This is a genomic window from Bacillus daqingensis, assembly GCF_042654445.1.
GTDB lineage: Bacteria > Bacillota > Bacilli > Bacillales > Salisediminibacteriaceae > Alkalicoccus > Alkalicoccus luteus.
This window is the reverse complement of record NZ_JBHSGK010000007.1, coordinates 1-55,905: the sequence shown is the minus strand read 5'-3', so window position 1 is coordinate 55,905 and position 55,905 is coordinate 1. Positions and strand designations below refer to the sequence as shown.

The following is a 55,905-nucleotide window of genomic DNA, read 5'->3' as shown; positions in this document are numbered from 1 at the left end:
TTAAAAACTGGTTTCCTGTCTTTAAAGCGATGGGGCCGATGATTAAAGAGCTTTACGAAAACAAAGACAGCGGATTTTATTCGCTGGAAACGATGTTTGGCTGGAAATCCATCCACCTTGTTCAATACTGGGAATCGGAAGAAAAGCTGTTCGCTTACGCACACGAAGATCGGCACCGTAAAGCATGGAAAACCTTTATGCAGCTGGCAAGACGCTCTACCGCAGCAGGCATTTACCATGAAACGTATGCAGTTGAGTCATATGAAGCCATCTATGCAAACATGCCCAAATTCGGCCTTGCCAAAGCAGCCGGACACGTTCCTGTTACAGCTGAGACGCGCCAGGCTGCTGCCCGTATGCGCGCCAGCAGGGAACAAAAAGCGGAGTAAAAGCCACTGCTATCACCAAAAAAAGAAGCGTAGGCTCAAGAACTGACCCACGCTTCTTTCCTGTATACAGCTTCTAAAGCACAGATGAAGTAAGATGCTCGTAGCTTTTTTTGATGCTTTTCATCGCGCCGATGCGAGACTGGTCCTGTTCCACAATCAGCCACTGCACACCGGCTTTTTCAGCTTCGCGCACGCAGGCTTCGACATCAATTCCGCCTGTGCCGAGCTCAGCAAAATCTTCCGTTCCATCTGTCGTCATGTCTTTCAAATGAATAAGCTCTGTCGAGTCCGCATACTTTTTAATCCATTCAACCGGATTTTCTCCGGCTTTCACAAGCCAGTAAATATCAATTTCCGCTTGAATGCCAGGCGTATTCCATATTTTCTTGAGAGGAATCACCGTCTCAATCGGCTTGAGTTCGAAATCATGATGGTGGTAGCTCAAACTGATCCCTTCCTTGCTGCAGGCATCTGCAATACGTCGCAGGTCGCCAATCACCGCTTCATAGGCTGTAATCGAGTCGCGGTCTTCTTCATCTAAATAAGGACAGACGAGCCTTGTGCAGCCGATCGCCTGATGAAATGCAATGGTATCGTCCAGGTTATCTCGCAGCTGATCTATCGGAACATGGGAAGCTGCAGGCTTGAGACCGGTCTCCTCCAGCAGATCCTTTACCTCATCAGCAGTAAGTCCTCCAAATCCTGCAAATTCCACTCCTTCATAGCCTACTTTGGCTACCTCGCGGAGTGTCCCTTTGAAATCCTGTTCGGTTTCTTCCCTGAGCGTGAAAAGCTGTACAGCAACTGGCAGTGTCAATGCATTCACTCCTTTGAAAACGTTTCTCTTATTGTATCAGAGTTCGTTCCCATGCTTGATAAAACCGATTATTTTCTGGATTTTTACAAATCTTCGACAGCACACCATTTGCCGATTGAGGTTTCTCTTTCAGCCCGGATGGTAATAGAGTGGTGAGGTGATAACATGTCAAAAGCAGAACTCCTGTATGATGCAAAAGCGCTGCTCGCTGAAGGTCCATTCTGGGACGAAGATAATCAGCAGCTTATATGGGTGGATATTGAAGGGAAAAACGTTCATTTTCTTGATCCATTAGGTGAAAATGAAACACATTCATTCGATCAGCGGGTCGGCTGTGCTGTTCGCTCCATCAGCGGAGATATCTACGCCGGTCTTGACCATGGGTTCTACCGGTATGATCCGGAATCAGGCGAGCTCCACAGCATCTATGATCCGGAAGAAGATAAACCAGGGAACCGTTTTAATGATGGAAAATGCGATCCGAAAGGCCGTTTTTTTGCAGGAACGATGGTGTTGGAAGGGGAAGACGGGGACGCTGCCCTATACTGCCTGAACGGCGGCAGAACCGTCTCCACGGTGCTGACAGGGGCAACGGTATCAAACGGGATGGCTTGGGATGAACGCAAAGAAGTGTTTTATTATATCGATACGCCGACGCACGAAATCCGCCGCTATCCATACAACTTTGAAGATGGCACACTTGGCGAGCCGGATGTTGTGTATACTGCTCCTGACGACGGCGGACACCCCGACGGGATGACAATCGATGAAGAAGGTAAGCTCTGGGTCGCCTTTTTTGATGGCGGCTGCGTGCGGCGCATCTGTCCGGATGAGCAGCAGGTGCTGGAAACGGTCGAAGTCGCTGCTACGAACGTTACTTCCTGCTGCTTCGGCGGCAAAAATATGGATGAACTGTTTATTACGACCGGACGCGAAGGCCGGACCGACGAAGAGCTTGAACAGGAGCCTCATGCAGGTGGTATATTCAAATACCGTCCGGGTGTCTCCGGGGCTAAATCCTACCGCTATGATGATCAGGCATAATCAGGAATAGGCAGAGCGGAACAGCTGCTCGACCCAATCTCTTGACTGTGAATCAAGTTTACTGATGTACTCCTGTCCGCGGGCCGAGGATTGGACATAATAATCGCTCTTGCTGGCCTGCAGCCAATTTTCTTCTTTCTGCAAGTACGTAGGTCGATAAGCCTCTTCATAGAACAAGGCCGGGAGCCTCCATATTCCCGGTCTGTTTTTGTGTAAAGACGATGACAGCTGCAGCTCTGGTTTTAATCGCGGAAAATACCCGCTTCCGGGAATCCCGCTGCCAGGAAATAATTCAGCAGCAGCTGCATAGAGGGTATTGTTCTTCTTTCGGAACGCTTCAGCGGTACCGTGAGGATGGAAGCGCCGAACCTCTTCAGGCACCTGCTCAGGCAAGGTCCACACGTCTCCAACCCGCAGCCACCCGTATAAGAAGTAGACTCCTTCTGTCCAGCCTGCTTCCGGATCGAGCTTGTGCAGCCGTGCTGGAAGCGGCTTAAACCGGCTGAAAAAAAGAAAAAGGCTCCCCTTCCCTGTTTCATGACCGTGCAGATGACCTGCTGCAGCACCTGACTGGCCGAAAACGCCAAAATCCGGACCAGCATCCAGCCATTCCGGTTTCCCGAGCACGGGATCATAGTGGGCCTTTCCTTCAGAAGCTTTTTTAGCACGGCTGCTGTAGCGAAGGTCCGGGTGCTGAATCAGCTCGTACATCGACGAAGCGTTAAGGCCGGGAAGCGCGTCTGACGAAAGCATCATGTCACGATAGCCGAATGCTTCCCGTTTTTCCGTTTCCGGAATTGGCAGAACGACATATTTTCTCGTTTCAGGATCATACGGAGAATAGCCATGGCCAGCTGATGAATCGAATCCCTTTCGGCTGAAGATCAGGTTTTCCATTTTTCCCACACCTTTCTCATCTCGGTTTCATCGGCTTCGTTCAGGGAAAAGGAAACCAATGGAGGTGAAGCATTATGCCCTATTTTACATCAAATTCATTAAAGCTTTATTACGAAGATACAGGCAGCGGCCCTCCGCTGCTCCTGTTTCCACCGCCGGCCCTCGGAAGCTCGCCGTTTATTCCCCAGCAGGAAGCGCTGCCGAATGGTATCCGGCTCCTGACATTCCACCCGCGCGGCAACGGGTACAGCGAAACAGACGGCAAAGAAACAATAGCCTCGTGGGCTGATGATGCAGCAGCCCTTCTGGATCACCTGGGAATTGAACAGGCGGCGCTGTGCGGCTATTCCATGGGAGGGGCACCTGTGCAGGATTTTGCTATCCGCTATCCCGAACGTGCTGCTTGCCTTCTGCTGCTTTGCACGTTTCCGGAAGTTAATACGAAACTGCTGGAGAACAAGATACATCTCGGTGAATTACTGACCAAAAACCGGTGGACTGGTTTTCTCGGACGCGCCCTGGGAACGACGCATTCCGCCCGAACCGATATCGAAAAAAACGTATGGGGAACGGCGGAGCAGTCAGACTCTGAAGCGATCAGGCGTCTATACACGAGCGGGCGCCATTACTCAGCTTTACCGAAGCTATCCTCCGTTCGTGCACCTGTCTATTACATTTACGGACGCTGGGATCCAATTGCCCTTCCATATGTGAATCAATATAAGGCCGTTCTCCCACATGCTCGGTTTATTCGCATATCAGAGGGCTTTCACCAGCTCCCGACACGCGCTTCGAGTCAGGTTAACAGCATCATCCGCTCGATTGTAAAGGAGGAGGACGCACCTCATGCCGACTAAACCGACTGCGACGCAGACGTGGGAAAACATGCTGCTTTACCATTTGGAGGTAGACCCGGACAGATTGGCTGAAGCACTGCCGGAACCGTTCCAGCCATCCCTTTTTGACGGAAAAGCCTGGCTGACCACTGCCTGCTTTACGTGCCGAAGCAGCAGTGCTGTTTTTTTAGGGCGTTCGCTTTCACTGCCTGTATACGAAGAAGTGCAGGTACGCACCTACCTCGACTACGACGGCGATCCGGGGCTTTACATGTTTTCATCTGATGTATCCCACCGCTCAGTCGTTAAAGGGGCGAGATTGACGCTGAAGCTTCCTTTCTACGAAGCATCAATCGAGCGGCGCCGGGATACGGCCTACCACGTCATGAGTAAACGGCTGAAAAGCGATGCACGCTTCCAGGCTGCATTCCGGCCTGGAACGCAGCGGGATACAACGACTTTTGCCGACTGGGCAGGAAATCGTTCCTGTATGTGGAAGAAAACGAAGAACGGTGTTGAGAAAGCAGTTATTAATCCCGGCGGCTGGGATCTGTACGAAGCCGAAGCCGAGGTCTCTTCCTCCGGTATGTACCCGTTTCTTGCGGAGGATGCCTTTACCGGACGTTCGAGGGTCCAATTTTGCCCGGAGCGCGTGACCCACTTTTATCCGTTCCAGCGGACGCGCTGATATGATAGGCTTAGAGAAGAGACTGGAGGCGGTACGATGACAAATTGGGCGTTTGTATCTGACTTTGACGGCACGATTTCACAAAAGGATTTTTACTGGATTGTGATCGAGAAATACTTCCCCGAAGGAGAAGCACTTTATCATAAATGGCAGAACGGCGAAATGAAGGACATAGACTTTTTGAACACCGTATTTGCCTCTATCGGGCAGCCTGAGGAGACGATTAAACAGGATATCGCGGGCATCCCCCTCGACCCTCACGTCAAACCATTCATCGAACAAATCAAAAAAGCCGGCGGTGATTTTATTATCATCAGCGCCGGATGTGAGTATTATATTCACGAACTGTTGGCACTTGCGGGTATTCACGATGTACCGGTCTATTCCAATCCCGGCCACGTTGAGAACGGCGGCCTTCATTTGACCCCTGATCCGGCAGACCGCTTTTATCACGAGCGCTACGGCATCGATAAAAAAGCTGTGATGCAGGAGCTCGGCAGCCGGTACGATACGCTCTTTTTTGCAGGAGACAGTGAACCAGATTCTCATCCGGCATCTCTTGCGACGGTGACTTACGCAATGAAAAAGCTCCCGCCTATTCTTGATCGAATGGGAACGCCGTATGAGAAGGCAGATGATTTTTCGGATATAGCGTCAGACTTAAAAAAGCGAGGCGTACTTGACCGGTCATGACCGTCGGTACGCCTGGTTTCTGTCGTGCAAAAACGTTTCAATCTGCAGCTGATGGTGTTCATCGTGCGCGCCGAAAAAGGCATCGAGCTCCGCTGGGGTCCACGTTTTGTCAGAACCTTGCTGTGGCACGCTCTCCGGCGCAGTTTCCTTCAGCATGGTAACAAGTGCCTGTCTCGTTTCAATAAAATCGCGAATGAGGCGGTGCGCACTGCGTCCTTCAAGAGCTGCGACAGCGGACCGATTGTAGACATCCGGCACCGGAAACGGCGGAATTGGTTTTCCTGCCTGCATAGCTGGCATTACGGACTCCAGCAGGAAACGGTCCCAGTAAAATAAATGCCCGATTATTTCTCTCGTTCCCCACTTTGCCGGGGCGGTCGGCGTTTTCAGCCATGTTTCATTCTGTTCCTCCAGCATCCCTGCAAAGGGGATGATCGCTTCCATTTTCCATTCTGCCATGTCACATTCCTCCATACTGCATGTACGTGCTACGTTTCAGTATCACGGTTACAGGACCTTTCTGTCAAACGCGGGTCCTCCTGCTGGTTTCTAATCTCCTGTGTATATGTGCTTATTTTCCTCGGTTTTTTGTTAATATCTGACTCAACAGGGTACAGGCAATTAGAAAGCCAATCGCGCTAACTGAAAGGAGCTTACCAATGGGATTTTTCTCGTCTGACAAAGATAAGGACAGCAAGATGCCAAAACAAAACGACCGTTACATTCTTGCGATGGAAGAATTTCAAAAGGCGAAATTCTCAGATGACGAAAAAGCCCGGGAATATTTGCAGCTTGCGTTCCGGGAGGCAGAAAATAACGTATTCGATATGCACTTCTGGTACAATCACGCCATCGATTATTATTGCAGACAGCTGAGCGACCCGGAAGCAGAAGCAAAGTGCCTGCAGCTGTGCAAGGAAAATATGGCAATAGCTCCTGATATTATCGCAGCGTATAAAAACGAATATCATAAAGAATCATTGCTGGACTTTATCCCCCCGTCTATTCCTGCCTTTTTAACAGCAGCAGAAATTTATGAGGCAAATGGGGAATACAGCAAGGCGGCTGAGGTCAGTGAAAAAGCAGCGGAGCTTCGCCTGCGCGACGGAACCCCGGGCGGTTTTAAAGCGAGAAAAGAACGGCTGGAAAAAAAACTTTACCGCACCTGAGTCAAAGATGAACAGATTGCATGTTGCTTACCCCCTGCCCAACGCTGGCGGGGGCTTCTTGTTGCTAACTGGTTTACGGCCTGCTGTTGAGTTGATAAGCACGAGCTGACCATTAAAAAATGCCTCAGGCAAACCCTGAAGCATACTGGTGAAGCCTGTGCCTATTCATGTTCTTCAAAGATCACTTCGAGTTTGGCTACATCTCGGAAATGAACCATATACTCTTCACCGTCACTTGTGTGAAGCGCAATTTTTTCTCTGCTCTTTCGCTTTTCCTTCAGCATGCTGACAATTTCGTTGTCCCCGGTGATTTCTCTTTCCGGATCGAGTGCTGCTACATGTTTTTTGCCATCCTTAAACGTATACACCATTTTCATCGTTTGTCACCTCCGGTTATGGTGATGTGATACCCTACTTCTTCCGGAAATTAACGTCTATGTTCGAAATAGATCGCCGATCACACACACCCGCCGTGATCATACAGAACAAAACAGCTATCTGCAGGAAGACAATCCCTCTCACCTGTGTGGGCGATTAACCCATCTTCAAACGGACGAAAGAAAAGCCTCCGCTCGTGAAAGCGGAGGCTTCGTTTTCTATTACATGCTGCGTGCACCGATGTACGTGCTGCTCCAATAAGGGTTTGTGCTCATATTGGAAATCGTTACACCTGTAGAAGATCCAGCGTGAATAAATTCATTGTTTCCTAGGTAAATCCCTGCGTGGGAAGGACCTGTACGTGTTTCAAAGAATACGAGATCTCCCGGCTGCGGGTTGGATACCGGTGTACCTGCACTCCACATTTCAGCTACTGTACGTGGTACATTTTCACCGTTCTGCTGGAACGCATACTGGATGAAACCGCTGCAGTCAAATCCGGATGGGCTCGTACCGCCCCATACGTAAGGAGATCCAGTCAAGCTGCGTGCTGTAGAAATAATACCGTCCGCATTGCTTACATCACTTGTTCCCGCTACCTGGGAAGAAGAGTCAGAGCTTGATGAGCTGGATCCGGAAGATGCTGTGCTGCCGGAACCGTCAAGACCTAAAGAAGACTGTGTTGCTGGTCCAGCTGTCCCGTAGAAGTTTCCTGCCGGGCTGGAAATACCATTTGAAGACTGGTAATCCTGCACTGCTGAAAGCGTCAATGGACCAAATACGCCATCCACGTTAGAAGAGCTATTATATCCTGCATCTGCTAAAGATTCCTGCAGTTCTCGAACATCGTCACCACGATCTCCCATACTCATCGCGTCTGTTACCGTTGGTGCTGCAAAAATCGCTCCGGCTACTGCTAGGCTAAGTGCAAATTTTTTCATGTGTAAACACTCCCACTTTCTCTCTAATTTTTTTAAGGTTTCTCTTTATCTTTTAGGTAATCTGTTTAGATTTAAACTGTATTTTTTTCGCTAACAGGTTTCACTGTACAGATGATCGGGTAATAATAAAACCCCTTTTGTTTATTGTTATTGTTTTAACATTGCTTTGTTATCTCCCTGTAATATCTGTATTGTTCTCGTTAAATTAATAGACAAAAAACGCGTAACCTTCAAAAAGATAGTAAATTAACGGCTCTTTTTCTTATTTTTCAGTTAATTATTCAGGTTTTTCAGTTTCTTTATAGAAAGGTTTGTTATCTCGTACGGTTGAATAGGAGGAAACGTCACCGCCTCTCGTGAGGCTTGGCTTATTCAGACTGCTCAGCTTCCCCGCTCGGGATCTTTTCAGCTCATTCCACCACAAATGTCTCTTGTTCTCGCTTCGTTCACCCATGCTGCAAAGCAAACGAGTGAAACTGTTTCCTCCTTTTTCTATAAGGAAAAGCGAAGAATAAGAAGGCGCAGGCGTATTATCTTTATATCAATCTCAGCCATTAGCAGATCTTTTAAGCAAGGGCCCTTGTTAGACATTGCCTCTCGCCTCCAGCTATACTAAACATAACTTGATTCAAGGAGGAAGCCGCTTTGCGATTACTTGCAGTTGATATGGATGGAACACTTCTCAACGAGGATAAAACAATATCGAAGGAAAATATTGAGGCTTTTCATGAAGCAGAGGAGGCGGGTCTCGAAGTCGCGATTGCAACCGGACGCGCTTTTTATGATGTCTTCTCCATACTTGAACGCTATACGATCAATCCGTGGGTGATTAATATGAACGGCGCCTGTATTCACCGCCCGGACGGAACGATGTTCGATGATCTGCCGCTCCATGGACACTCGGCCTCACCGGTGCTGTCCTGGCTTGAAGAACAGCAATACTATTACGAAATCTCTGCTCACGATGCGATTTATGTACCTGAAGGTGCAGAAGACCGAATTAAAGCAGAATGGGAGCTTCTCCCGCCTGGACCGGAAAAAGAGCAGATCATGCAAAAAATGCTGCATGCCCAGGAAAGCCAGCAGGGGCGCCGCTACATTCGCTCGTTTGAAGAAGCACTTGAGCGGGATATCACGATTTACAATATTTTAGCCCTCTCGCTTATCCCTGAACGAGTGAAAGCGGGCTGGGACAAATTCAGCCACCTGCAGGAGGTTTCGGTCGTTTCTTCTGCTCCCATTAATTTTGAACTAACCTCCCCGGCTGCGTCTAAGGGCAATGCACTGGAAAAGCTTGCTGCCTATAAACATATTCCTGTTGAAGAAACAGCTGCAGTTGGAGACAGCTTCAATGATGTGTCGATGCTGAAGCAGGCAGGCAGAGGCTTTGCGATGGGCAATGCTCCAGATTCGATCAAACAAATTGCTGCAAGCACGACGAAATCCAACACTGAACACGGCGTGGCAGAAGTCATTTATGAGCTGCTTAAGGCGAAAACACCTTAATCAAACGAGGCGAGCCGGCTTTTATGTCAGCAAAAGAGCTGACCATCTGCTGCTGATCAGCTCTGAAAATAGGTTGCTTATCTGCCTGATGGTTTTTCCGGCAGCACGGCAACGCCGTCTTTATCGGCACACACCCACATGCCCGGCTCCCAGAGAACGCCAGCCATATTGAGTGGAACATCGGTATATCCTTTTCCCCCTTTATGGCTTTTTTGCGGCCTGGTTCCCAGTGCAGCGACGCCGATATCTATGTCACGCAGCTCATCAGCGTCGCGAATGAACCCATAGAGAATGACCCCTGCGATCCCCCTCTCCGCTCCAATAGCAGCAAGATTGTCTCCAAGTAAGGCAGTTCGACCGCCACGTCCTCCGCCGTCAACGACGATGACCGTCCCTGCTTCTGCTTCTTCCAGCATCCGCTTCACTAACACATTATCTTCAAACACACTTACGGTACGAACTGGACCTTCAAACTGTGTGCGTCTGCCATAATGAATGAGATGCTCCTGCATCGTCTGAACGGTTTGCGGATACTCGTCGCAAATATCAGTAACTGGCTTCATGTTGAACCTCCTTTTTGTTTTCCATTACTGCTTTTCGCCAAATCCGTGCATTTTCCTTTTTTTAACGTAAATGAGGGAAGCTTTTTCCCACTATTTCCTGCTGAAACCTTTCGGATACGGGTATAGGTTAATATAAGAAGTCTTCAGTTAAGAAAGGAGGCGCAAATGACGGATATACGAATCAAGCGCACGAAGCAGGCGCTCAAGCAGGCACTGCTGGAACTGCTTCAGTACAAAGCTCCCGCGCACATTCAGGTAACGGAGCTTGTGAATCGGGCAGGTCTCAACCGGAGTACATTTTATCAGCATTACGGTACCATTGAAGCACTGCTGGATGAATTGAAGCAGGACGTAATCGAGGATTTAATTTCAGCGTACCGTCAGCCCCCGCTGCTCACTACTGATGTCATGCACCATGCGTTTTATTCTGTTGCTGTGCGTATGATTGAACACGTGGAAAAGCAGCAGGATTTTTATGAAATTATGCGCGACTGCGGCGACCTGCCTCGCTTTCGCAACAAAATGATTCTGCTCTTAAAACGGGTGCTTTTAGAGGAGGAATCCGCTGCAGAAGAAAGCGGAGTCGCCGAAAGCTTTGCTGCCTACCACGCTCATGCTGTTGCCGGCTTGATTGCTGACTGGATGGACGGCGGCTGCCAAAAAGATGCTTCCGAAATGGCTCGGGAACTGAAAATGCTGCTTCGTTATCATCCTGGATCAGGGGCTCGTTTTCGTGAACTATAAGTTTCACAATGCCGTGCGCTGCGCTGCACGGTTTTTCTGTGAATTAAAACGGGAAAAAGCGGGAATTAGACCTATTTTTCTCTTTTTCTTTAAAAAGGTATCGTTTTTACTAGTTTTATGTGGTTAAATAGATGTTAGCCCGTCATATAAGAACATTCGTTCCACCGTCTCTACTGTCACTGACTGGTCAGCAGACACCGAGTCTGCCATCGAAACCATCTAAAGAAGAAGCCATTATATTACTATATTTGAATAGACCACGTACTGAATATCGTCCGGTTCCTTCTAAATACTTGAAACAATTGCTCAATGCAATCAGGGGGAATGAACGTTGGACATGAACCACCGCCGCCTCCGTAAATTGGAGTCGGAGCATCAAGACCTTCTGCGGGACATACGCCAGCTAAAGCGGAAAGCGGAAGCACTCGTCCACGCTCGAGCCCGATACTCAAGCGCTCATGTGAAGCAGAAATACCAGACGCGGCTTGCCGCCGTGCACCGGAATCTGCATAAACTTGAAACAGCCAAGGGTCTGCAGGAAACAGAGCTAGCTCGCCTGCGAAACCTAAAGCGTTAAACACACATAGCGCTGTACAGTCAGCCTGCGGGATGAAACCTGCAGGCTTTTTTGCGTCTTGAATAAACTGTTTCTGTTGCACACCGCTCTGGTATATTCGCATTGATATACCTTGCCGCGACGTTAGACGGCAGACCGCACGCTGCTTCTGTAAGTGCAGATAAGTCTGAGTTATTGCGGAGGGCAAGCTTCCCGCGCTAAGCGAAGAACTGCACAAAATTGAATAACCATTTACTTCAAATAACTTGTCCGCCAGCCTGAAACGGGCTGCACGGTCTCATAAAGCTTTTTTTGAGTTAGTTCAAAACGTACCTGGCGCTGTCATGAGTCTCGTTTGCGAACGTTATATTTCCATGCCTCGTCCTGCTTGATCATCCGGATCGCAGCCCAGATCGTTAGAAACTGGATAATGATAATCGGAAGCCCCATTAAACCGGATACCACTTCGAGCGGCGGCAGTCCACCGATGCGCATCATGACGAGTGCAACGCCTGCAATAATCGCTGCAACGATAATGCGGAGCATGCGGGACGGCTCGTTTTTACTCATGTCCTGGGTGCTGGAATAAGCTGCAATCGTATACGTAGTTGAATCCAGCGTCGTAATCAGAAAGATCATGGCGACTACAGCAAATACGATCAATGCAATCGTTGCAAACGGCAGCGTCAACAGAATTTCCGGGATTAACGCCATTTCATCCATTGACTGCGCCATTCCCAGTATATCCATATCACCGTTCACATGCCGGTGAACGCCCAGTCCCCCCAGCACTCCGGTTGCTGCCCATGAAATCGCTGTCGGCGCGAGCAGATAGGTCAGAATCATTTCTTTTATCGTCCGTCCCTGCGAAATTTTAGCCGCAAATACGCTGTGCAGCATAGCCCAGGTTGCACTATATGCAAACCAGAAGACCGTATTACTTTGCACGTGGCTGCTCCCTTCTCCTCCAAGTGAATCGGTGTAAAGAGAAATATCAACATAGTTCGTCGCCAATGTGCTTAAGCTTTCCGTAAAGTAGTTTAATATAAAAACGCCGGGACCGACGGTCATGATAAACAAGGCAAAGCCTCCGGCCAAATACATATTGAACGTACTGAGCCGCTTAATTCCACGATCAATACCGACGTATGCACTGATAGAGAAAAAGATGACCCACATAATCGTAATAATGAGCGTTAATGTGAACGTGACCTCTATGTTAAACAGCTGCGATAAGTTATGTGTCACAATCGGCGTTCCCAGGCCAAGTGTCACGGCAGCTCCGGAGAGAATACTGACGAGGAAAATCATGTCGAGTACTTTTCCGCCAAGTCCATCTGTAAACCGGTCGCCGAATAAACAGCGGCAAGCCTCCGATACCCGCATCAACGGCCGCTTTCGAACGTGCAGAATATAGCCGAGCGCTGGAGCTGCCATCACGAAAATAGCAAACACCTGAAAACTCCACATAAACATGCTGTAAGCATTCCCCATTAACAATGCTTCTGTAGACCCTGCATCCATGCCAAACGGCGGATCATTCGCGACGTTTGTCCACTCCACCATGCCGGTTCTCATAATCGTCGAGCCAAGCCCCATTGCAATTAAAATGGAGGCATATTCAAACAGAGTAAATCGCGGCTTCTCAGCCGGGTCGCCAAGCACGACGTTGCCAAGCTTGGAAAAAGATAAATACAGCCCTGCTCCTAGTAAAATAATAGCGTACCAGATGTAGCCCCAGTTGAACACCGCCACAATGACATCGAATGTATATTCCAGCACTCCAAGCGCCTGGTCTTCATAAAGCGACAGCGGAACAATCATGGCGATAATAATAAGCAGCGATGGTAAAAAGAGCTTATAATCGATCAGCTTTCCTTCCGGTCGCTGGTCCTTATTTTGTTCCATCATCCTTCCTCCTATTCTTTCCATCCTAATTATTAGTCTTTCCAACTATTTGTTTTCCTTTTAACTGTCATCCAAAACATATTTGCACGAAACTGAGAATTCGTGCTCACACGATATCTGGCTTTCTGTATCTTTTTCCTTGGTTGTATCCGCAAAAAAACAGCTCCGCTGGAAAAGCGGAGCTGTTTTCAAAGTGTGGATAAAGTCATTTTAAATGAATAACGTTGCACCTGCCTGCATCTACGGACACTCGCTTTCCGGAGGGAACGGCCTCAGCTAACCGCTCCCTCCTGCTGTCGGAAGCGCTGGATCTTCGCCTCGTTCGGATCCTCCTGGAGTCGAGATCCTCCAATTTGGCAGCTGCCAGTCCGGTTGAAACGCCTGGTGATGATTCACACGTGCTTGTTCCATATGGGTGGAACCTTTATATAGGCAACGCTTCGATGTCGAATAAGGATGACCAGTGCTTTCACGTATGTACCATGGAACAGTCGTATCTACCGATCGGAACGTTTTTCTCCAACAAACAAATCCATTTTCCCTTCGTGTCCGGCGTGCCCGTGGAAGCCGCGCAGCCTGAAGATTCCGTGCCGCTCAGATCTGCGAGCGGCATCCACGCACGAGCGGAGCCGGACTGGCTTTTGAAGGCTTCTCGTGAGAAGCCTGAGTCCGAGTGAAGCCGTGCCTTTCTTCCCTTCATACGGGATCACCCTGAGAAATAGCTGAAGGCCAGCCCACGGCAGGCTCGGTTAACAGAGGGGAAAGTCAACCAAACGAATAAATAATTAAGTTGAGACTTTTTCAACAGCCTGAAAACAAGGAAGGACATTATTCATATGTCACTTTTGCCTATCGGTCCTGCTGTTAGCTTTTCATTTTCAAGCCGCCCGCTGTTTTGCATGGTCAACACCGAAAAGCTATGACACGCGAGATTGTTGATTCAATGACTTCGGGTCCGGCTGCTTTCCACGGCTCCAATACGATACGAGTGCCGGGCCGGAGATGTTATGCCATACGGAAAAGATTGCACTAGGAAGTGCTGCAAGCGGACTGAAATGAGCCGTTGCGAGCGCTGCGCCTAAGCCGGAGTTTTGCATGCCTGTTTCAATGGAAACCGCCCTGCGCTTGGTTTCGTCAAGTCCGGCCCATTTAGCAGCCAGGTAGCCGAGGGCCAGTCCAGCCCCGTTATGCAAAATCACGGCTGCAAAAACGGCCGCTCCGGAAGTCACGATGTTTTCAGCATTAGCTGCGACAACACCTGAAACGATCAACATAATGGCGCCGACCGAAACCAACGGCAGTGCCGCCTGGCCTCTCTCGACAGCAGCCGGAAGAAATCTTGCTGCTAAAATCCCGAGTGCTATCGGAATCAAAATGACCTCCACAATCGACATGAACATATCACCTGCTCCGACCGGAAGCCATTGATTCGCAAGGAGAAAGACGATCAGCGGAGTAAACAGCGGTGCCAGCATCGTCGACACACTGGTCATCGCGACTGATACCGGTACATCTCCTTTTGAAAGATAAACCATCACGTTCGACGCTGTCCCGCCTGGACATGCTCCGACCAGCACCAGTCCTGCCGCAAGTTCAGGCGGCAAATTGAGCAGATAGGCAATGCCAAAGGCTGTCAGCGGCATGATCAGAAACTGTGCCAGCAGACCGATCGCAACCGGCATTGGCTGCTTGGCTACTACTTTAAAATCGGCAAGCTTCATCGTCGTTCCCATACCGAACATGACGATCCCCAGCAGAATAGTAATGTACGCACCGACCCAGGTAAACGTTGCCGGTGACAAATACGCAATAAATGCTACGACAAGAACGATCAGAGCAAAGTAGCGGCTGACTAATGCTCCGATTTGCTGAACAGCTTTCATGGATAAAAACTCCTTCTAACAATAAAATGTACCACGAAAAAAGAAAACAGCAGCCGCTTGGGCGCTGTTTTCAAACTCGCGTAAGTATTCTCACAGTGTAAATAATTCTGACAATATCCGCAATACCTTTTTCCATATTTCTGCTGTGATATGCTGGAGTGAGAAAGGGAGGCTTATCATGAACCTTGTGAAACCGCTGCTCTGGATCAATTTAATTGGCAGTCTCGCTGCTCTGATCGTTTACGCCGTGACAGCTGACCGCTTCAACTACCGAGATGATTTTCTTATTCTCGTCGGTCTTTTTGCCGGCGTAAGCGCTCTTGGTCTGCTGCTGAGCCGAAACCTGCCAAATGAAAAGCAATAATGAGCAAGGCACTGAATAAGAATCGTTTTTTCAGTGCCCTGTTCTGTCGTTTACAATGACGAGATGCTGCTTTGCAGTCGGACCGGCCATTCTTCCTGCTCATACGCCATCGTCCAGAATTGATGCTCAAGCTGGCTGCTTTTTAAAAAATGGGAGAGCATCAGCTCTTTTTCACGTTCTCCTGCCTGCTCCGCGCAGGCATCGATCTTCGCCATGAACGTTTCTGTGATCGTGCCGACTTCATCGTTTCCGTAAAAGCTGATCCAGTCGTAGAATGGGTGCTGCTTATCCGGATTAACCTCTGACTTCAGCTTGCGGCCGATTTCCCAGTATGTCCATGGACATGGAGCGAGCGCAGCAAGTGTTTCCCCAAGGCTGCCGTTAATGGACGCTTCCATCATATGGCGCGTATAGTGATGAGCCGTCGGTGCAAGCGGCGCTTTCTGTAAATCTTCATAGCGGACGCCTGCGACTTCACAGAAGTTATTGTGCGGATGAATTTCCTCATTCAGAACGAAGCCGATCTGCTCCTGAAAAAACGTCATATCCTCTCTGGTTGTGCATTTGGAAACGGCGAGACCATAGATCCGGCAGAAGGTGGTCAAGTATTCATAATCCTGCATGACGTAGTGGATCAGTGCCTGCTTTGGCACATTCCCTTCCCCGATTCCTTTTACAAACGGGTGCTCAAAAATCGCACTGAAAATAGGGTCTGCTTCCTGTCTCAGCTTTTCTGAAAATCGCATTGTGTAGGCCCTCCTGATTATTCCGGCGTACCGGATGATTTGGACGAACACCCACTCTCCGGACACGAAAAAAGTGCTTCTCAGTCCGGAGAAAGAGAAGCACCTGAAAGCGTAAACGGTCTTCACGCGACCATTTCAGACACATTCCCACTTTCCTCCGCTGGTATCAACCAGATCAGGTTCAAAGGGTCCGGCGTAAGCCGTCTCAGCCTTTTGGGCTCCCCTAGTGGATATTCTGTTTTCACTGTATCAAAATTCCCAGCTGCTTACAACTGTTTCCTGGTTAGGCCTGAACAAAGCGGTCCATCAGCCATGAAAACAGGACGATAACAGCTGTAATCGCAAGCAGTTCAAACGCAATTTCTCCAGCGAATAAATAAATGCCTTCTTCTACTTCCAGCTGAAAAGTCGCACTTCCCACAACAGCCTCTTGAAGCTGCGCCTCCGCATCAAACAGCTGCCCGTGCCGAAACATCGCTTCATAGACCGGCGTCTGCGTAAATCGCATAATTGCATACACAAACACCCCCCAGACGGCGATACCGACTGCCCAGCCAAACGGCTTGATGATTCGCATCATCAAAATGGTAAACACCGCTCCTAATCCAAGCGTAATCCCAACTGACATCAGCAGGCCGAGGAGCAGCGGATACAGTGCCCGCAACGCATCAGAGATTACGGCAATCCCGTTCTCTTCCACTTGCTGCGCATGTTCGCCAAAGAGACTGAGTGTCCAAAAACCGACGGCCGTCAGCAGCACTACCGAGATCAGAAACTGTGTGAATCCTACCGCGAGCTTCGAGGTGACGAGCTTCCAGCCGGATGCCGGGATATTCAGCCACGTCCACTGCGTTTTTCCTTTCCATTCTCCATGGAATGAGAGTGCCCAGACGAGAAACAGGAACACCGTATGAATTCCAACGCTTAAAAATCCAAGTAAAATACTGTAGCCGGATCCGGTAAAGGCAAAGTAAATCATCGCGGCATATGCGAGCAGAAGAATGCCCATGATGACGGCGAATCGCGGGATACTTTCCTGCCATTCCTTTTTCCATAGCGATAACCACATTAGACCGTCACCTCCCGCAGAACGTCTATCAGTGATTTCCGTTTCTCTTCTTTCAGGTCCTCGACGTTCCGGTCGACAACGATTCGGCCTTCGTGCACGATCAGTACATGATCGAGAAACGGTTCAAGCTCTTTTACTTCGTGGCTTGTGATCAGGCAGAGCTGGCGGTCGACGTCCAGATGCGTCACGATCAGCTTGAGAATGTCTTCCCGCACTAGCGGGTCCATCCCGGAGAGTGGTTCATCCAGACAGAGCACAGGTGTTTTCCTTGCCATCGTTACCGCGAGCTTTCCCCGCGCTTTGTTTCCGCGCGAAAGCTCTTTGACTTTATCAGACTCATGCAGCTTCATTTCTTTTAGCAACGTCATGGCTAGCTCTTGGTCAAAGTCGGGATACACTCCTGCTGCAAATGAGACGGTGCCTTTAATCGTCATGTAATCGTAAAGCGAATCCTCCTCCGAGAGGTAAGCGGCGACTGCGCCGCTTTTTCGACCTGCTTGTTCACCATTCAGCTCGACTGATCCGCTGCTGGGACGGATCAATCCGCAAATAAGCTTTAAAAGCGTTGATTTGCCGCTCCCGTTCGGTCCGATGATACCGGTGATGCCGGCTTTCGGCAACTGAATTTCCAATTGGCTGAGCGCTTCTTTTCTTCCGTATTTTTTCGTCAGCTTGTGCAGATTCACCTCTGTCATGACGAACCTCCCTTTTCATCCCACGCATGCTGAAGCAGTCCGATTGCAGTATCTTTGTCGATGCCGAGCTGCTCCATACTATATTTAAACCGGTCTGCCTGTACGGCAGCCTGACTGCGGCGCAGTTCTTCGATCACCGGCTGTTCGGTAGTCACGAATGTTCCCTGTCCTCGCTTTGATTCCACGATGTTTTCACGCTCCAGCTCCATATAAGTTCTTGAAACCGTATTCGGGTTGACCCCTGCCTCCGCTGCCAGCAGGCGGACTGACGGCAGCTTCTCACCCGGCGCAAGATCACCGCGGCAGATCCGCTGGCTGATATGATCCATCAGCTGCTGATAAATCGGCTGGTAGTCATTGAATTCCATAGCCATTCCTTCACCTCTCTACTCCGTTCTAATCGAGCACGTCCTGTACGGTGAACCGCCAGAAGGAAACAGCGAGAAAAGCAGCTCCATAAAGCGCCATCACGAGACCGGAAACAGCAAGTGAGACGTCCACTACGCCGGGAAAGCCCATAAAGCGTGATGCCAGATCCGTATGCGAAAACAGAAACACGTTTGCGATGCTGTAATCTGCAATCAGCATTGCAGCTGTGCTGCCGGTAAACAGCAGCACGAGCGAAACTCCGATTCCGAGTGCGCTGCTTTTAAACACGGTGCCGATCATAAAGGCAATTGCAGTAAACAGCAGCAGATCCACAAACCAAAGGCTGTACATCGCGGCGATATAGCTGTAAACCCCGTGTGCCGTCATACCATCCATTGCCGTCTGCACCACATATCCCTCCGGAAGATTCCATCCATAGAACAGCATACCTGATACAAACGAGGAAGCAAACAGCAAACCTGTCATGACGAGTCCGAAGAGGACTACTGCTCCTAGCTTCGACAGCAGAATCTGCCACCGCGAAACGGGCCGGATCAGCAATAGCTTAATCGTTCCCTTCGCATGTTCGCCAGCAGTGATGGTGGCTGCTGCGATGACGGTAAACATCGTGACGATGCTCATCAATGCTGCGTTCTCAATAACCGGCACGAGAATATGCTCCTCACCGGCGTAGGCGAGCCCCTCCGCTTCCGCATAAGCGGCTTCTGCCTCCTGCATGTCTACTGACTGCGGAGCCGGCTCCAGGATCACGGTAAACAGCGCAGATGTTCCAATCACAAACAGAACGAGCAGCGTTCCCATCACCCACGTTCCTTTTTTCTTAAACAGCTTCATACATTCATTTTGCAGCAGCTTCATCCTGCTTTCCCTCCCGTCATCGATAAAAATGTTTCTTCCAGCGTGCCGTTTTCCTCCGGATACAGTGCCTGAACCCGGACTCCCGCTTCTACAAGGGTGCGATTCAAATCAGGTACCTCTGCCGAATCCGCCTCAATCAGCAGTCCGTCTTTCGTTATGGTTGTCTGCTCGCTTAACGCGTTGGCCGCCAACTCCATATCCTCTGTTTTCAACACAATCTGCTTGTTTGCATGCAGCAGTTCTTTAATCGTTGCGGTATGAATGATTCGTCCGTTTTGCATCACAGCTGCCCGGTCGCAGAGCAGCTGCATCTCAGAAAGCAGGTGGCTGGACACAAGAATGCTGATGCCCTCTTTTTCAGCAAGTTCACGAAAATAACTGCGCATTTCACGGATGCCTGCCGGATCCAGTCCATTCGTCGGTTCATCCAATATAAGCACCCGCGGCTTGTGCAGCAGTGCCTGGGCAAGTCCTAGCCGCTGCCGCATTCCCAGCGAGTAAGTGCCTGTCTTTTCTTTAAGCCTGTCCGCAATCCCAGCCTTCTCTGCTGCTTCCACTATATCGGGTATGGTAATGCCGCTTTGCATTCTTGCGTAGTGTTTCAGATTGTCCCAGCCGCTTAAATGATCATACAGCTCCGGATTTTCCACGACAGCTCCGACATCTGATAGTGCCTTTCGCTTTTGCTGCTTTAAATCTGCACCGTTAATATGAACGGTCCCTTTTGTCGGGCGAATCAAGCCGCTCAACATCCGGATCGTCGTCGTTTTGCCGGCGCCGTTCGGGCCCAGCAGACCAAACACCTCTCCTTTTCTGATCGAGAGATCCACATTGTCTACGAGCGTGCTTCGTTTCATTCGTTTTGTCAGTCCAACTGCCTCCAATACAACTTCCATTGCAGCTCCTCCTTGTTATGTTCTAGTGTATTAACTACATAGTACACTAAGTCTTTATGACATGTAAAGCAAAAAAAATAAGTTGCACTTGTATCATTTAATGATACAATCATAGTATGATATATCATTAAACGGTATATAAAGGAGGGATTTAGTTGCCCAGAAAAGACTCGCTTGAGAGCGGAACGCTGACGGATGCAGCTTTTTATATTCTGCTTTCTCTGCAGACAGATCAGCACGGGTATCTCATTATGCAGCAGGTAGAGAAGTGGACCGGCGGAGAAATGAAGATTGGACCGGCATCGTTATATACAACATTAAAAAAGCTCACAGATGCCGAAGTGATCGAAACAGCCGGCGGCAGCGGAAAGCGAAAAGCTTACCGTATTACTGCAAAAGGGCAGACGATGCTCGAAGAGGAAATAGAAAGGCGCCGCCGCATGGTTCAGCTGGCGGAGGATGTTCTGACGAAACGAGAGGAGCGCGCAGAATGAAGCATAAGTATGTGATGAATCGAGGGTTAGCATTTTCTGAAGAAAAGGATTTACGAAAACTGTCGGATTTAGCTGCGGCAGGCTGGAAATTTGAAGGATTCGCCATGTTCGGCTTTTTTTACAGACTGCGTCAGGCAGAACCGGAAGCTGTGCAGTACAGCATTCATCATGAACAGCAGCCGGATTCGTCCTATTGGACCTTATTTGCTGAATCAGGCTGGAGGCACGTCGTTTCTACGGGAGATATGCACGTATTTGAAGCAGCGCCGGAAGCCGTGCCGATGTACACGGACGTGTCCACCATCCACGAGAATTATTTGTCACTGCAGCAGCAGTTTGGGCGCTGGTCGCTCTGGACGCTGCTGCCACTGATCCTTCTGATGGTTCTGACAAACGTGACACAGTCAGTCTGGCTCACACCGATCCTGACTGTCTTGCTCATCATGAGCGTCACAGCTTTCGTTTTCTCGTTTATGCCGTACCTTGCCTATTTACGGAAAACAAAAAAGCTCAGCAGAGAGCTTTAACCAATAGAAAGAGACCGCTTCGGTTAAAGCGGTCTCTTTCTATCATGTGATGACACGTTTCGTTGAGCAGTAGTCTTTCATGTGCCGGGCCCGTTCCAGATCGACGAGCTCAATGCCGTTGCCGGCGCTTGGTGCATGCAGCATTTGATTGCCGCCGTAATAAAAGCCGACGTGATACACGTTTCCTGTACCTCCATCCTTCGCAAAAAAGAGCAGGTCGCCCGGCTGTTTATCCCGGAACGCTACGGCTTCTCCTTCTTTTTCCTGATCGGAGGCGTCACGGGAAACGTCAATGCCCCAGGCGCGCAGGACTGTGTAAACGAGACCGGAACAGTCGAAGCCAAATCCGCTCATTCCGCCCCACAGATAGGGAAGTTCCAGAAAAGGGAGGCCGCTGCGTACAATTTCCTCACCGTTACCAGTTGCTTCAGCAGGGCCTGCTGCCTTTACAGGGAGCTCCAGCTCTCCGTGCGGTGTGTCTACCAGAATCGCTGAATCAGAGGAACCAGTTTGATGAAAGCGTGTCTGCCAGCTGACTTCCATAAAGGCTTCGCCGTCTTTATACAGCCAGGCAGTAGCGGTTGATACAGCTGTGTCGCGGTCGCTTACGTCATGCGCCTGCTGGAGCTGCCGGAGCGGAATCCAGCCCGGGTAGCCCTGCTCCGCTTTACGCGAGGGCTGATGCGGAACGTACACCTTCGCCCATTCCCCTTGTACTTCCTCCACTTCGACCTTGTCGTTGTAAAGCACCTGCGTCTGAATAATATTGTCTTTTGTCAGCTCCTCCCGCGCTTCTTTAGTCGACAGGCCTTTCAGCCAGCCTCGCACGTTCAGCGGCTCCTCAAGCGCTTGTTCGTCCACGTCCCGCGGTTTATCCGGACTTGTCCAGACCGTCGCCACCGGAACGATCACTCGATACGTCATGCGTTTGGCACTCCTTTCTCTGCCGGCACCGGATGGATTCCGAGTCCCGGTTCTTGCTGAAGGTGCATGGCCGCTCCTTCATAGCGAAGGCCGCCGGTCCACTTATCTTCTTTCATTAACAGCGGTGCATCAAAGTCATAATGGGTGATGGCACGGCTCGAGCCTGCGAAATGGGCGGCTGCTGAAATGCCCAGGCGTGATTCGATCATACTGCCGACCATACACGGAACGCGGTAGGCGTCTGCCAGCGTACAAATTTTTTGGGCCATGTAGATGCCGCCTGCTTTCATCAGCTTGATGTTGATCATATCGGCACATCGTCCCTCGAGCACGCGGCGCGCGTCTTCTAAAGAAAACACGCTCTCATCTGCCATAACCGGGATCGATACAGCATCTGTCACCTGCTTCAATCCGTTCAGGTCCTCCCGGTGGACCGGCTGCTCGATCAGCTCGACAGGAAGTCCTCTCTCGCTCATTTCCTGAATCGCTTCGATCGCTTCCTTCGGCTTCCAGCCTTGATTGGCGTCCAGCCTAAGCAGCACTCCTTCTCCCGCTGCATCTGCCACCGCCTGCACGCGTTGCAAATCTTTCTCGATCGTGTCCGTACCGACTTTTAATTTCAGAATGCGAAAGCCGGATCGGCGAAATAACGCGGCATCTTCTGCCATTTCAGCCGGCTCGTTGACGCTGACTGTATAATCAGTTTCCAGCTCATTTGTCCAGCCTCCAAGATATTGATAAAGCGGGAGTCCACTCTTTCTTGCCAACACGTCATGAATAGCCATATCCACAGCGGCCTTCGCGCTCGTATTGCCGATAATGGAGCGGTGCAGCTGTTGAAAAACAGACTCTTTGTCATGTAAGTGAAGTCCTTGAAGTGCAGGGCCGATCACAGTCGTTACTGCGGCTTCAATGCTTTCTAGCGTTTCACCGGTAATCGCTGCGGTTGGAGGAGCTTCTCCCACGCCGGTCAGCCCCGTGTCGGTTTCCAGGCGGATCAAAACCGCTTCCGCTTCATGAAGCGTGCGGAGGGCCGTTTTAAATGGTTTCTTTAATGGATTTTTGAGCCTGGAAGTAGTAATAGATGTAATATACAAGCGGTTACTCCTCCTGTTCGTTCAGCTGTTTTGTCATAACAATGTGCGGAATCCCGTCTTCCATAAACACATCCGACACCGTTTCATAGCCAAGTTTTTGATAAAAGCCTTCTGCGTGCGTCTGTCCGTGAAGCTTGACCGCTTCAAGGCCCTTGGCGGCTGCTTCCCGCTCCAGTGCCCCTATAACCGCCTGACCGATTCCGCGGCCGCGGTAATGCGGCAGCATGCAGATCCGCTCCAGTTTCCCGTATGTATCAGAGCGTCTCATTCTACCGGTCCCTGCCGCCTCCCCATCTGCCTCTGCCAAAACATGGACACAGTCTGCTGTAAGGGTATCGTTCTCATCAAATTCATCTTCAGGCGGCACCTGCTGCTCATCGATAAAGACACTTCGCCGAATGGAAAATGCCTGTTCAAGGTCCTGCTGTGACTGAATGACATTTACCTTTATGCCTTCAATACTGGTCATCTGCCCACCTCCTGTTTGAAATACCGTCCGATTTTTTCGACTTCAAGCATCGTCCTCTCGATTCCTGCTTCTGAATACATCCAGTTTAACGCGGTTACACCGCCCCTGTCCGGAACGGAAACGATGAAACATTCCGTATCGGCCGGGAAACGCGCCTGAAACGTGAGCAGCACCCGCCTCGCGTGACTCGCCTTCGCCGGAATTAACAGCCTTCTATAAGGTATGCCCTTCTCGTCGGCTGCCTCTTTTGCAAATACTGCATTTTCAAACGTATTCAGCGCTTTATCTTCTTTGATAAGGGCGTCATCGGGTACGCCAAGCTGCCGTAACTCCCTTGATAAAAACGACCACTCGCTCTCTTGCATGTGCGCCGGCTGTCCGCCAGTGACCAGAATCCGCGCTGCAAACCCGTTATGATACAGCTCGGCTGCTTTCCGAGCGAGCGGCAGGTGATCCGAACCGGGTATCACGATCATGTCAGCCTCTTCTGGCGGATGATCTGCGTATATAAAATCCGTGATGCAATCGTATGGATTCATCTGCTTCCTTCCTTTCACTCGTTAACACTTCTGCACGTTCACTGCTATTCCTGCTCGAATAAGAGAAGGTTCTTGTGTTTTCGTATTACGGGAGGATGAGAAAGTTTCCGGCAAACGCACTCATAGTCAGGAAGCTCGTTCTTTCACGTTGCTTTACGATCTGTTTTCGCTTTTCCTTTCAAACCACTTAGAAAATTAAAACGGAACGCTTAGAGCGATTCTGCTCATCAGCGCTCTCATCCGCCAGTCACCAATAAAACAATGTAAAGCCATGCAGCACTCTGTGAGAACAACTGCGTTACGGTTGTTTATTTTACAGTAAATCCCTTTTACTTGCCAAACTTGGTTGTTTATTCAGCGGTGTCTTTTAATCACAGGGCTCATTTTTATAAAGGAAGCTACTTACCTCCGCTTCAACAAAGATACTATTAATATCCTTTTGACCTATGATTAAATTCGCATGAAGAAGGGTATATACGGTAGTTAGAACATGCCTATACAACGTCAGATGATAAAGGAGGTTTTGTTGTTGCAGCAGGAAGAAGAACAAAAAGAAAAATACCAGGATAGTCAGGAAGAGGAGAAAACATCTGAAGAACGTGAAGAGGAAGAAGAGGAATCGATGCCGGACAGCGAATCGGACGATGCTTCTAAAGAGGAGCTTATCGTTGGCATTGTACCGGCTCCGGAAGCGGCTTCTGACTTATCCAATAAGCTTTCCAACGATTTATCCAACCTGCTTCAGGATTACGTGGACGATGCGTACACATGGAAGGTGGAAGTCGTCGTCGATTCCTACGTCGGCATTGAAGAAGACGCTGATAAAACGATGCAGCATGCCCAGCGGATCGCCGACCAAAAGGAGTGGGATTACACGGTCGCCATCACGGACATTCCGCTGTTTAAAGATAACGAATTTCTCGTTGCAGAGGTTGACGATTCCGAAGCGATCGCTCAAATTTCCTTTCCGGCTCTCGGCATTGCACCGCTATATAAGCGAGTACGATCCTCTACGCTGCAGCTGATCAGTGAGATGCATCATGGAACGTCGGAAACCGTCCGGGACAATGAGCAAAAGCGGATTGACGGCCTCTCCAAAGCGAAGCGCAAGGAGCTGCACAGCCTCAATTCCCGGGAGCTGATCAAACGCGGACCGCAAAAAAAACTGCTGCCGATCAGCCGCGTCGTCACTGAAGATAACGAGGATACTGCTGTGCGCTATTGCGCGCGCCCAAAAGGAAACGGCTATTTCAGAGTCACGACCGGCATGGTGCGTGCCAACCACCCGTGGCAGGTGATCAGTACGTTTAAAAGCGTCGTGGCTATCGCATTTGCGACCGGGGCCTACGCCCTCATCTTTCCGACCGTCTGGATGCTCGCCGATCATTATACCTTAACGAGAGCCATCACGCTGATGGTGATTTCGTACTGCGCGATGACCTCTTGGATCATTCTCGCCCACGGCCTCTGGGAGAAGAAGAGCGACTCTCCGGATAAACGGTCGCTCATAAAGCTTCATAACTATTCAACCCTGTTCACGATCGGGCTGGGCGTCGCTGTCTATTACTTTATCCTGCTCGCCTGTTTTCTGATTGCGGTCTTTCTCTTCATTCCGCCCGATCTGCTGGAATCAGAAGATGGCATCGGCCGGGAAGCCGGCTTTGGGTACTACGTTTATCTGTCCTGGCTCGTGACGAGTCTCGCAACAGTGATCGGTGCAATCGGGGCTGGACTCGAGGACGAAGAAACGGTGCTGAAAGGCACGTACGGCTACCGACAGCGAAAACGCAAGGAATATCTGCAGGAGCAGGAAAAAGAGCAAGAGAAAAAAGAAGAAGACTAAAAACAGGCGCCTGTGACCACACTCATCACGGGCGCCTGTTTTCTATGCTTTAAACTGTTCGATCTGCTGCTTCAGCTTTTCGCTCGCCTGCTGCAGATCCTCAGCTGAAAACGCGACCGTTTTCAGCGCCTGAAGCTGCTCTTCGGCCGAAGCGCTCACTTCTTCAGAAGCAGCTGCACTCTCTTCCACGACCGACGCGATGTGGGAAATCGCACCGACGACCTCTTCTTTATTCCGTTCAATCCCAGTGATACCATCGTTCATCTGCGCAACGAGCATGCTCATCTGCTCATTGCGTTCGGCGATGGTCGCAAAGGAGGCGACAGTCGTCTCCGTGATCGCAAACTGCTCCCCCGAAAGCGCACGGACGCTGCCCATTTCGCCAGCGGCGGTCTTTGTCTGTTCCTGAATGTCCTCCATCGATCGCCGGATATGGCCTGTAGCACTGGACGTTTCTTCAGCAAGCTTTCGTACTTCCTCTGCCACGACGGCGAAGCCGCGACCGTGCTCTCCAGCTCTTGCCGCTTCAATCGATGCATTTAAAGCAAGCAGGTTCGTCTGTTCGGAAATGGAAGTGATTGTATTGACGATCGAGGAGATCTCCCCCATACGGCTGCTCAGCTCCCGCACCGTATCTTCTACGCGGCTGATCATCGCATCCGTCTGCTTTGCCTTCTGCTGCAGCTCGTTCGTCTGGCCGCTGCCTGCTTCATTCGTCTCCTGCACCTCTCTCGCCTGCCGGTTTAACGAGGCAGTGATCGATGCAAGGGCCGTCAGCTGACCAGATAAGTCCGTTGTTTTTTGTGAGGACTGCTCGGCAGAGGCTGCCGCGTTTGTCGCTCCATCTGCGACATCCTGAATCGCCCGGGAAATCTCTTCACTGGATGCCATCGTTTCCTCTGAGACAGCACTGAGCTGTTCCACCGCATCTGCTGAGGTGTTCACCGACTGCTTGACTGATTCGACGAGCGAGCGTAAGTTTGCGACCATGACGTTAAAGCTCTTTGTCAGCTCACCGGTTTCGTCACGCGATGCAACCGTCAGCTGGCGGGACAAATCGCCCTCTGCGACGTGTTTTACTTCCTCATTCAAAGCCCGGATCGGTTTTGTGATACGCCCTGCAAGCACAGCCATCGCCGCGCCTGTGAGCAGAAGCAGGACACCCGCTGTAACCGCGATGTTTCGCAGCAGCGCATTCAGCCCGGCATAGACTTCTGCTTCCGGCAAAACAAGTCCGAGTGTCCAGCCGGTAGCATCGAGCGGCACGTGCGATACGACGGCATCTCCATTCGCAAACGTGACGGATTGTGTCCCGCTGTCACCAAACTGATCGCTCAAGGACGCAAGCGCGGGATCGTTCTCCAGCGTATCGGCATTCGGATGGGCGAGGAACGTGCCGGTTCCATCTATGAGAAACGCCCAGCCGCTCTCGCCGACTTCCAATGTTTCTGCCATCTGCTGAATGTTAGCCGCATCCATGTCACTCGAGATAACACCTTCCAGCTGACCGGTTCCGCTGTAAAACGGCGTGCTCGTCGTCACGAGAACCGTGTCGAGCGCCTCATCGTAATACGGCTCTGTCCAAGCCGCTTCCCCTGCTGCAACGCCTGCTTCATACCAGTCGTGGGACGGATAGTCGTAGTCAGCGGTCTCATATTCATCCGTAAACACGACATTGTCTCCGTCTTCGTAGCTGTAAGGACCGAAATACTCCGTATCTGCGTCATAGGCGAAAGGCTCAAACCAGACGCCGATGCCGAATGTAGCATCGTTCAGCTGCACGAGACGTTCCTGTAAAGCTGCGTAATCTGCCTGACTGAACGCTGAACCTTCTGTCCCGGCGACTTCCGCGAGCGTTTCACCGATGCGCTGATGCTCGGCAAGTTCACGGTTCATTCCCTGTGCCGTTTCTCCCGCCTGCCGCGCAAGTCTTTCCTCGATCTGATCCTCTATTTCACCTTTAGCAAAGCTGTAGCTAAGCCCTGTGATCAACAGGACGACAACCACCATGATTGGGATAAAGCTGAGCAGCTTTGTGCGTATGGATAGCTTCATATACTTCTTCCTCTCTTCCAATAGTCTCTCTTTATATCGGAAGGGAGAACAGAAACTTCACATATTTACATCTATTTTCATAGTATATTTTAACTATTTATCCATAAAAAAGAGAAGGCGCCAAGGCCTTCTCTTTACGAAACGATTATTTTACTGTGCCAGCATCTGCCGGGTGAACCCCGTGCTGATAGTAATCCATTTCAATTGGATCAAGCGGCTTCTTGCCCTGGATGAGATCTGCAGCTTTTTCAGCCAGCATAAGAACAGGTGCGTGAATGTTGCCGTTTGTCACATATGGCATCGCAGACGCATCTGCTACGCGGACGTTTTCCAGACCGTGCACACGCATGGACTCTGGGTCCACAACGGCCATCGGGTCAGACTCCGGCCCCATCTTCGCTGTGCAGGAAGGGTGCAAGGCTGTTTCTGCATCTTCCCGTACCCAGTCGAGGATTTCTTCTTCAGTCTGAACAGAAGGTCCAGGCGAAATTTCACCGCCGTTGTACTTTTTCATGGCCGGCTGGGACATAATGTGGCGCGTGATGCGGATCGCTTCTACCCACTCACGGCGATCCTGGTCAGTCGACAGGTAGTTATATACCATACTTGGATGCTCTTTTGGATCCTTGGAACGAATCTTAAGCGATCCGCGTGCATCGGAATACATTGGTCCGATGTGTACTTGGAAGCCGTGCTTTGTCTTCGCCTTCTCCCCGTCGTAGCGAACCGCTACCGGCAGGAAGTGGAACATCAGGTTCGGATAGTCCACGAGATCGTTGGAGCGGACAAACCCGCCGCCTTCAAAGTGGTTCGTTGCCGCCGGACCTTTACGGCCGAGCATCCACTGCAGACCAATGAACGGCATTTTCAGCTTGTTCAGGTTCGGCTGCTCAGATACCGGTTCCGGGCACGTGTGCTGCACATACACTTCGAGGTGGTCCTGCAGGTTTTCACCGACGCCCGGCAGATCGATTACCGGCTTGATGCCTAATGAGCGCAGGTGCTCAGCGTTACCGACACCGGACAGCTGAAGCAGCTGCGGCGTATTGATCGCACCGCCTGCAAGCACGACTTCCCCTGCTTCGACCTGATGAATTTTACCGTTGCGCTTATACGTGAGTCCTTTTGCACGCTTGCCCTCAAAATCAATGCTTTGAACGAAGGCGCGCGTCATGACCGTCAGGTTCTCACGGTCCATCACAGGATGGAGATACGCACGTGATGCGGACATGCGCTGTCCTTTGTAAACGTGCTTATCAAACGGTCCGAAGCCTTCCTGACGGAAGCCGTTCACGTCAGCCGTTTTGTTGTACCCTGCTTCCACACCTGCATTAAAGAAGGCCTGGAACAGCGGGTTCGTTGCCGGTCCTCGCTCCAGCTTGATCGGACCGTCATGGCCGCGCATCTCATCATCTTTTGGAGAAGCGAGCGCATTCTCCAGACGCTTAAAGTAAGGCAGCACGTGAGCGAAGTTCCACGTATCCATGCCTTCATCTGCGCCCCAGCGCTCATAGTCCTTCGGGTTGCCCCGCTGATAGATCATTCCGTTAATCGAACTTGATCCGCCTAGTACTTTTCCGCGAGCGTGCTTGATGCGGCGTCCGTTCATGTGCGGCTCCGGCTCTGATTCGTATTTCCAGTCGTACAGGCTCTTTCCTGCCGGGAAAGGCAGAGCCGCCGGCATTTGAATCAGCAGATCCCAGTTATAGTCGCTTCGTCCCGCTTCCAGTACGAGAACACTTTTCTTTCCATCTTCACTGAGACGGTTGCCGAGTACAGATCCGGCACTTCCGCCCCCTACAATGACATAATCGTAACGTTCACTCATGATCGATTCCTCCTTGATGTTCCAGTCTGTGTGCCTAAGCGGCTGTAATTAAAACCAGTGAAGCGGCTCCGGCTTCAGGTTTTGGAAAATATGCTTTGTTTCCGTATATTCTTCAATTCCGAGTCTTCCGAGTTCGCGGCCAATGCCGGACTGCTTGTAGCCGCCCCACGGCGCGTGCGGGAAGTACAGATTAAATTCATTGATCCAGACGGTGCCCATGCGCATCTTAGCCGCACAGCGCTCTGCCTTCACCGTATCCTGTGTGAATACACCGCCGGCGAGTCCATAAATGGAATCATTCGCAAGCTTCACGGCTTCCTGCTCGGTCGTAAATGTTTCGACCGTGATGATCGGGCCGAACGCTTCCTCCTGCACGATGTCCATATCGGTCGTGCAGCCGGTGAAAATCGTCGGCAGGTAGAAGAAGCCGTTTTGAAGCTCCGGATCTTCCGGGCGTCCGCCGCCGACAGCGATCGTAGCGCCTTCTTTGATGCCGGTTTCGACATACTTCTCTACCTTCGCCAGATGCTCCGCCGAAATCAGCGGCCCCATCTGCGTTTCTTCATCAAAACCGCTGCCAATACGGAATTTTTTCACGCGTTCAACAAGCGCTTCAACGAACCGGTCGTGAATGCTTTCTTCTACAATCAGCCGCGTACCAGCTGAGCAGATTTGGCCGGCATGGAAAAAGACACCGTTTAACGCCTGATCCACTGCCAAGTCAAAGTCAGCATCCGCGAAAATCACGTTCGGGTTTTTACCTCCAAGCTCCAGCGCCAGCTTCTTCACGTTGCCGCTCGCTGCCTGCATGATTTTCTTACCCGTTTCAATTCCGCCGGTAAAGGAAATCAAATCAACATCGTTGCTTGTGGAAAGCTCGTTTCCGACAGTGGCGCCTGCACCTAAGACGAGGTTTGCGACGCCTTTTGGTACGCCGGCTTCTTCCATGAGCGCAAACGTCTTGATCGTTGTGAGCGGTGTAATCTCACTAGGCTTCATGATGAGCGTGTTGCCTGTTGCAAGTGCCGGCGCCAGCTTCCAGGACGCCTGCAGCAGAGGATAGTTCCACGGTGTAATCTGACCGCAGACACCGACCGGCTCGTGAACGACCTTGCTGACAGAGTTCGGCACCGGAGAATCAATCAGCTCTCCGCCGTTCTTATCCGCAAGCTCTGCGTAGTAGCGGAACACGCCGGCGATATCGTCCATGTCGCCGCGGCTCTCGTCCATTGTTTTGCCGGTATCAAGGGATTCGAGGTAAGCAAGCTCCTCTTTGTCCCGCTCGATCAGCTCCGCGATACGTCGCACGATCGCTCCGCGCTCCGTCGCCGGTGTCTCCGGCCATTCCCCGTTATCAAACGCTTCACGTGCTGCGGCAATCGCCTCTTTCGTGTCTGTTTCATCTGCTTCCGGGACCGTTGCAATCACTTCCTGATTGAACGGATTGATGATGTCGCGCGTCTCGCCGGACTTTGCGTCCACCCATTCCCCATTAATGTAATTTTTCAGTGTTAGATTGACATCCATTATGATCAACTCCAGTTCTTGAAGTGAATTAAGTTTGTTAAGAATTTATTTAACGTTTTTAACGATAACACGAGAACCCTGCCTTGTCAAAAGAAATCTGGACGTTTTTGAATAGGAGAGGAATAAAAAAGACCTTATCCTGGTGGATAACGTCTGAGAGTGTCGACAAAGTCAGTTTAAGTGAATCACGTCGCATCTGCCTGTATCTGCGGGCACTCGCTTTCGGAGGGAACTGGCTCGGCTTTCGCCTCGATCTGATCCTCCTGAGAAGCCGGTCCTCGCCTCGAAAAGAATGAGCGAGCCTTCCCTTCCTTAAAACATCAAGGAGCTGCATAAAGGTAAGTTCTCGCCAAGCTGAAAATAGAAGGGATCCATTTATCGAACATGCTTATTTATTTGTAAAGTCGGTGCTGTTTACAGTCTATTTTATAGCTTTCAGTGACAACAACTGTATTGACGCTTCACGGTAAATAAGATGGCATAGGTGGTTTCATTTATTAGCCTTCATCAGTTTGTCAGATTTATCCTTTACGCTTCAGGTTGGTATTGAATCTTGATTCAGTTCATTACCTCGTTTGTTTGCCTCCGGCTTCCTTCAACTTACAGCCCGCCCCGGACGCCTTGTTCGTTCGCGAAAGATTCCCATTATCAAGTCCGCAATATCCTTACACCTTCAAGCTGCCAGACGCTCCGGGCACAAGATTGCTTCATTGAACAGTCTCTCTGCAACTTCTTATTAGCGCTATGAATAGACGAGACACGCTCTTATCTGAACAGCCGCTACCAGCACACTTCTCTGATCTCGTAATCATCTGATGAATCCGTGTCTCCAGTGATGCAGGTAAAACATTCTTTTCCTGCGAATACACTGCCAAGCGCCCATATAGTGCTGCCACATGTGCTGCATGTTTCACCATTTTTCTTACTCTTGACCGCTTCTTGAAGCGCTTTTCTGATAGATTCAGGATTACTGTGCGGATTCGATTGGCTATGTTTCTTGATATACGATTCCATCGAGATAGGCTTCATTTGGTGATATACTCCTTTCTCTATCAGCAGTTGTTCTGCTTGATTGAACTGGTTACATTTCATTTAACATGGCGCTTCATACGGTCGGTCCAAGTTCTGAGAAGCTGATAATAGCGAGGGAGGTTTTGCTTAATTTTGAATGCCACCTCTTCGTTGTACGTATGAACCGTCAGATTACGGTCGTTTACCATTTCCAGTGCTTGAACAGCTTCTTCATCATTGAACAGATGAACCTCTCTGCTGCTGCGAATCACACCTTTAGGCGACCCGACGTCTATTCCTTCTACATCATATAAATATTGCTTTGCAGCTTTCCAAGTTGCTTCAAACGTAAATTCAAAACGTTGAATAGCAGCATCTCTTTCAATTTCACTAAGTGTATCCAGTAGCGCCAGCTGTTCGAAAGAGTTCAGTGCTTTTTCAGCTGATGCTAGTCGCTGATGTAATCTTTCCAAATAATTCCCTCCTTCTTCACGCGTTCTTTAAACACTGCATTAGTAGTATCCAAGTCAACAACGTCCACTTTATACGGAATAGCTGATTCTTCGATTTCGTCAAGTAAGCTGTTCCATACGGCAGGTGAAATGGGATCAACTGATTCCACGGCGATGTCAATGTCCGAACTATGCTTTTCCTGCTTACGAGCCCAGGAGCCGAATAAATAAACGCGCACATTTTCTCCGCTCAGTTGATTCTCTATAATAGAGCGGAGTAATGTCATCATCTCCTTCTTATTGGCAGCTTCCGTTCCCATACAATTCCACCCTCTTTTTTCACACAGTATAGCATATTAGCCTTTTATTACGATTAATTGGAATTTAATTGTAAAAATCATATTATACTCTAAACATTCTATGAAAATGGTAGATTTCATTAAGTTTATAGTATTTTATTCTAAAAACTCTCATTAGTAATTAGTTTTATCCAATAAGCATTTTTTATACTGAATTTATATAAGGTTTAAAAATTTTAAAATTTTATTTTTATTCTTAGCAGCAGAAATATTTATTGCTCCATCTTTCTGAACCCAAAATTGAATTATTCCTAATTTCCCCAAAGAACTTTCTACTTTGCTTACTCTATCTCTAATTCTAGGAATATCTGGATTAGCCATAGCTAAAATTAACTTTGAATCATTATCGTTTCCATATTCCATTAACTTACAAATTTGCATGTATGTATGAGTCTTTATTTAATTAGAGTCGAAGACTGTACTCTTATCGTGTTTGTTTGCTTGAGATCCTTTAGATTCGACATAAATTTTCCAGTCACCTTTCTCAGATTGTACATCAATTCCAGTTTGATTCCCATTAAGATATTTGATATTTGTAAAGCCCTTTCTTTCAAGGAAATTAGCAATGAAGACATTTATTTGGTCCTCGTTAATTATAAAAGGGTCTGGTTTTAAAAGTTTAGAATTTTGAATAGGCAATTGTACATCCAACTCCTTAATAAAATTACAAACATAGGTTAAATGTAATTATTTCGTTTATGAAAGGTAAATCTGGTGACTATGTAGTAAAACTTTTTTATATTATCAGTTGAGATATGCACGTTAAATATATATTTTTTAACAATAGAGCATTTTTGAAGTATACCTCTAATATAGACCAATCTCTAACTATGTAATCGTAATTTCGATTAGCAAAAAAAGACAGAAAGGAACGAATTCCTTTCTGCCTCTTGATATAAGGGGGGACTGGGCTTACATCATGCCGCCCATTCCACCCATGCCGCCCATGTCAGGCATGCCGCCACCGCCGGCGTTGTCCTCTTCAGGCAGTTCTGCTACGACTGCTTCTGTGGTGAGGAACATCGCGGATACGGATGCTGCGTTCTGAAGCGCAGAGCGTGTTACTTTTGTTGGGTCTACGATACCTTGCTCGACCATGTCGACGTACTCGCCAGTTGCAGCGTTGTAGCCGATGCCGACGCTTTCGCCTTTGAGGCGTTCTACGATGATAGAGCCTTCAAGGCCAGCGTTTTCAGCGATCTGACGAACTGGCTCTTCCAGTGCACGGTACACGATGTTGGCACCAGTTGCTTCGTCACCTTCGAGGTTGAGCGTCTTCAGTGCTGTCAGCACGTTTACGAGCGCTGTACCACCACCTGCAACGATGCCTTCTTCTACTGCTGCACGCGTAGAGTTGAGGGCGTCCTCGATGCGGAGCTTCTTCTCTTTCATTTCTGTTTCTGTAGCTGCACCGACTTTGACGACTGCTACGCCGCCTGCAAGCTTAGCAAGACGCTCCTGCAGCTTTTCGCGGTCGAAGTCAGATGTTGTTTCTTCGATCTGGGACTTGATCTGGTTGACACGGTCTGCAATCTTCGCAGAGTCGCCGGCACCTTCCACGATCGTCGTGTTGTCTTTTGTGACAACGACTTTAGATGCGCGGCCAAGCTGTGTAATCTGCGCAGACTTCAGGTCGAGACCGAGGTCTTCTGTGATCACTTCGCCGCCTGTGAGCGTCGCGATGTCATCGAGCATAGACTTACGGCGGTCACCGAAGCCAGGTGCTTTTACTGCTACTGCGTTGAACGTGCCGCGCAGCTTGTTCACAACGAGTGTTGCGAGCGCTTCGCCTTCTACGTCTTCTGCGATGATCAGGATTGGCTTGCTCTGCTGCACAACCTGCTCGAGCACAGGGAGTACTTCCTGGATGTTGCCGATTTTCTTATCTGTAATAAGGATGTACGGATCTTCCAGAACAGCCTCCATCTTGTCAGAGTCCGTTACCATGTAAGGAGATGCGTATCCGCGGTCGAACTGCATTCCTTCTACGACTTCAAGCTCTGTTGAGAAGCCTTTAGACTCTTCCACTGTGATAACGCCGTCGTTTCCAACACGCTCCATTGCTTCTGCAATCAGTTCACCGACAGTGTCATCTGCAGAAGAGATCGCAGCTACCTGGGAGATAGACTCACGGCCTTCGATCGGCTTGGAGATCTTTTTCAGCTCGTCAAGCGCTGCCTGAGTTGCTTTTTCAATTCCGCGGCGAATCACCATTGGGTTCGCACCGGAAGTAACGTTTTTCAAGCCTTCCTTGATCATAGCCTGTGCCAGAACGGTTGCTGTTGTTGTACCGTCACCAGCAATATCATTTGTTTTAGACGCTACTTCGGATACGAGCTGGGCGCCCATGTTCTCGAAGTTGTCTTCGAGTTCGATTTCCTTTGCGATTGTCACACCGTCGTTCGTGATAAGCGGGTTACCGAACTTTTTCTCGAGAACGACGTTACGTCCTTTTGGTCCAAGCGTTACTTTTACTGTATCTGCAAGACGGTCTACCCCGCGCATCATTGCGCGGCGCGCGTCTTCACTGTGCTTAATTTCTTTTGCCATGCTGAATCAACCTCCATATAAAAGATTTAGTGTTAACGGGAATTCCTTATTCGATGATCGCCAGTACGTCGCTTTCGCGAAGAATAAGAAGTTCGCGGCCTTCGTACTTCACTTCTGTTCCAGAATACTTAGAGAACAAAACTTTCTGGTCTTCTTTAATCTCAAGCGCCACGCGCTCTCCGCTTTCTGTGAGACGGCCTGTACCAACTGCTACGACCTTCCCTTCCTGCGGCTTTTCTTTTGCAGAGTCCGGCAGTACGATTCCGCTTGCCGTCTTTTCCTCCTGCTGTACGAGTTCAATTACGATACGATCTCCTAATGGCTTTAACAAGGAAAACACCCTCCTTTAATATTTGGGCATGCCAGGCATGCTTTTTCACATTTAAGTAATCTTATTAGCACTCGGTTTATTTGAGTGCTAACACAATTCCTATAATAATCAACCTCAGAAAAATTTGCAACCCTTTCGGATGATTTTTTTAGGCTTTGTAACCGCACACACCTTCCTACTATGCCCGTTCACAGAAACGTTAAAACGTGAGAAAAGCGGGGGCAACTTTCGTATGCTACAATGGATTTTAGACTTGTGACTTTACTACAGAAGGGGAGACATCCGTTTGAATAAACACTATTGGCTCATTCTTGTAGCCTTTATTCTCATGCAGCTTTCCCCGGTCGTCATTATGCCTGTGCTGATCGCACTTGGGTTTGACGGATCGATGGAACAGCTGTCCGGCCAGTCGATTTCGGTCGGATTTACAATTGGCTTCTTCATTATTGTCTGGCTCGCGCTCCGAGCGAAGCCGAACCCGAAGCTGCAGGAGGGCAAGGCGGACATTCCGCAGACAATTCTCTGGTCAATCGGCGGTATCTTCCTCGCGTTTTTCGCCCAGTATGCTGCGGCTTTAATTGAAACGTTTGCGTTTGGCATTGAGCCGGGCTCCGAGAATACCGACATGATTGTCGGCATGGCTAACGCCGCGCCGTTCGTCATCTTTGTGGTCGCTGTACTTGGCCCTGTTATTGAAGAAATTGTCTTTCGTATGGTGATCTTCGGTGCTTTGTATAAGCGCTTTGGCTTTTGGATCGCAGCGCTCGGAAGCGGATTTTTGTTTGCCGTGATCCATCTCGACTTTGAGCACCTGCTCGTCTACCTGGCAATGGGCGTTGTGTTTGCATGGCTCTATGTCAAGACGAAGCGCATTATCGTACCGATCATTGCGCACGTCGGGATCAACTCCTTCGTGATGCTCGTTCAGGTGATTTTTGGCGAACAGCTCCAGGATCTCATGGAGCAGATGGAGGAAATGGAGCAGTCGATTCAATTGATCGTTAGAGGCTGGCTGCTATGATCGGCTCCCTGCGCTTTAACGGGTATCTGTTCGTCTTTCTCGGTACCGTATTCGTGCTCATGGCGATTCAAAGCACGAACCGGACCGGAGGCATGGATGCACTGACCATTATTCTGATCGCGTTTGCCGCATTTGATTATGTCCTTGCGTTTAAATTTCTCGGCGCTTCTGCCAGAGAGCGGCGCGAGAACGGATCGAAATAGGAAGGAGCCAGCCGCATTGCCGGCTGGCTCTTTTGTCGTATATAGATGTATCTGTGACGGTGCTGTTTTTGCTCCATTACATTTATTCTTTATTCAAATGTCCCTTTTACAAGCACTTTTCTCTCCCGCATCATGATGCGTCCACGGGCAAGCACGGTTTCAGGCTCCCAGTCTTCATTCATCAGCAGCATATCTGCATCGCGTCCAACTTCGACCCGGCCTTTATCCTGCAGCTTCAGCACGCTGGCCGGATTTTCTGTAACGGTGCGGATGGCCTGCTCCGGCGCTACTCCTTCCGTAACTATCGCTTCTGTGAGCGCGCGCTGCAGGCTGCCGACATCGGCAACCGTAAGCCCGGTCAGTTCTCCTGCTGCGTTAAATTCCGGGAGGCTTCCCTGACCGTCTGACGTCATCGTGATCTTCCGGTCATCGGTGCCTGCCTCCAGCGCACGACGCAGCGCTTTCGGAGCGTTCACTTCCCCGTCATCCAGAAACTGCGGAATCGTGCTAGTCGTAAAGTCGATAACACCGCCTCGTTCAGCAAATGCAAGCCCTGCCTGAAACAGCTTTTCGGTTCGGTTCACGTGCGTCGGGCAGAAGCTCGTGATTGGCAGATCCGTTGAATCAACGACCGCAAGCAGTGGATCCAGCCTGCTTTCCCCGCCGCCAATATGCACGTTGACGATGCCTGCCTTACCAGACAGCATGCCGCCGATTCGGGCCTGTGAAGCTACTTTTGCAAGCTCGTCCGTCGTCGGCTGTGACGAGCGGTGGTCACTGATCGCGACTTCACCGACGCCGATAATGCGGTCGATCAGCATCATATCATCTTCAATTTTGCCGGTGATCGTTCTCACCGGCACGTGATAGTTCCCGACGTGGCAGTAACAGCTGATGCCTTCGGTTTCCAATGCCCGAGCCTTTGCGATCAGTTCCGGCATCGTTCTCGTTGCTCCATCTGTTCCGATGACACCGACGACTGTCGTGATCCCGGCTTTCACCGCGTCAGAAAGCTTCAGCTCTGGCGTGCGCGTATGATACCCGCCTTCTCCGCCGCCGCCTATAATATGCACATGGCTGTCAATCAGCCCTGGAATAAGCAACTGTCCTTCTGCTTCGATGACGACCGTCTCCCCTGCCGACGGCGCTTCCAGTGAATCGGCGATTGCGGCAATTTTCCCACCCGCAATCAACACGTCTTTTTCCCCGAGCGGCTCCGGCGCGAACACGGAAGCCCCTTTAATAAGCGTGAACATGCAATCCCTCCGTAAGTGTTATGAAAAGTTGATGAAGACTGCGACGATGACAAAGACCAGCGCCAGTCCGAACATAAGCAGCTGGAATTTGAAAATAAAACGGAACCATGTTCCCCAGCCGATCCGTGCTGCACCGAGCGTTCCCATGAGTGCAGCGGACGTTGGCACGATCATGTTCGTCAGTCCGTCACCGAGCTGAAAGCCGAGGACAGCGACCTGACGCGTCACGCCAGCAATGTCAGCAAGCGGTGCAATAAGCGGCATCGTGAGCGCCGCCTGACCGGAGCCGGATACAACAAAGAAGTTGATGACGGACTGAAAGACGAGAATAAAGGAAGCAGACAGCACTTCCGGCATATCATCGACGAGTCCCCCCGCAGCGTACAGCACCGTGTTTAAGACAGATGCCGCAGCCGGATCGTCGCCGCCTAAGATGATGACGATCCCTTTTGCCATCCCGACGACGAGCGCTGCCGGCAGCAGCTGCTGCGCACCTTCGCCAAAGCTCTCCGCCACATCGTTGATCGTCATATCATTCAGCTTGAAAATGACGCCGATCGCACCTGCGACAAGCCCGATCGTGAAAAACTGCGTGGCAATTTCCGGAATATAATATGCGTCCCGTACGACACCCCAGATAATCCAGCCGATTCCGAGCGCAAGCGTAATCACGACGAGCGAATCTCCAACGGTAAACTTACCGTTAATATCCTGGACATTGTTATGCTTTTTAAAATAAGCATTTGCTTCCGGTGAATACGATTTGGCCGGGTCACGCCTTACTTTGGAAGCGTACCACATTGTATAGGCAATGCCGACACCGGTGAACACAGCCCACATGAGCATGCGAAACGGCGTTCCAGAAAGCACCGGCACGTCGGAAACTCCCTGGGCAATAGCGACACCAAACGGATTCATCCACGACGTAGCAAAACCGATCTGGGTTGCCACGTAAGTGATCATCACGCCGGTGATTGCATCGTAGCCGAGTGCAATGACAAGCGGCACGAGAATGATCGCAAACGCAATCGCTTCTTCTCCCATGCCGAACACGGCACCGCCCAGTGAGAAGAAGAAAAACATGACGGGAATCAGCAGCGCTTCTCTTCCTTTCGTCTTATCTATCACCGCTAAGATTCCCTGATCAATCGCCTTCGTCCGCATAATAATGCCAAAGGCACCGCCGATGATAAGAATAAAGGCGACGACTCCGACAGCCGAGCCCCATTTATCCCCGGAAACGAGTCCTTCGAACATGTAGTTTAAAAATCCGGCGCCGCCAAACGGCTCAAATAAGCTGACTCCTTCGCGGGCAGGCTCTCCTGCTTCATCGGTTTCGTACTCAAACGTATCCGGAATGAGCACGGTACGCGTGTCTTCCTGCCCGGCGTTGTCATATGTAACTTCCTCTGTTTCGAACATCCCCATCGGGATCAAGTACGTCATCAGTGCTGCCAGCACCACCACGCCAAAAATGATCACAAACGTATGAGGCATTTGAATACCTTTCTTCGGCATCTTTCCCACTCCTTTCAAGACTGCTGTTTATGAATTGCAAAATAGATGCCAACTTTTTTGCACAGCTTCCCTCAAACGCCAAAAAGAAGCGGCGCTGGCTAAATTGGAGCCGGCCTGACGAGGTTTAGGCAGCCATTGCTCTTTTTAAATTGAAATCGACTATGTTCTGCGGGAATCGTTGATCTAAGCTTGATAGTCCTTATATGTTTTTATGATAAAATGTAGAACAACATATAAAAAGGAGAATCTCTATGCTTGGATTAATTGCAGGAAGCAAGAAAACAGAGGATGCCCTCTTTTACCAGCTGCGCCAGCTGCTTGGCGATTTTTTACCGATCCGCTCCTGTGCGCTTGATGAAACACGAAAACCAGAGTGGCTTCACCAAGCTGAAGTGCTCGTCTTTTCCTCCGATTCCGTACGGCAGGAATGGGAGCATACGGTTTCATCTGCAGACATCCATTCCATTACAGGAATCCGCACGATCGATCCGGAGGCCATCAACGACCTGCTTCATATCGCTCCAGGGCGCGTCTTAATTGTAAACGATGATGCGCAATCCATTCGGGAAACAGCTGAATCGATGTTCCAGCTTGGATTGACCCATCTGACCCCTGTGCCGCTTGAAGCATCGAAACTGTATTACGATGGCATTTCTGTCGCCGTTACACCAGGCGAGCCGGAGAAATGTCCCCCATCTATATCTACGATTGCAGATATCGGCGTCCGTCCCTTCAGCATGAAAACACTGCTGGATATCGTCGATGCCTTTGAGCTTCCGCTTGCCTCTCAAGTGTCGGAGCGTTATCTCCAAACGATCGTTCGGCTGCAGCGGCGGCTTATCGAAGAAGAAGAGCAGACGTCCTCGCTCATGAGTCACTACCATGACCTGCTCGATCAGGTTGATGACGCTATTCTGGCCGTTGACACAGCAGGCTTGATCACTGCAGCAAACAAGCGTATGGCAGCCTTCTGCGGCATGCAGGAAACGACACTGCTCGGCCGCCGCGCTGCAGATATGCTCGTTTCTACACCTGTCGGGCCTTTTTTGACGAGCGATGACAGCCGCCAGACCGTGTCAGGAGAGGATGACGAATATGTGCTGTATAAAACGGACACCGGCTCCGGCACAATCATGACCATGAAAAGTGTGGAGACAGCCTTTGAGGTTGAGCAGACGGCAAAGCGCGCCAAGCAGGACGGTCTCCGGCCGCAGTATACGCTCGATGACATTATTGCACGCGACCCGGAGATGGTCCGGGCAAAAGAAGCAGCCAGGAAGATGGCCGCCTCGCTCCATCCGGTTCTGCTGCAAGGAGAAACCGGCGTCGGTAAAGAGCTGTTCGCTCATGCCGTGCATCATAACTCTCCTGTCTGGCAAGGTCCCTTTTTCGCGGTGAATGCCGGTGCCATGACAGAAAGCCTGCTGTTAAGCGAGCTGTTCGGCTATGAAGAGGGGACGTTTACCGGTGCGCAAAAAGGCGGCCGCCGCGGTCTGTTTGAGCTTGCCTCAGGCGGCACGCTTTTCTTGGATGAAATCGGGGATTTGAGCCCAAACGTGCAGGGACAGCTGCTGCGTGTGCTTCAAGAGGGCGAAATCCGCCGTGTCGGCGGAAGCCGCAATATTCCGGTTGATGTGCGAATTGTGACAGCAACGAACAAGGTGTTGGATGAAGAAGTTGAGCAGGGACGCTTTCGTGCTGATTTGTTCTATCGGCTACGCGTCCTCCCATTGACAATTCCGCCGCTGCGCGAGCGTACGCAGGATATTCCGCTTCTCGTGCAAGCGTTTTTGCCGGAGGGCAATGCTCTGTCGGAAGCTGCGCTGGAGGCGCTTACCTCCTACAGCTGGCCAGGCAATATCCGCGAGCTGAAAAGCTGTCTTGCTTACGCGGTGACGCTTGGCGGTGACGTTATTTCTACCGATGACCTGCCGGCCACGGTGTTTGCCCGTCCTGCAAGCAGCTTAACGCCGGATCACCTGATTATTCTGGATTTGCTTCGCGACGGTACACGGAAAAGCTTAAAACAGCTGGAGCAGGAGGCTGCCCCCCTCACCCTGCAACAAATCCGCCGCATCGTTGAACAGCTTGACCGCGAAGGACTGATTCAGAAAGGGCGCGGGCGGATCGGTTCCCAGATCACCCACGCCGGAATGGCCGTTTATTCTTGACGCTGCTGGCGCCTGTGTTCCTGCCCGAGCAGAATACCTGCCGGAATCGAAAGGAATCCGAGTACGGCAACGATCAGAAAGCCTTCGTTGATTGCCGTCAGGCTTGCCTGTTCAATCGTGCTGCCGTTTACGGCCATAATCTGACCGCGGCGCACTTCAAAATAGATGGAAACGAATACGATACCAAACGCTGAGCTCATTTGCCGGAATACGTTGTTCATAGCTGAACCGCGCGACACAAATTTTTCCGGAATCGCGTTCATACCGGCTGTTGTCGCCGGCATCTGTGCAAGCCCCATGCCGATTCCGCGAACCGCGTTCACCGCAATCACAATCCAGACCGCTGTTTCCAGCTGCATGAATCCGAGCACAGCCGTTCCAACAGCCATGATCGACAGTCCGGCGGTGACAGGAAGAGCCGGACCGATCTTATCAAGCATCCTCCCTCCGACCGTCATAAAGATGCCGGATAAAAGAGCTGCCGGCAAAAAGGCCAGACCGGTCATGACGGCACCTAGGCCGTAGACATTCTGAATGAGCAGCGGGATTAAAAAGATGCCGCTGAAGAGCATAATCGAACTGATCATCGCTACCACAACGCTGTAGGTGTACGCCCTTGCCTGAAACACGGACAGATCAAGCAGCGGCTGGGGACTTTTCAGCTCAATTCGCGTAAACAGAACAAGCAGAGCAAGCCCGACCGCCACGAGTGAGAGATTGACCGGATTATACAGCTGAGCCAGCTCATTCATACGCCCGAGCGCAAATAGAATCGCGCCGACGCCGGCCGTCACTGTTAGAAAGCCCGGCAGGTCGAAGCGGATATCATCCACCTTTTTCGTCTGCCGCAGATAGCGCCAGGAGAAGGCGAGACCTAATATCCCGGTTGGCAGGTTGCAGAGAAAGAGCCACTCCCACGTGCCAAATTCGATAATTATTCCGCCAAGCGTCGGTCCAATGGTCGGCGCCATCATGGCGGCTATGCCCCAGACGCCGGTCGCAAGCCCGCGCTCTCCCTTTGGGAACACTTCAAAAATAAGCGCGAGCGAGAGCGGCATCATAATGCCGCCCCCGACGCCTTGAAGCCCGCGGAAAAAGATGAGCGAGCTCAAGTCCCACGACATGGACCCAAGAACGGAGCCGGTTAAAAAAATTGCGAGCCCGACCATGAACAGCTGCTTTTTGCCGAATTTATCACCTAAATAGCCGGTGAGCGGCATCGTCATGCCCATGACGACCATAAAGATCGTAATCACCCAGCCTGTCGCGACGGCTCCGGAGTCGAACACCTGCATCAGGTGCGGGACAGCCGGATTCAACATACTGTTATTTAAAATGACTGTAAATGTACCGAGCAGCACTGATATGACGACGAGCCACTTTTGAGGTATACGTGCCATGATGTCACCTTCATTTTCTTTCGATTAACGAATCTTTTTCTATCCTATCATAAATGCATGCCCCTTTGCCCCAAGCCGCGATTGAGACTCCGGCTTTCCTTCATTATAAAAACCGCCCCGTTTCCGGGACGGCTCGGTTTCAGCTTTATTACGAAAGCGGATAATGCTTCATAAAGTAAATCAGCGACTGCAGCTCAACGGAGAGGTCAATGTGGTGGACGCGGACGTGATCCGGCAGCGACAGCCTTGCCGGTGTGAAATTCAAAATCCCTTTGATGCCGGCTTCGACAAGCTCCTCTGCGATTCCCTGCGCGTACTGGGACGGCACGGTCAAAATCGCCACTTCCACTTTTCCTTCAATATGCTTGCCGAGGTCTTTAAAATGATGCACCGGCACCTCGCCAATCACTTCTCCAACCACCGATTCGTCGACGTCAAACGCCATCTCGATACGGGTATTATTGCTTTTGCTGAAATTGTACTTTAAAAAGGCTGTGCCGAGATTTCCGACGCCGACGAGCGCTACCTGTGTCAGCTCATCCTGGTCGAGTGTCTTGCGGAAAAACGAAAGCAGATAACTGACGTTATAGCCGTAGCCTTTTTTACCGAGCGCACCGAAGTAGGAAAAATCGCGGCGGATCGTGGCAGAATCCACCTTTACTGCTTCGCTCAGCTCAGACGACGACACGCGGTGCTTACCGGATGCCTGCAGTCCTTCTAAAAAGCGGTAGTACAGCGGCAGCCGTTTAGCGGTCGCCTGCGGTATTTTTGCCTGATCAATATCCATCATTCCATATCCCCCTGTCCTTTAGCGGTCGCTGCTCTCTCGTGAGAAGTCGCCGCTTTTGCCGCCTGTCTTTTCTTTCAGGTAGGTCGGACCAATGACCATTCCTTTATCAACGGCCTTGCACATATCGTATACCGTAAGCGCTGCAGCGGATGCGCATGTTAACGCTTCCATTTCGACACCGGTTCTTCCTGTCGTTTTAACAGCTGCTTCTATCTTCAGTGTATATGTTTGTTCCTTCACAATCCAGTCGAAAGAAACATCCACGCCTGAAAGCGGGAGCGGATGACACATCGGGATGATGTCTGCCGTATTTTTAGCTGCCATAATGCCTGCAATTTGCGCCACCTGCAACACATCTCCTTTGCCGATTTGCCCAGCGCGGATCTTCGTATATATCTCTTCATTAACCTCCACGCTTGAAAGCGCCCGGGCTGTCCGCTTTGTAATTTCCTTATCGGAAATATCCACCATGCGTGCCCTGCCTTCTTCATTAAAGTGTGTTAAGTCACTCATGCTTCCACCTCACATTTCCACCATCCATTGTACACTATTCGCTTTTTCAATGCATGCTTTGCCTGTGCAAGGCAGCTCATGTACACTGGAGAAGGAGAAGAACGAACTGACAGAAGAGGATGAACCGCCATGATATTACTGCAATGCTCGCAGCTGTCCAAGTTTTTTGGATCTGAACAGGTGCTGGCTAACGTGAAAATGGAAATTAAAAGCCGTGAACGAATCGCCCTTGTCGGCCGGAACGGAGCTGGAAAGTCTACGCTGCTGCGCGTCTTTTCCGGCGAATACGATCATGATGAGGGGCATCTCATGATCCCGAAAGAGGTATCGATCGGCTACCTCGCTCAGGACAGCGGACTGCAGTCGGAACGGTCGATCTGGGAAGAAATGCTGACGGTTTTCACCGATCTGCGCGCGATGGAACAGGAGCTTCGACGCCTCGAAGAGAAAATGGCCGAAGGCAGCGAAAAAGTGCTCGCAGAATATGACCAGCTTCAGCTTCAGTTTCAACAGCGCGGCGGTTTCCAATACGAAGCCGATATCCGCAGTATTTTGACGGGCCTGCATTTTCAGTCGTTTGATTATGATACGCCGGTTTCGTCGCTCAGCGGCGGTCAGAAAACGAGGCTTGCCCTCGGGAAGCTGCTTCTGTCACGGCCGGATCTGCTGATTCTTGATGAGCCGACCAACCACTTGGATATTGAGACGCTGACGTGGCTGGAAGGCTATTTAAGCGGCTATGACGGTGCTGTACTTATCGTATCGCACGACCGCTATTTCCTCGACAAAGTCGTGGATACGGTCTATGAGCTGTCCTTCCAGCGCACGCGCCGTTTTACTGGCAATTACTCCAGCTATCTCGACCAAAAAGCGAAGCAGCTCGAGCTCGACATGAAGCAATACGAAAAGCAGCAGGAGGAAAAAAAGAAGCTGGAAGACTTCGTCCAGCGTAATCTGGCCCGTGCCTCCACGAGCAACCGCGCCAAAAGCCGCCGCAAGCAGCTCGAGCGGATGGACGTTATGGACCGGCCGAAGGATGACGACAAATCAGCTTCCTTCCGCTTTCAAATTGACCGGCAGAGCGGGAACGACGTGCTTCAGCTTGATGACGTGTCGGTCCGTTACAAGCCCGGACAGCCGCTGATTGATCACATTTCAGTCCAGCTGACCAGGGGCGAAAGCGTAGCACTGCTCGGACCAAATGGAATAGGCAAATCGAGTCTGCTCAAGACGATCACCGGTGCGATGAAGCCGCATGCAGGAAGCATCCGGCTTGGCAGCAACGTTTCTATTGGCTATTACGATCAGGAGCAGACGGAGCTGACCTCTAATAAAACCGTGCTGCAGGAGCTATGGGATGAGTATCCACATGTGAATGAAAAGGATATTCGAACGGTGCTCGGCAACTTTCTTTTCAGCGGAGACGACGTCTTGAAGCATGTACAGGATTTAAGCGGCGGCGAAAAGGCCCGGGTGGCCCTTGCAAAGCTGATGATGAAAAAAGCGAATCTGCTCATTCTCGATGAGCCGACCAACCACCTCGATCTCGACAGCAAAGAAGTGCTTGAGAATGCGCTCATTGACTACCCTGGTACGATCCTGTTCGTCTCGCACGACCGCTACTTTGTTAATCGGATGGCGACAAGAGTAATTGAATTGACCACCAATGCCGCAATCAGCTATCTCGGGGATTATGACTACTATGCGGCGAAAAAGCAGGAGCAGCAGGAACTTGCCCGCATCGAAGCGGAAGAATCACCGGTTGAAGCAGCTGCACCGCCGTCTGCCAAAGCTGATTTTAAAGCCGGAAAGGCCCGCCAAAAGGAAGTTCGGCAGCTTGCAAGGCGAATTGAAGAACTGGAAAAGGCGATTGAGCAGGAAGAATCTGCAATCGAAAAAATTGAAGCGCTTCTGTGTGAACCTGATGTTTATCAGGATCACGAGCGTACGCTGGAGCTGAACGTTCAGCTTGAACACGTAAACGGCCGTCTCGAACAATGGATGGATGAATGGGAAAAGCTGCAGGAACAGCTGGATTAACACGCAGGAACGGCGAATAATCGCCGTTTCTTTTTTTGTGTTGTCCACAGGCTGCATACGTTCACAAAGTTACTCACAGAAAATATGGCGCGTCAATACAAAAATGGTCACCTATTCACAGTTATCAACGTTATCCCCAGACTTATGCACATTATATCGGCTCAGGAAGCGCATTTTGATTTAGTTACTCACATTATCCACAGTTATCCACAGATTTTCTGTTAACAACTCAAACCCTTCTACGGCGCGAATGTATCCGTTTTATTCACATTATCCACAGAATCTTAACAATTTATACACATACAAGATAAAGGTCCTGCCTTCACCCTGACAAAAGAATGAGCCGCCCTTAAAAAGAGCGGCTGATAACGTATTTTTAGGGGAATAACCTTGCATCTGCCTGTATCTGCGGACGCTCGCTTTCCGGAGGGAACGGGCTCAGCTAACCGCTTCTTTCCTCCATTGGAAGCGAGGGAGCTCTGCCTCGTTCTGATTCGAGGTCCTCCGATGTCAGCAGCTGGCAGTGCGTTACACGTGCCTAATTATGAAGGTACGATCGACTTCCATACAGATAGAACCTTCCAGATGAAACGTTTCGATGTTAAACAAGGATGCCAGTACGTTACCGAATTCATGATAATCGTAAAACGCAGCCGCGTCTGCCTGTCGAGCCGTTCTCTCAAAGGACGGCTCGCTCGTTTCTATTATTGTTTTAGCTGATAGAAAGTCCGGGAACCCCGTTTAACCGGTCATCGGCAAAACGTTTTTCCTGATAGCGCACGTAAGCCGCGGCACCGATCATCGCCGCATTATCCGTACATAGAGAAAGCGGCGGAATGGTTAACGTCCACCCTTCCTTTTCTGCTGTTTCTTCGAGTGCGCTTCTCAGACCGCTGTTGGCAGCTACACCGCCCGCGAGCACGAGCCGGCTGACGCCGTACCGCTTGGAAGCAGCAGCCGTTTTCGTCACGAGTACATCAATCACTGACTGCTGAAAGCCTGCGGCAAGCGCTCCAGGATCGATTTCTTCTCCTTTTTGCTTGGCGTTGTGCAGTGTGTTTATAACAGCTGATTTCAAACCGCTGAAGCTGAAATCAAGCGATCCTTCTTCAAGCCAGGCGCGAGGAAGCTCCACTGCTTCTGCAGAACCGGAGGCAAGCTTATCGATTTCCGGACCGCCGGGGTACGGAAGACCAAGTGTGCGTGCTACTTTGTCATAGGCTTCGCCGACAGCGTCATCGCGCGTCCGTCCGATGATTTCAAATGACCCGTGTTCCTTCATATAAATAAGCTCTGTATGCCCACCTGAGACAACAAGCGACAGCAGTGGAAACTGCAACGGCTCGACAAGATGATTAGCATAAACGTGACCGGCGATGTGATGCACGCCGATCAGCGGCAGCCCATGAGCGAACGCCACAGCTTTTGCTGCATTTACGCCGACAAGCAGTGCTCCGACAAGACCTGGCCCCTCTGTGACAGCCACAGCATCAAGGTCTTGGAAAGTCATGTTTGCCTGCTGCAGCGCTTCCTCCATAATAACCGTAATTTGTTCGACGTGATGTCGGGATGCGATTTCCGGAACAACACCGCCAAACCGTTTATGAGAGTCCATCTGCGAAGCGATGACGCTGCTTATAATGGTTGTGCCGTTTTCGATAACCGCTGCGGCGGTTTCGTCACAGCTTGTTTCCACAGCGAGAATTCGTACTTGTTCACTCATAGTTTCACCCACATAACCAATGCATCCTCCTGATTATCCGTATAGTAATGCTTCCGAATTCCTCCGGGTTCAAAGCCGTATTTTTTGTACATCGCCTGAGCCGGATGATTCGATACCCGGACTTCGAGACTCAGCCGCTCCGCTCCAAGCGTCCGGGACATTTCCATCGCACTTTGGAGCAGGTTTTCGCCGACTCCCTGCTGCCTGAACTCCGGGTCCACGGCAATATTGGTAATGTTTGCGTTCTCTACGACAACCCAGAGACCGCAATATCCGATCACCCGATTTTTAACGACCGCAACAAAATAATAGGCAAATTGATTTTTAGTCAGCTCCTGATAAAAAGCATCCCGCGTCCACGGTGTTGAAAAGCAGCGTTTTTCAACATCCATTACTTCTTCTATATCAATGGTATCCATCATCCGGATTTCTGCTCTAGCCATGCTCATTCTGCTTTCTCTGCCAGTTTGCTTCAGCCTCTGCCAGCCGGAGATACTGCGGCACAAATGTATGCAGGTCTTCAGCAGTTTTCCCGCTGCTTGCTGCCCAGACCCCTGCCGGCCTGACCGTATGAAGCGGACCTGGTGCATCGATGAACAGGCTGCCAAGCTTCTGCTGCAAAAGCTCCCGATGCTTGTCGAGGTCCGGGCTGAGTGCGAGCACCGGCCGGCCTTGCTCTGCAAGCCGCGTGAGCAGGTCTTCCAGCATGACCATGCTGTCAGCTTCTGCTTGATGCAGAACGCCGTCCTCCGATTCATAAATCCCTGCAAATGCCTGACCTCTCCGTGCGTCGAAAAAGGATAGAATACGTGCACTGCTCCATAGTCCATTGTATGCCAGCGCTTCAAGCGACGAGACACCATAAAGCGGCTTTTCCAAAGCCCATGCCATACTTTTCGCTGTCGTTACCCCGATTCGAACACCCGTATAAGAGCCAGGTCCTGCCGCGACGGCAATCCCATCCAGCTCAGCAGGAGACATACCGGCGTCTTCCATAACAGACCGCACAGCAGGCATCAGCCTTACAGAATGGTTCTCTTTTTTTGTCGACACATACTCGGCAAGCACCTGGGCGTTCTCATAAAGACCAACGCTCAGAACGTAGGTCGACGTATCTATTGTTAAAAGCTTTGTCATGTCCAATCCTCCAACAGCTTTTCGGCCCGCGGGCCGAACGCTTCTGCCGTGATCGTGCGCTCAGAATATCCATCATAGCGGATCGTCAGCTGAAGGCGCTCCTCAGGCAGCATATCGTCAATCATTTCCGGCCATTCCACAAGGAGGACGCCTTGATCCAGATAGTCGTCCAGACCGAGCTCTTCCATGCTGTCTTCCAATCGGTATGCATCCATGTGATAAAATGGATGACGTCCCTCGTATTCTTTCATAATCGTAAACGTGGGGCTGTTGATTAATTCCGTTACTCCAAATGCCGCTCCCAGGGCTTTTGTAAATGTCGTTTTACCTGCTCCCAGATCTCCGGAGAGTGTAATCAGGTCTCCTGGCTTTAAAAATGCCGCCAGCGATTCGGCAGCGACCTTGGTTTCCTCTTCTGACGCTGAATGCCATTGCTTTTTCACCGCTGAGATCCCCCTCTAAAAATGCGAATAGCCGCCTCCGGTCAGGCGTTCTCTTTTTCCATTTCGCTCCATGAATACATGCGCTTCCCCGGCCTCAACGTATCCAATCGCATAAAGCGGCAGCTTTTGTAAACAGCATGTTTCCTGCAAATGACGGAAGTCAGCCCGGGAGGCCGTACCGATCAGCACAAAGTCCTCTCCTCCGCGCAGCATCCAGTTTTCAAGCTCTGCACGTTCCGCATTAAGCCCCGTCTCCGGAAGCTGTTCTCGAATAATGGTGACTGCTGCCCCGCTTGCTTCAGCGATTTCTTCGGCTTCATGGGCGATACCGTCACTGACATCATTAACAGCAACGCGCAGCCCGCTTTCAGCAAACAATCGTCCGTACGCAACATGCGGAACGGGATACTGATGTGCTTGGATGTCCGGATCGTCGCCCCAGACGGACCTTCCATGCGTTAACAACCGATTCAATCCGGCTGCAGCCAGTCCGACCGGTCCAGTCAGAAAAAGAACGTCTCCGGGTTTCGCACTGCTTCGCAGCAGGCTGCAATCCTGTTCCACTCGTCCAATGACAGTGACCGTCAATACAAGTCCATTCCCCGTGGAAATGGTATCTCCCCCAATCAAGTCCATGCTGCAGGCGTCGCCAAGCCGTTTCATGCCGGCATACACCGGATCCAGCTCCGACAGCTCCCAGCCCTCTGCAGGGATGGCTGCCGAAACGAGATAATAAAGCGGGACAGCTCCCATCGCAGCCAAATCACTGACGTTCGCTGCAAGCAGCTTGTACCCGATAGCATCAAGCGGCATCGTTTCTCTCGTAAAATGGACTCCTTCACTGAATGAATCTACTGCGGTTACCATGTCCCATCCGCAGCGGGGACGAAATACAGCAGCATCATCCCCGATTCCTTGAATTACGCTGCTGCGGTGATGGCTCTTTGGCGCAATGGAACGAATCCAGTCAAATTCATTCATGTCAGGCGGCCCCTCTCTGCAAATATCGCTTTTCATTATATCAATACGGGAAGCAGATGAAAAGCGTGCCGGAGCAGGTTGAGTCTGCTTCAGCACGCTTTTCGTTCAGGCATTAATGTTTGTCAGCGTCCGCTTGACTGCCTGTTCAAATGCTTCGATAATGTCTCGTTCGTCCTCAATGCCGACGGAAATCCGGATCATCTGATCAGTAACGCCGAGTGCCTCCCGCTGTTCACGAGGAAGCGAACGATGAGACGTTGCTGCCGGGTACGTAACCGACGTTTCCAGTCCTGCCAGCGTAGGCACAACTTTGACCCAACCCAAATGTTTGGAAAAGCTCATCACGTCTAAATGGCCGGCAAGTTCAATCGTGACGATAGCGCCGTTGCCGTCCGGAGACGCTGCCTTCGGATAGTAGACTCGTTCAATGCCGTCCAGGCTACCAAGTGACTTAGCGAGCGATGCCGCATTATGGCACTGACGTTCCATACGGAGACTGAGAGTTTTTAAGCCGCGCACAGCCAGCCAGGCGTCCATCGGTCCGATATTGCTGCCGAGCATCGCAATACGGGCACGGGCCTTGTCGATGAGCTCTTTGCTTCCTGTAACTACGCCCGCTGTTACATCACTGTGTCCGCCAATATATTTCGTGGCACTGTGAACAACGATATCGGCCCCGTTCTCATGCGGACGAATCAAATAAGGGGTCGCAAACGTATTATCGATCATCAGCTTGATTCCTTTAGAAGAAGCAATTTGTGCAAGACCGTCAATGTCTTCTACACGAAGCAGCGGATTCGTAATAGATTCCGAGTAAAGCAGCACAGTGTTCTCCTTCACCGCGGCTTCAATCGTTTCACGCTCTTCCATATTGACAAAGCTGACTTCTATGCCGAAGCGCGCAAGCTCTGCTGAAAACAGTGACCACGTGCCGCCGTAAAGGTCCTCTGTCGCTACAATATGATCGCCATTTTCCGCGACAGCAAGCACTCCCGCTAAAATAGCAGACAGTCCTGAAGCAGAGGCTGCACCCATTTCAGCCCCTTCAAGCTCCGCGGTTCCCCGGCCTAGATCATCACTGTTTGGATGTCCCATTCTCGTATATAAATACGACTTGTCTCCGCTATAATACGATTCCATATCTTCAAAATCAGTAAATGTAAACGCAGATGTTTGATAGATTGGCTTCGTTTTGCTTATTTCCGCTGCTTTCTCTTTAGCTGGAAAATGTACGTTTTTTGTATGAAAATACATGATGCAGTCCTCCCCAGTTGATTCACTATTGCTCTATCATACCGATTTTTTCGGAAAGATACAATCATCCCTGCTGCAAATCGCGCCGCCTAAATCCCATATAGGCGCCTGCTGTCAGGAGGAGCGCAACAGTAATTAATCCAGCTGCCGGCAAAAATGCTGCTGCTTCAACCGGCACTGCAGGCACATAGCCATAGGGGGTCAGCCGATCCATCCAATCCGGGAACTGAAATAGATTCCCCATGTAGACGACAACAAAAGAAGCCGCTAAATATCCCCATACGATGCTCGTCCATGCCGGGAGCCATCCAATCAACAGAGCTGCAACGCCCGTCATAACAAGTACAGCAGGTAAATACATCATTCCGGCCCCGTAGTAGTCCAGGAACGGACGTCCATCTTCAATAACTGTGATGGCAGCAGCTCCCAGTCCGGCAGAGGTAGCAGAAAGCATGACCACAGATGTCAGCAGCGCTGGCACAACGTAGGAGCTCAGCAGCTTGTCGCGGGACACAGCGAGGCTTACGATCGGCTCGATCCGCTGTTTCTTTTCCTCCGAGCGAAGCTTCGTCAGCTGCATCACAGCCGGAACCGATGCCATGATGGCCATGATAACAAATAAGACACTCAAAAATTGGTCAGTCAAACTAAGCCCCTCTACAGCGGGAAGAAATTCCTCCATAAAATCAATATCCGAAAAAAATAAGTCGATATCGCCAAGCACGGAGCCATACGTAACGCCAAGTAAAAACAGCGATGCAGTCCAGACGAGAATACTCGTCCGCTGCAGACGCAGCTGCAGACCAATCGGAGAGAGCAGCGAACGCGTTGCATGGTCTCTTCCAGCCTTCGGATGAAGCAGCCCGCTACCAACATCTCTTCCCGCCGCGAGCCAGGCTCCAAGTGCCACCGCCGCGACAGAAACAGCAAAGGTGAGCAGCAGCGGCCAAACGTAATTATTGACGTACGTTTCTGCTGCAAGCAGCCAGCCAAACGGTGAAAACCACGTGAATGCATCCAGACTGATATCTCCGACAGCGCGCACCGCATAAGCTCCTACGGCTGCAATAATGGCCATCCCGGATGCAGCCCGTGAGGTTTCCGCAAGCTGGGCAGTGATTAACGTGATACCCGTAAAAAACAGGCCCGTTAATGACAGTACCGCACCATAATGGAGAGATCCTGTCCAATCCATTCCCTCTAACCTCAGCAGACCAAGTCCGACAGCGTTTGCAAATCCGATCGCACCTGACAGCAGTGTCATCACAAGCAGTGCCGACATGAGCGGTGCAGATCTGCCAACTGCAAGAGCGCGCACCATTTCGGTCCGGCCTTCCTCTTCATCTGCCCGCGTATACCGAACGGTGAGCAGCACGGCCATAACGGCAACAATCAAAGCCGTCAGCCCGAGCATTTGATGCGCCATCATCGGACCATACGTGTAATTATCCAGGCCGTGCCCCGGTCCGACCAGAGCCGTCACTGCAGGATTAATCATTGACAATGCCAGCTGCTGCCGTTCTGCTTCTGTCGTATACAAACCAGGAAACGCTGCAGCTGTCAAAACAGTAGCTGCCGTAATACCGAAAAGCCAGCCAGTCAGCCTGATCCGGTCACGTCTTACAAGCAGCCTCGTTAGCCTCCACGTCCTGTCGAATGGGGACATCATGTCGCCTGCCTCCCTTCTTCATAATAGCGCAGAAACAAATCCTCCAGAGTCGGCGGCCGGCTTTCCAAATGCTTGATTCCGAACTTGGTTAAATAAGAGATGACAGCACCAGAATACTCCGTGTCTACTTGAAAAGAGACTCCCTCTCCTTCCCGTTGAACGTCATACACGCCCGGCTGGCTTTCCAATGAGACGATACGACGCTCTGTCTCTACGTCCATCGTCATCCTTGTTAAGTGCCGCAGGTCAGAAAGGCTGCCGGTTTCAATCATCGTTCCATCACGGATAATCCCTACTCGGTCACAGAGCTTTTCCACCTCGGAAAGAATATGGCTCGACAAAAGCACACTTTTTCCTTCACTTCGGACTTCACGTACACACTCCTGAAAAATGCGCTCCATCAGCGGATCGAGGCCTGAGGTAGGTTCATCAAACAAATATAGATCTGCATAGGAGGCGAATGCACCGATCAGCGCCACTTTTTGACGGTTTCCTTTTGAATACGTGCGGCATTTTTTCGTTGGATCAAGCTGAAACCGTTCGATTAGCTGATCGCGCCGTTCCTGGTCACCACCTCCGCCGAGCTCCATCAAAAGATCGATCACCTCTCCGCCAGTCAAGTTAGGCCACAGGTGAACATCCCCCGGGACATATGCAGTGTGCCGGTGAATAACAGGCGCCTGTTTCCAAACGTCCTGTCCGAAGATCTCCGCTGTCCCTGCCGATGCTTTAATCATTCCGAGCAGCACACGGATTGTTGTGGATTTACCGGAGCCGTTCGGGCCGATAAACCCGAATACCTCCCCTTTTTCGACGGAGAAGGTGACATCCTTCAATGCCTGCACCTGTCCAAACGTTTTCGCTATGCCCTTCAGTTCAACTATCGCCATATCAATCGCCCCCTTTGTAATAAACAATCCTTAACGTCTGTAAATAATGATGAAACTCCTCCCAATAAGGGTTCATATCAATAAGATGAAAGGCTTCCCCTTTCAAGCGGGCCATCAGTTCTTCTTCATAGCCATTGATCGACCACAGGATCAGCTTTAAAGCTGTTTCTGGATCAACATCATCGCGAAATAATGAGTAATCAATGCCGCTGAACATTTTTTCTTTCGTTTCACGCTGCATACGCATGATCTGTTCCCGCTTCGATTCAGGCAGAGGACCTAAATCGTGAAGCAGGATGCTCCCAAGAAAATAAAAAGACTCCGGGTCCTCCAGGAACGATTCCAGTTTTTTGCGGGACGCCTGTTCGTAGCGGCTGATGACATCCGGAAGACTCCAGTCAATTTCAGCAATATAACGCTCTGCTGCAGTCAGCGAGCGTTCCAAAAGGTAAAGAAAAAGCTGTTGCTTGCTTTTGAAATAATAAAACAGCATGCCCTTGCCTATTTCCGCCTCTTCAACAATCCTGTTTGTTGAAGCTTTTTTATACGTTTCTTTCGTAAATTCGCGGTAGGCCGCCTTCATGATCTGCTGCTGTTTACCCTGGTCCAGCTTTGCAAACTTTTCATTCACATCTCTGTTTCTCCTCTCTTGACCAGATCGGTCTACCATATTTTTCTTTAGTGTACTGCTGTCGACCACTCTGGTCAATCTTTTTTTCTACCAACTTATCAGGAAATAAATAGATAATAGAAGGCTCGGTTTCAGGAGGAAGGAGAAGCGCATTTGGGAAAATCGAAGAACGCAAAAAAAGAGGGTGCCGCCCGGGAACCAGGGTCTGGTTCCGGGAGACACCCTCCGG

59 protein-coding genes and 1 riboswitch (1 of these 60 only partly in view) are annotated in these 55,905 nt (G+C 50.5%); of the genes, 17 read left to right on the top strand and 42 right to left on the bottom strand.

Features of this window, described 5'->3' with window-relative positions; genetic code table 11:
- Positions 1–389, top strand: the 3' portion of a protein-coding gene (locus ACFO4L_RS08385; protein ID WP_377909233.1) for a DUF4188 domain-containing protein. It extends 94 nt beyond the left edge of the window; only the last 389 of its 483 coding nucleotides appear in the window; the start codon falls outside the window, past its left edge; it ends in the stop codon at positions 387–389.
- 73 nt (positions 390–462) lie between these two features.
- Here the strand turns inward: ACFO4L_RS08385 and ACFO4L_RS08380 are convergent, their stop codons facing one another.
- Entirely contained in the window at positions 463–1,206 is a 744-nt protein-coding gene (locus ACFO4L_RS08380) for a sugar phosphate isomerase/epimerase family protein (RefSeq protein ID WP_377909232.1), read from the bottom strand.
- 165 nt (positions 1,207–1,371) lie between these two features.
- Between ACFO4L_RS08380 and ACFO4L_RS08375 the strand changes: the two genes are divergently transcribed.
- Positions 1,372–2,250 carry an SMP-30/gluconolactonase/LRE family protein gene (locus tag ACFO4L_RS08375; RefSeq protein WP_377909231.1) on the top strand — a complete coding sequence of 293 codons (879 nt, stop codon included), beginning with the start codon at positions 1,372–1,374 and terminating at the stop codon, positions 2,248–2,250.
- Here ACFO4L_RS08375 and ACFO4L_RS08370 read toward each other — a convergent pair whose 3' ends face one another.
- Positions 2,251–3,147: an Nmad3 family putative nucleotide modification protein gene (locus ACFO4L_RS08370; protein WP_377909230.1), complete on the bottom strand. Its 897-nt coding sequence runs from the start codon at positions 3,145–3,147 to the stop codon at positions 2,251–2,253.
- Between the two features lie 74 nt (positions 3,148–3,221).
- Between ACFO4L_RS08370 and ACFO4L_RS08365 the strand changes: the two genes are divergently transcribed.
- From ACFO4L_RS08365 to ACFO4L_RS08355, 3 genes are read left to right on the top strand one after another with little or no spacing between them, the layout of a single operon-like run.
- The gene (locus ACFO4L_RS08365) at positions 3,222–4,004 is read left to right on the top strand and encodes an alpha/beta fold hydrolase (RefSeq protein WP_377909229.1); all 783 of its coding nucleotides are present in this window, start codon (positions 3,222–3,224) and stop codon (positions 4,002–4,004) included.
- The gene (locus ACFO4L_RS08360) at positions 3,994–4,671 is read left to right on the top strand and encodes a DUF2071 domain-containing protein (protein WP_377909228.1); all 678 of its coding nucleotides are present in this window, start codon (positions 3,994–3,996) and stop codon (positions 4,669–4,671) included. Before ACFO4L_RS08365 ends, ACFO4L_RS08360 begins: the two co-directional genes overlap by 11 nt.
- A gap of 36 nt (positions 4,672–4,707) precedes the next feature.
- Positions 4,708–5,364 (top strand): MtnX-like HAD-IB family phosphatase, encoded by a 657-nt coding sequence (locus ACFO4L_RS08355; protein WP_377909227.1) that lies wholly within the window; start codon positions 4,708–4,710, stop codon positions 5,362–5,364.
- Here the strand turns inward: ACFO4L_RS08355 and ACFO4L_RS08350 are convergent.
- Positions 5,359–5,823 carry a DinB family protein gene (locus ACFO4L_RS08350; RefSeq protein ID WP_377909226.1) on the bottom strand — a complete coding sequence of 155 codons (465 nt, stop codon included), beginning with the start codon at positions 5,821–5,823 and terminating at the stop codon, positions 5,359–5,361. The two genes, ACFO4L_RS08355 and ACFO4L_RS08350, sit on opposite strands and share 6 nt — an antisense overlap.
- 200 nt (positions 5,824–6,023) lie before the next feature.
- Here ACFO4L_RS08350 and ACFO4L_RS08345 point away from each other — a divergent pair, with 200 nt between their 5' ends.
- Positions 6,024–6,533, top strand: coding sequence for a hypothetical protein (locus ACFO4L_RS08345; RefSeq protein WP_377909225.1), 510 nt, complete (start codon positions 6,024–6,026; stop codon positions 6,531–6,533).
- A gap of 161 nt (positions 6,534–6,694) precedes the next feature.
- Here the strand turns inward: ACFO4L_RS08345 and ACFO4L_RS08340 are convergent, their stop codons facing one another.
- Positions 6,695–6,910 (bottom strand): hypothetical protein, encoded by a 216-nt coding sequence (locus ACFO4L_RS08340; RefSeq protein WP_377909224.1) that lies wholly within the window; start codon positions 6,908–6,910, stop codon positions 6,695–6,697.
- A 222-nt stretch (positions 6,911–7,132) separates the two neighbouring features.
- On the bottom strand, positions 7,133–7,852 hold the full coding sequence (locus ACFO4L_RS08335; protein ID WP_377909223.1) for a C40 family peptidase: 720 nt from the start codon (positions 7,850–7,852) through the stop codon (positions 7,133–7,135).
- Between the two features lie 645 nt (positions 7,853–8,497).
- On the opposite strand from ACFO4L_RS08335, the gene ACFO4L_RS08330 reads away from it, so the two are divergent.
- Positions 8,498–9,358: a Cof-type HAD-IIB family hydrolase gene (locus ACFO4L_RS08330; protein ID WP_377909222.1), complete on the top strand. Its 861-nt coding sequence runs from the start codon at positions 8,498–8,500 to the stop codon at positions 9,356–9,358.
- Between the two features lie 77 nt (positions 9,359–9,435).
- Here ACFO4L_RS08330 and rraA read toward each other — a convergent pair whose 3' ends face one another.
- Positions 9,436–9,921 (bottom strand): ribonuclease E activity regulator RraA, encoded by a 486-nt coding sequence (rraA, locus tag ACFO4L_RS08325; RefSeq protein WP_377909221.1) that lies wholly within the window; start codon positions 9,919–9,921, stop codon positions 9,436–9,438.
- A 165-nt stretch (positions 9,922–10,086) separates the two neighbouring features.
- On the opposite strand from rraA, the gene ACFO4L_RS08320 reads away from it, so the two are divergent.
- Positions 10,087–10,665, top strand: coding sequence for a TetR/AcrR family transcriptional regulator (locus tag ACFO4L_RS08320; protein WP_377909220.1), 579 nt, complete (start codon positions 10,087–10,089; stop codon positions 10,663–10,665).
- A gap of 331 nt (positions 10,666–10,996) precedes the next feature.
- Positions 10,997–11,242 (top strand): hypothetical protein, encoded by a 246-nt coding sequence (locus ACFO4L_RS08315; protein WP_377909219.1) that lies wholly within the window; start codon positions 10,997–10,999, stop codon positions 11,240–11,242.
- A 321-nt stretch (positions 11,243–11,563) separates the two neighbouring features.
- On the opposite strand, the gene ACFO4L_RS08310 is transcribed toward ACFO4L_RS08315, so the two are convergent.
- The 3 genes from ACFO4L_RS08310 to ACFO4L_RS08300 form a co-directional block, all read right to left on the bottom strand.
- Positions 11,564–13,129, bottom strand: coding sequence for a BCCT family transporter (locus tag ACFO4L_RS08310; protein ID WP_377909218.1), 1,566 nt, complete (start codon positions 13,127–13,129; stop codon positions 11,564–11,566).
- Between the two features lie 276 nt (positions 13,130–13,405).
- Positions 13,406–13,540, bottom strand: coding sequence for a hypothetical protein (locus tag ACFO4L_RS08305; RefSeq protein WP_377909217.1), 135 nt, complete (start codon positions 13,538–13,540; stop codon positions 13,406–13,408).
- A gap of 506 nt (positions 13,541–14,046) precedes the next feature.
- On the bottom strand, positions 14,047–15,012 hold the full coding sequence (locus tag ACFO4L_RS08300; RefSeq protein ID WP_377909216.1) for a bile acid:sodium symporter family protein: 966 nt from the start codon (positions 15,010–15,012) through the stop codon (positions 14,047–14,049).
- Positions 15,013–15,190: 178 nt separating this feature from the next.
- Between ACFO4L_RS08300 and ACFO4L_RS08295 the strand changes: the two genes are divergently transcribed.
- Positions 15,191–15,376: a hypothetical protein gene (locus ACFO4L_RS08295; RefSeq protein ID WP_377909215.1), complete on the top strand. Its 186-nt coding sequence runs from the start codon at positions 15,191–15,193 to the stop codon at positions 15,374–15,376.
- 50 nt (positions 15,377–15,426) lie between these two features.
- Here ACFO4L_RS08295 and tenA read toward each other — a convergent pair whose 3' ends face one another.
- The 6 genes from tenA to ACFO4L_RS08265 all read right to left on the bottom strand — a co-directional run bounded on the left by tenA (position 15,427) and on the right by ACFO4L_RS08265 (position 20,030).
- Positions 15,427–16,122: a thiaminase II gene (tenA, locus tag ACFO4L_RS08290; protein WP_377909214.1), complete on the bottom strand. Its 696-nt coding sequence runs from the start codon at positions 16,120–16,122 to the stop codon at positions 15,427–15,429.
- A gap of 135 nt (positions 16,123–16,257) precedes the next feature.
- A riboswitch (TPP riboswitch) is annotated at positions 16,258–16,357 on the bottom strand.
- Positions 16,358–16,405: 48 nt separating this feature from the next.
- Positions 16,406–17,191, bottom strand: a complete 786-nt coding sequence (locus ACFO4L_RS08285) for a hypothetical protein (RefSeq protein WP_377909213.1) — start codon at positions 17,189–17,191, stop codon at positions 16,406–16,408.
- Positions 17,191–17,886 (bottom strand): ABC transporter ATP-binding protein, encoded by a 696-nt coding sequence (locus ACFO4L_RS08280; RefSeq protein ID WP_377909212.1) that lies wholly within the window; start codon positions 17,884–17,886, stop codon positions 17,191–17,193. Before ACFO4L_RS08280 ends, ACFO4L_RS08285 begins: the two co-directional genes overlap by 1 nt.
- Positions 17,883–18,260, bottom strand: a complete 378-nt coding sequence (locus tag ACFO4L_RS08275; RefSeq protein ID WP_377909211.1) for a GntR family transcriptional regulator — start codon at positions 18,258–18,260, stop codon at positions 17,883–17,885. Before ACFO4L_RS08275 ends, ACFO4L_RS08280 begins: the two co-directional genes overlap by 4 nt.
- 22 nt (positions 18,261–18,282) lie before the next feature.
- On the bottom strand, positions 18,283–19,134 hold the full coding sequence (locus ACFO4L_RS08270) for an ABC transporter permease (protein ID WP_377909210.1): 852 nt from the start codon (positions 19,132–19,134) through the stop codon (positions 18,283–18,285).
- The gene (locus ACFO4L_RS08265; protein ID WP_377909209.1) at positions 19,131–20,030 is read right to left on the bottom strand and encodes an ABC transporter ATP-binding protein; all 900 of its coding nucleotides are present in this window, start codon (positions 20,028–20,030) and stop codon (positions 19,131–19,133) included. The genes ACFO4L_RS08270 and ACFO4L_RS08265 overlap by 4 nt, the downstream gene beginning before the upstream one ends.
- Positions 20,031–20,185: 155 nt before the next feature.
- Between ACFO4L_RS08265 and ACFO4L_RS08260 the strand changes: the two genes are divergently transcribed.
- Together ACFO4L_RS08260 and ACFO4L_RS08255 are read left to right on the top strand one after the other, a co-directional pair.
- Entirely contained in the window at positions 20,186–20,524 is a 339-nt protein-coding gene (locus ACFO4L_RS08260; RefSeq protein WP_377909208.1) for a PadR family transcriptional regulator, read from the top strand.
- Positions 20,521–21,051 (top strand): DUF2812 domain-containing protein, encoded by a 531-nt coding sequence (locus ACFO4L_RS08255; protein WP_377909207.1) that lies wholly within the window; start codon positions 20,521–20,523, stop codon positions 21,049–21,051. The genes ACFO4L_RS08260 and ACFO4L_RS08255 overlap by 4 nt, the downstream gene beginning before the upstream one ends.
- Before the next feature lie 42 nt (positions 21,052–21,093).
- On the opposite strand, the gene ACFO4L_RS08250 is transcribed toward ACFO4L_RS08255, so the two are convergent.
- The 4 genes from ACFO4L_RS08250 to ACFO4L_RS08235 are packed head-to-tail and all read right to left on the bottom strand — an operon-like array spanning position 21,094 to position 24,080.
- Positions 21,094–21,975, bottom strand: a complete 882-nt coding sequence (locus ACFO4L_RS08250) for a C40 family peptidase (RefSeq protein ID WP_377909206.1) — start codon at positions 21,973–21,975, stop codon at positions 21,094–21,096.
- Entirely contained in the window at positions 21,972–23,072 is a 1,101-nt protein-coding gene (locus ACFO4L_RS08245; protein WP_377909205.1) for a dipeptide epimerase, read from the bottom strand. Before ACFO4L_RS08245 ends, ACFO4L_RS08250 begins: the two co-directional genes overlap by 4 nt.
- 4 nt (positions 23,073–23,076) lie before the next feature.
- On the bottom strand, positions 23,077–23,523 hold the full coding sequence (locus ACFO4L_RS08240; protein ID WP_377909315.1) for a GNAT family N-acetyltransferase: 447 nt from the start codon (positions 23,521–23,523) through the stop codon (positions 23,077–23,079).
- Between the two features lie 14 nt (positions 23,524–23,537).
- Positions 23,538–24,080: a YdcF family protein gene (locus ACFO4L_RS08235; RefSeq protein ID WP_377909204.1), complete on the bottom strand. Its 543-nt coding sequence runs from the start codon at positions 24,078–24,080 to the stop codon at positions 23,538–23,540.
- Positions 24,081–24,609: 529 nt separating this feature from the next.
- Here ACFO4L_RS08235 and ACFO4L_RS08230 point away from each other — a divergent pair.
- Positions 24,610–25,923 (top strand): hypothetical protein, encoded by a 1,314-nt coding sequence (locus ACFO4L_RS08230; protein ID WP_377909203.1) that lies wholly within the window; start codon positions 24,610–24,612, stop codon positions 25,921–25,923.
- Between the two features lie 42 nt (positions 25,924–25,965).
- Here the strand turns inward: ACFO4L_RS08230 and ACFO4L_RS08225 are convergent, their stop codons facing one another.
- The 8 genes from ACFO4L_RS08225 to groES form a co-directional block, all read right to left on the bottom strand.
- Positions 25,966–27,978: a methyl-accepting chemotaxis protein gene (locus ACFO4L_RS08225; protein ID WP_377909202.1), complete on the bottom strand. Its 2,013-nt coding sequence runs from the start codon at positions 27,976–27,978 to the stop codon at positions 25,966–25,968.
- Positions 27,979–28,123: 145 nt separating this feature from the next.
- On the bottom strand, positions 28,124–29,806 hold the full coding sequence (betA, locus tag ACFO4L_RS08220) for a choline dehydrogenase (protein ID WP_377909201.1): 1,683 nt from the start codon (positions 29,804–29,806) through the stop codon (positions 28,124–28,126).
- 48 nt (positions 29,807–29,854) lie between these two features.
- On the bottom strand, positions 29,855–31,333 hold the full coding sequence (gene betB / locus ACFO4L_RS08215) for a betaine-aldehyde dehydrogenase (protein WP_377909200.1): 1,479 nt from the start codon (positions 31,331–31,333) through the stop codon (positions 29,855–29,857).
- Between the two features lie 1,088 nt (positions 31,334–32,421).
- Positions 32,422–32,817 carry an HI0074 family nucleotidyltransferase substrate-binding subunit gene (locus ACFO4L_RS08210; RefSeq protein ID WP_377909199.1) on the bottom strand — a complete coding sequence of 132 codons (396 nt, stop codon included), beginning with the start codon at positions 32,815–32,817 and terminating at the stop codon, positions 32,422–32,424.
- A complete protein-coding gene (locus ACFO4L_RS08205; RefSeq protein ID WP_377909198.1) occupies positions 32,793–33,116 on the bottom strand; it encodes a nucleotidyltransferase family protein in 324 nt (107 codons plus the stop codon). Before ACFO4L_RS08205 ends, ACFO4L_RS08210 begins: the two co-directional genes overlap by 25 nt.
- A 195-nt stretch (positions 33,117–33,311) precedes the next feature.
- Positions 33,312–33,536 carry a hypothetical protein gene (locus tag ACFO4L_RS08200; protein WP_377909197.1) on the bottom strand — a complete coding sequence of 75 codons (225 nt, stop codon included), beginning with the start codon at positions 33,534–33,536 and terminating at the stop codon, positions 33,312–33,314.
- Between the two features lie 531 nt (positions 33,537–34,067).
- Positions 34,068–35,705 (bottom strand): chaperonin GroEL, encoded by a 1,638-nt coding sequence (gene groL / locus ACFO4L_RS08195; RefSeq protein WP_377909196.1) that lies wholly within the window; start codon positions 35,703–35,705, stop codon positions 34,068–34,070.
- Between the two features lie 46 nt (positions 35,706–35,751).
- Positions 35,752–36,036: a co-chaperone GroES gene (gene groES, locus ACFO4L_RS08190; protein WP_377909195.1), complete on the bottom strand. Its 285-nt coding sequence runs from the start codon at positions 36,034–36,036 to the stop codon at positions 35,752–35,754.
- Between the two features lie 286 nt (positions 36,037–36,322).
- Here groES and ACFO4L_RS08185 point away from each other — a divergent pair, with 286 nt between their 5' ends.
- Positions 36,323–37,057, top strand: a complete 735-nt coding sequence (locus tag ACFO4L_RS08185; protein ID WP_377909194.1) for a CPBP family intramembrane glutamic endopeptidase — start codon at positions 36,323–36,325, stop codon at positions 37,055–37,057.
- Positions 37,054–37,260 carry a DUF4305 domain-containing protein gene (locus tag ACFO4L_RS08180; RefSeq protein WP_168008395.1) on the top strand — a complete coding sequence of 69 codons (207 nt, stop codon included), beginning with the start codon at positions 37,054–37,056 and terminating at the stop codon, positions 37,258–37,260. The genes ACFO4L_RS08185 and ACFO4L_RS08180 overlap by 4 nt, the downstream gene beginning before the upstream one ends.
- Positions 37,261–37,349: 89 nt before the next feature.
- On the opposite strand, the gene iadA is transcribed toward ACFO4L_RS08180, so the two are convergent.
- Positions 37,350–38,516 (bottom strand): beta-aspartyl-peptidase, encoded by a 1,167-nt coding sequence (gene iadA, locus ACFO4L_RS08175; RefSeq protein WP_377909193.1) that lies wholly within the window; start codon positions 38,514–38,516, stop codon positions 37,350–37,352.
- A gap of 18 nt (positions 38,517–38,534) precedes the next feature.
- Entirely contained in the window at positions 38,535–40,034 is a 1,500-nt protein-coding gene (gene yfcC / locus ACFO4L_RS08170; RefSeq protein ID WP_377909192.1) for a putative basic amino acid antiporter YfcC, read from the bottom strand.
- A 251-nt stretch (positions 40,035–40,285) separates the two neighbouring features.
- On the opposite strand from yfcC, the gene ACFO4L_RS08165 reads away from it, so the two are divergent.
- Complete coding sequence (locus ACFO4L_RS08165) at positions 40,286–42,205, top strand: sigma-54 interaction domain-containing protein (RefSeq protein ID WP_377909191.1); 1,920 nt, start codon at positions 40,286–40,288, stop codon at positions 42,203–42,205.
- On the opposite strand, the gene ACFO4L_RS08160 is transcribed toward ACFO4L_RS08165, so the two are convergent.
- The 3 genes from ACFO4L_RS08160 to moaC all read right to left on the bottom strand — a co-directional run bounded on the left by ACFO4L_RS08160 (position 42,196) and on the right by moaC (position 44,908).
- Complete coding sequence (locus ACFO4L_RS08160; RefSeq protein WP_377909190.1) at positions 42,196–43,605, bottom strand: MDR family MFS transporter; 1,410 nt, start codon at positions 43,603–43,605, stop codon at positions 42,196–42,198. The genes ACFO4L_RS08165 and ACFO4L_RS08160 overlap by 10 nt on opposite strands.
- Positions 43,606–43,753: 148 nt before the next feature.
- The gene (locus ACFO4L_RS08155) at positions 43,754–44,392 is read right to left on the bottom strand and encodes a redox-sensing transcriptional repressor Rex (protein ID WP_377909314.1); all 639 of its coding nucleotides are present in this window, start codon (positions 44,390–44,392) and stop codon (positions 43,754–43,756) included.
- Between the two features lie 21 nt (positions 44,393–44,413).
- A complete protein-coding gene (moaC, locus tag ACFO4L_RS08150) occupies positions 44,414–44,908 on the bottom strand; it encodes a cyclic pyranopterin monophosphate synthase MoaC (RefSeq protein WP_377909189.1) in 495 nt (164 codons plus the stop codon).
- A 129-nt stretch (positions 44,909–45,037) separates the two neighbouring features.
- Between moaC and ACFO4L_RS08145 the strand changes: the two genes are divergently transcribed.
- On the top strand, positions 45,038–46,948 hold the full coding sequence (locus ACFO4L_RS08145) for an ATP-binding cassette domain-containing protein (protein WP_377909188.1): 1,911 nt from the start codon (positions 45,038–45,040) through the stop codon (positions 46,946–46,948).
- 712 nt (positions 46,949–47,660) lie between these two features.
- Here the strand turns inward: ACFO4L_RS08145 and tsaD are convergent.
- The 10 genes from tsaD to ACFO4L_RS08095 form a co-directional block, all read right to left on the bottom strand.
- Positions 47,661–48,671 carry a tRNA (adenosine(37)-N6)-threonylcarbamoyltransferase complex transferase subunit TsaD gene (tsaD, locus tag ACFO4L_RS08140; RefSeq protein ID WP_377909313.1) on the bottom strand — a complete coding sequence of 337 codons (1,011 nt, stop codon included), beginning with the start codon at positions 48,669–48,671 and terminating at the stop codon, positions 47,661–47,663.
- Positions 48,668–49,114 carry a ribosomal protein S18-alanine N-acetyltransferase gene (gene rimI, locus ACFO4L_RS08135; RefSeq protein ID WP_377909187.1) on the bottom strand — a complete coding sequence of 149 codons (447 nt, stop codon included), beginning with the start codon at positions 49,112–49,114 and terminating at the stop codon, positions 48,668–48,670. Before rimI ends, tsaD begins: the two co-directional genes overlap by 4 nt.
- On the bottom strand, positions 49,107–49,808 hold the full coding sequence (gene tsaB, locus ACFO4L_RS08130; RefSeq protein WP_377909186.1) for a tRNA (adenosine(37)-N6)-threonylcarbamoyltransferase complex dimerization subunit type 1 TsaB: 702 nt from the start codon (positions 49,806–49,808) through the stop codon (positions 49,107–49,109). The genes rimI and tsaB overlap by 8 nt, the downstream gene beginning before the upstream one ends.
- A complete protein-coding gene (gene tsaE, locus ACFO4L_RS08125) occupies positions 49,805–50,251 on the bottom strand; it encodes a tRNA (adenosine(37)-N6)-threonylcarbamoyltransferase complex ATPase subunit type 1 TsaE (protein ID WP_377909185.1) in 447 nt (148 codons plus the stop codon). The genes tsaB and tsaE overlap by 4 nt, the downstream gene beginning before the upstream one ends.
- A gap of 15 nt (positions 50,252–50,266) precedes the next feature.
- Positions 50,267–51,232, bottom strand: coding sequence for a thiamine-phosphate kinase (gene thiL, locus ACFO4L_RS08120; protein ID WP_377909184.1), 966 nt, complete (start codon positions 51,230–51,232; stop codon positions 50,267–50,269).
- 105 nt (positions 51,233–51,337) lie between these two features.
- Entirely contained in the window at positions 51,338–52,486 is a 1,149-nt protein-coding gene (locus ACFO4L_RS08115; protein ID WP_377909183.1) for a trans-sulfuration enzyme family protein, read from the bottom strand.
- Between the two features lie 64 nt (positions 52,487–52,550).
- The gene (locus ACFO4L_RS08110) at positions 52,551–54,155 is read right to left on the bottom strand and encodes an ABC transporter permease (protein ID WP_377909182.1); all 1,605 of its coding nucleotides are present in this window, start codon (positions 54,153–54,155) and stop codon (positions 52,551–52,553) included.
- Positions 54,152–55,045: an ABC transporter ATP-binding protein gene (locus tag ACFO4L_RS08105; protein WP_377909181.1), complete on the bottom strand. Its 894-nt coding sequence runs from the start codon at positions 55,043–55,045 to the stop codon at positions 54,152–54,154. The genes ACFO4L_RS08110 and ACFO4L_RS08105 overlap by 4 nt, the downstream gene beginning before the upstream one ends.
- Position 55,046: 1 nt before the next feature.
- Positions 55,047–55,676: a TetR/AcrR family transcriptional regulator gene (locus ACFO4L_RS08100; protein WP_377909180.1), complete on the bottom strand. Its 630-nt coding sequence runs from the start codon at positions 55,674–55,676 to the stop codon at positions 55,047–55,049.
- On the bottom strand, positions 55,669–55,905 hold a 237-nt coding region (locus ACFO4L_RS08095), incomplete at its 5' end, for a hypothetical protein (RefSeq protein WP_377909179.1). The genes ACFO4L_RS08100 and ACFO4L_RS08095, both read right to left, overlap by 8 nt.

Excerpts from the sequence above, each read along its gene's own strand:
- ACFO4L_RS08375 (WP_377909231.1), top strand. The coding sequence starts at position 1,372 with ATGTCAAAAGCAGAACTCCTGTATGATGCAAAAGCGCTGCTCGCTGAA.
- ACFO4L_RS08370 (WP_377909230.1), bottom strand. The coding sequence starts at position 3,147 with ATGGAAAACCTGATCTTCAGCCGAAAGGGATTCGATTCATCAGCTGGC.
- ACFO4L_RS08365 (WP_377909229.1), top strand. The coding sequence starts at position 3,222 with ATGCCCTATTTTACATCAAATTCATTAAAGCTTTATTACGAAGATACA.
- ACFO4L_RS08360 (WP_377909228.1), top strand. The coding sequence starts at position 3,994 with ATGCCGACTAAACCGACTGCGACGCAGACGTGGGAAAACATGCTGCTT.
- ACFO4L_RS08355 (WP_377909227.1), top strand. The coding sequence starts at position 4,708 with ATGACAAATTGGGCGTTTGTATCTGACTTTGACGGCACGATTTCACAA.
- ACFO4L_RS08350 (WP_377909226.1), bottom strand. The coding sequence starts at position 5,823 with ATGGCAGAATGGAAAATGGAAGCGATCATCCCCTTTGCAGGGATGCTG.
- ACFO4L_RS08345 (WP_377909225.1), top strand. The coding sequence starts at position 6,024 with ATGGGATTTTTCTCGTCTGACAAAGATAAGGACAGCAAGATGCCAAAA.
- ACFO4L_RS08340 (WP_377909224.1), bottom strand. The coding sequence starts at position 6,910 with ATGAAAATGGTGTATACGTTTAAGGATGGCAAAAAACATGTAGCAGCA.
- ACFO4L_RS08335 (WP_377909223.1), bottom strand. The coding sequence starts at position 7,852 with ATGAAAAAATTTGCACTTAGCCTAGCAGTAGCCGGAGCGATTTTTGCA.
- rraA (WP_377909221.1), bottom strand. The coding sequence starts at position 9,921 with ATGAAGCCAGTTACTGATATTTGCGACGAGTATCCGCAAACCGTTCAG.
- ACFO4L_RS08320 (WP_377909220.1), top strand. The coding sequence starts at position 10,087 with ATGACGGATATACGAATCAAGCGCACGAAGCAGGCGCTCAAGCAGGCA.
- ACFO4L_RS08310 (WP_377909218.1), bottom strand. The coding sequence starts at position 13,129 with ATGGAACAAAATAAGGACCAGCGACCGGAAGGAAAGCTGATCGATTAT.
- ACFO4L_RS08305 (WP_377909217.1), bottom strand. The coding sequence starts at position 13,540 with ATGGAACAAGCACGTGTGAATCATCACCAGGCGTTTCAACCGGACTGG.
- ACFO4L_RS08300 (WP_377909216.1), bottom strand. The coding sequence starts at position 15,012 with ATGAAAGCTGTTCAGCAAATCGGAGCATTAGTCAGCCGCTACTTTGCT.
- ACFO4L_RS08295 (WP_377909215.1), top strand. The coding sequence starts at position 15,191 with ATGAACCTTGTGAAACCGCTGCTCTGGATCAATTTAATTGGCAGTCTC.
- tenA (WP_377909214.1), bottom strand. The coding sequence starts at position 16,122 with ATGCGATTTTCAGAAAAGCTGAGACAGGAAGCAGACCCTATTTTCAGT.
- ACFO4L_RS08285 (WP_377909213.1), bottom strand. The coding sequence starts at position 17,191 with ATGTGGTTATCGCTATGGAAAAAGGAATGGCAGGAAAGTATCCCGCGA.
- ACFO4L_RS08280 (WP_377909212.1), bottom strand. The coding sequence starts at position 17,886 with ATGACAGAGGTGAATCTGCACAAGCTGACGAAAAAATACGGAAGAAAA.
- ACFO4L_RS08275 (WP_377909211.1), bottom strand. The coding sequence starts at position 18,260 with ATGGCTATGGAATTCAATGACTACCAGCCGATTTATCAGCAGCTGATG.
- ACFO4L_RS08270 (WP_377909210.1), bottom strand. The coding sequence starts at position 19,134 with ATGAAGCTGCTGCAAAATGAATGTATGAAGCTGTTTAAGAAAAAAGGA.
- ACFO4L_RS08265 (WP_377909209.1), bottom strand. The coding sequence starts at position 20,030 with ATGGAAGTTGTATTGGAGGCAGTTGGACTGACAAAACGAATGAAACGA.
- ACFO4L_RS08255 (WP_377909207.1), top strand. The coding sequence starts at position 20,521 with ATGAAGCATAAGTATGTGATGAATCGAGGGTTAGCATTTTCTGAAGAA.
- ACFO4L_RS08250 (WP_377909206.1), bottom strand. The coding sequence starts at position 21,975 with ATGACGTATCGAGTGATCGTTCCGGTGGCGACGGTCTGGACAAGTCCG.
- ACFO4L_RS08235 (WP_377909204.1), bottom strand. The coding sequence starts at position 24,080 with ATGAATCCATACGATTGCATCACGGATTTTATATACGCAGATCATCCG.
- ACFO4L_RS08225 (WP_377909202.1), bottom strand. The coding sequence starts at position 27,978 with ATGAAGCTATCCATACGCACAAAGCTGCTCAGCTTTATCCCAATCATG.
- betA (WP_377909201.1), bottom strand. The coding sequence starts at position 29,806 with ATGAGTGAACGTTACGATTATGTCATTGTAGGGGGCGGAAGTGCCGGA.
- betB (WP_377909200.1), bottom strand. The coding sequence starts at position 31,333 with ATGGATGTCAATCTAACACTGAAAAATTACATTAATGGGGAATGGGTG.
- ACFO4L_RS08205 (WP_377909198.1), bottom strand. The coding sequence starts at position 33,116 with ATGGGAACGGAAGCTGCCAATAAGAAGGAGATGATGACATTACTCCGC.
- ACFO4L_RS08200 (WP_377909197.1), bottom strand. The coding sequence starts at position 33,536 with ATGCAAATTTGTAAGTTAATGGAATATGGAAACGATAATGATTCAAAG.
- groL (WP_377909196.1), bottom strand. The coding sequence starts at position 35,705 with ATGGCAAAAGAAATTAAGCACAGTGAAGACGCGCGCCGCGCAATGATG.
- ACFO4L_RS08180 (WP_168008395.1), top strand. The coding sequence starts at position 37,054 with ATGATCGGCTCCCTGCGCTTTAACGGGTATCTGTTCGTCTTTCTCGGT.
- iadA (WP_377909193.1), bottom strand. The coding sequence starts at position 38,516 with ATGTTCACGCTTATTAAAGGGGCTTCCGTGTTCGCGCCGGAGCCGCTC.
- yfcC (WP_377909192.1), bottom strand. The coding sequence starts at position 40,034 with ATGCCGAAGAAAGGTATTCAAATGCCTCATACGTTTGTGATCATTTTT.
- ACFO4L_RS08165 (WP_377909191.1), top strand. The coding sequence starts at position 40,286 with ATGCTTGGATTAATTGCAGGAAGCAAGAAAACAGAGGATGCCCTCTTT.
- ACFO4L_RS08160 (WP_377909190.1), bottom strand. The coding sequence starts at position 43,605 with ATGGCACGTATACCTCAAAAGTGGCTCGTCGTCATATCAGTGCTGCTC.
- ACFO4L_RS08155 (WP_377909314.1), bottom strand. The coding sequence starts at position 44,392 with ATGGATATTGATCAGGCAAAAATACCGCAGGCGACCGCTAAACGGCTG.
- moaC (WP_377909189.1), bottom strand. The coding sequence starts at position 44,908 with ATGAGTGACTTAACACACTTTAATGAAGAAGGCAGGGCACGCATGGTG.
- ACFO4L_RS08145 (WP_377909188.1), top strand. The coding sequence starts at position 45,038 with ATGATATTACTGCAATGCTCGCAGCTGTCCAAGTTTTTTGGATCTGAA.
- tsaD (WP_377909313.1), bottom strand. The coding sequence starts at position 48,671 with ATGAGTGAACAAGTACGAATTCTCGCTGTGGAAACAAGCTGTGACGAA.
- rimI (WP_377909187.1), bottom strand. The coding sequence starts at position 49,114 with ATGGCTAGAGCAGAAATCCGGATGATGGATACCATTGATATAGAAGAA.
- tsaB (WP_377909186.1), bottom strand. The coding sequence starts at position 49,808 with ATGACAAAGCTTTTAACAATAGATACGTCGACCTACGTTCTGAGCGTT.
- thiL (WP_377909184.1), bottom strand. The coding sequence starts at position 51,232 with ATGAATGAATTTGACTGGATTCGTTCCATTGCGCCAAAGAGCCATCAC.
- ACFO4L_RS08115 (WP_377909183.1), bottom strand. The coding sequence starts at position 52,486 with ATGTATTTTCATACAAAAAACGTACATTTTCCAGCTAAAGAGAAAGCA.
- ACFO4L_RS08110 (WP_377909182.1), bottom strand. The coding sequence starts at position 54,155 with ATGATGTCCCCATTCGACAGGACGTGGAGGCTAACGAGGCTGCTTGTA.
- ACFO4L_RS08105 (WP_377909181.1), bottom strand. The coding sequence starts at position 55,045 with ATGGCGATAGTTGAACTGAAGGGCATAGCGAAAACGTTTGGACAGGTG.